This window comes from Larsenimonas rhizosphaerae (genome assembly GCF_026240105.1).
Classification (GTDB): domain Bacteria; phylum Pseudomonadota; class Gammaproteobacteria; order Pseudomonadales; family Halomonadaceae; genus Larsenimonas; species Larsenimonas rhizosphaerae.
Window position 1 is genome coordinate 1 of record NZ_JAPIVE010000001.1, and the last position, 57,671, is coordinate 57,671.

Consider the following 57,671-nt stretch of genomic DNA (forward strand, 5'->3'; position numbering starts at 1 on the left):
CACCGAAGATACGGTGCTCACCACCTCCGGCACCCTGACCGCCACCGATACCGATGCGGGTGAGTCCGCGTTCGTCGCCCAGCCGGGCACGGCTGGAACGTACGGCAGCTTCGCCATCGACGCTTCTGGAAACTGGTCCTATCAGCTCGACAACACCAACGGCGACGTTCAGGCCCTGGGCGACGGCGACACACTGACCGAGACCTTCACCGTCACCACCGCGGGCGGCGACCGCGAGACCGTCACCGTCACGATCAATGGCACCAATGACGCCGCCGAGATTACCGGCGTGCAGACCGGTACCGTTCAGGAAGACGCGATTTTCTCAACAAGCGGCATTCTCTCGGTAACCGATGCCGATCAAGGCGAGGCGTCGTTTGTTCCCCAGGGCAGCACGGTGGGGCAATACGGAACATTCACTCTTTTGAGTACCGGAATCTGGACCTACGCGCTTGATAACGCGAATGCTGATGTGCAGGCCCTGGGCGCTGGCGAGAATAAGATCGAGAACTTTACCGTTACCACCGTGGGCGGGGATACCGAAACGGTAACGATCACTATCAACGGTACCAACGATGCACCGATCGCGACGTCGGACACGTTCACGGTGGCCGAAGATACGACACTGACGCTGTTGCCCTCGGCGCTTTTGGCCAACGATACCGATATTGACGGTGATGCGTTGACGATCCTCGGGGTAGGCAGTGCCACCAACGGTGCTGTTCAGCTCAATGAGGATGGCACGGTGACGTTTACACCCGATGGCAATTTTTCCGGGGTGGCCTCGTTCGATTATCTGGTCAGCGACGGAAAGGGAGGCACGTCGGTGGCAACGGCATCCATTGGCGTGGTGGCAGTGGCCGATGCGCCAGTCGTTTCGGCAGTGCTGGGAGAGACTCTGGAATCGGTTCGTAACGAGAGTATCTCCATTGTCGATGGTGCGTCGGTGATCAATGTGGATAACGGGCTCATATCCGGCGCCAACGTGGTCAAGGGGCCGTTCAGTGTCTTTGAGCTTGAACCCGGCAGCGGAGGTAATACCCTCGATAGTGATGTGATCGTGCTTGAAGGCAATTTCAATAGTCTGGTGGAGGGTGGGTTGCCATTGTTGTCGATCGACGGCGGTGGCAAGGATTACCTCTACCTGGCTGGCGATTACTCACTGTATGACGTGTTGCTGGGCGAATACCTCACAGGCTCCGGTTACGAGGGAACGCTGGTCGAGTTGTCGACTGGTAGCATCATCAGTCTCAGCAATATTCGCGGTCTGATTTTCGAGGATGGTACGACGGTGCTGCCTGAGGGGGCTTCCTCAACCGTCTCCGAGGGCGGGTATGACGTCATCGAACTGACGGTATCTGCGTTGTTGAGTGATACCGATGGCAGCGAAGCCCTGAGTGGCATCACCCTGTCCGGGATCCCCGATGGGGTGACGGTCGAAGGCGGCGGGGCACAGTTGCTTGAAGGTGGTAACTGGTATCTTCCCAATCCGGATGGATCCGACATGTCGGGCCTGGTGCTGACGCTGAATGTGCCACTGTCCGGCGATACCTTCAGCGTGCAGGCACGAGCTGTTGTGACGGAAGCTGCCAATGGCGCGACGGCAGAGGGTACAGCCGTCAGCGCAAGCATTGAGCGCTACAGCGAGCTGGCCGGCTCACCAGGCGAGGATACGCTGATCGGGACCGGCGGCAACGACATCATGATCGGTGATGCGGCCGGCATGAAGCTCGTGGCGGGACAAAACTACAATATTGCCATCCTGATGGACACCTCGAGCAGTCTGTCCGCGGAATCGGTCGATCAGGCGCGTGCAGCACTCAAGAGTGCCTTTTCCACGCTCAAGCAAAGTGCCGATGCGCCGGCCGCCGGTACGGTCAATCTCTTTCTGGCGGACTTTGATCACAGGGTCGAGCGTTCGATCAGCCTTGATCTTGCCGACCCGGATGCGCTGTCACGGCTCGATACCGTACTGGATGCCATGTCGAACGATGGCGGTACCAACTATGAGGATGCCTTCAAGACAGCCGCCAACTGGTTCCAGAGTGACGTGGTGCTTGCCAATAGTGGTCAGAATCTGACGTATTTCATCACGGATGGTGAACCGACCTATTACAACCAGGAATTCAATACGTTCAGGGCCGTAGATAGAGCGCTCTCTTCCGATGTGAATTATACCTTTGACGCGTCAGGCTATGTCCCCGGGCAGCCGGTGTACCTGTCGACATCCTTTGGCACGTTCGAGGTGCTTGATGCCAATGGCACTGTTTACGCCTATAGCGAGGTTCTACTCGTTGGATGGACAAGGACAGCCATTGGTACTGTAGAGCCCAATGGTGCCGGCAGTCATGAGCTGGCATATCTGGCTGGCGATGGGTACGTCACTGATACAACCATTGCCAATGCCGACAGCAGCTTTGCGCTGCTTGGCAGTGTCAGTACGGTCGAAACCATCGGGATAGGGACCTACCTGAATGAAGACCAGCTCAGTGGTTACGACTCCGATGGGGTTGTTCAGGCCAATGTAGACCCGTCCGAGCTGGGCAATGCCATTCTTGCCGGCAATGTGGAAGCAGCCCCTTCCGGTGATTCACTGCTGGGAGCTGCGGGTGATGACATCCTGTTCGGTGATCGCTTCCATGTTCCGGGCAGTGAGTCGGATGGTCTTGAGGGCCTCAGGCAGTACGTGGCGCAGCAGACAGGGGTCAGTGATCCGGACAGTCTCGATACGAGCGCGCTGCATGAGTACATTCAGTCGAACCCTGACACCGTCGATTTTCGTGAAACCAGCGGTGCCAATGATGTTCTGAATGGCGGTGCCGGTGACGATCTACTGTTTGGCCAGGGCGGGGATGACCTTCTGATCGGGGGCAGCGGCAACGATATTCTTACCGGTGGCACCGGGGCTGACATTTTCGCCTGGATGCAGGGCGATGACGGTACCAGCGACGCCCCGGCGGAAGATCATATTACCGACTTCAGCCTGACCGAAGGGGACGTCATAGACCTCTCCGACATGCTGGATATCGATAGCGCGGATGCTGACCTGCTGGCGCAATACCTTCATGTGACGTCCGGCGATGATGGCAGCAGTACGATCGAAGTCAGTCCGCAGGGGGCCTCCGGCGGCGCAACGCAAAAAATCGTTGTAGACAACACGGACCTGACCAGCCTGGGTGGTTCCGATGCCGAAATCCTTCGGCAGATGGTGGATGGCGGAAATCTTAAAACACAGATGGATGGGTAGGGCAGGGACCCTGCGCCATTCCTGAGGGGGAGCATTGGCAGACGAAGCGACGCCGTTACGGCCTGAGCCAACCGGGGAGCGTGAGCGTGATCCCCTGCTCCATGCCCTGGCCTTTTTATCGCGATATTACGGGGTGCCCCGCTCGGTGGCGGTGCTCAGCGATGGGTTGCCATTGAGCGATGGGCGGCTGGCACTGGCGCTGTTACCTCGAGCGGCACAGCGGGCCGGGTTATCGGCCCGTCTGGTCAATCAGCAGGTAACGCGCATTTCTTCCCTGTTGATGCCATGTATCGTGCTGCTCAAGCATCAGCGGGCGGTGGTGCTTTTGTCGGTGGATTCAGCCAGTGACAAGGCCGAAGTCTATCTGCCGGAAGCCGATGGCACCGAGATGCTGTCACTGGAGGCGCTTCAGGAGGAAGCATCCGGGCGGGTTGTCTACCTGAAGCGTGAGCATCGCTTTGATGAGCGTACTCGCGAAACGGCCAGATTGCCGGAAGGGCACTGGTTCTGGTCCACCCTTCGTCTGTCGGCACCCATCTATCGCGATGTGTTCATCGCTTCCATTCTGGTCAACCTGTTTGCACTGGCTTCTCCGCTGTTTGTCATGAATGTCTATGACAAGGTCGTGCCGAACCTGGCGTTCAATACCCTGTGGGTGCTGGCCAGCGGCATGGCCATCATCGTGGTGTTCGATCTGATCGTTCGACAGGTGAGGGCGTGGTTTCTGGATGTGGCCGGCAAGAAGTCCGAAATTCTGGTGTCCTCGAAAATCTTTGCCAAGACCATGAACCTTAGGATGGAGTCGCGGCCGGCATCAGTGGGTGGCTACGTCAAGCATGTGCAGGAATTTGAATCGATTCGCGAGTTTTTCACATCATTGACCATGACAACGCTCATTGATCTGCCGTTTGCCATTTTCTTTCTGGTCATCGTGTGGATTGTGGCGGGCCCGCTGGTGCTGGTACCGATCATTGCCCTGATCATTCTCCTGGGTTACAGCATTGCCATTCAATGGCCGCTCAAGCGCAGCATCGAGCTGGGGTCACGGCTGTCTACCGAGCGCCACGCTCGTCTGGTGGAAAGCGTGGCCGGCATGGAAAGCCTGAAACTTGCCAATGCCCAGGGTGAAACACAGCGTGCCTATGAACGAGCAGTGGGTGAGATTGCCCGCTGGGGTGTCAGAAGCCGCAACCTGACGACATCGGTCAATTCGCTCACCATGAGCATCAGCCAGCTGGCCACCGTGGCCCTGATTCTGTTCGGGGTATATCAGATCAGTGATGCCTCGCTCAGCATGGGCGGACTGATTGCTGCTGTCATGCTGACCGGCCGCGCCCTGCAGCCGCTGTCGCAGACCGCCATGCTGATTACCCGACTGGGACAGACACGCAGTGCCATGGCTTCCCTGAGTCAGATCATGGCCCTGCCGGAAGAAGTCGATGAACAAAAAAACTATGTGCACCGCGAACGGCTGAACATGCGCATCGAGTTCGACCATGTTGGGTTTCGTTATGGTCCTGATGCACCTGAGGTGCTGAGTGATCTGAGTTTCAGCATCAATCCCGGTGAGCGTGTGGCCATCATCGGCCGAATCGGTGCAGGCAAAAGTACGCTGCATCGCCTGATGTCCGGGCTCTATCAGGCGACCAGCGGCAGCCTTCGAATAGATGGTCTGGATATCAATCAGCTTCATCCCGCCGATGTGCGTCGGCATATCGGTCATGCCGGTCAGGATGGCTCACTGTTTTTCGGCTCCATTCGCGACAACATCATGCTGGGCCAGCGTTACGCCAGTGATGAAGCCGTGCAGCGTGCTGCCACCCTGTCGGGTGTAGTGGAATTTACTCGTCTTGATCCTGACGGGATGGATCGACAGGTAGGCGAAGGCGGGCGACTGCTTTCGAGTGGTCAGCGGCAGGCAGTGTTGCTGGCGCGGGCCCTGCTCACTCAGCCACCGCTACTGCTGCTGGATGAACCAACCGCTCATATGGATAACCGCTCCGAGTTCCGTCTCAAGCAGATGCTGGCCACGTTGCCACGTAGCCAGACGCTGATACTGATTACCCATAAAAGCGCCATGCTCGATCTTGCCGAGCGCGTCATCGTGCTGGAAGGCGGACGTATCATGGCAGATGGCCCGAAGGATGAGGTTCTGAATCGCCTGAATGCCCGAACAGCGGCACGTCCGGACGCGAGTGCGCCGGGGAGGCAACATGGCGCGTAACACGGAATCAGTAATAGAGCGTGAGGATATTCACTATCTGGACGATGCCAGCGCTGCCGTGCTGCTGGCAACGCCCTGGAAGTCCCGGTTTCTGATCTGGCTTTTGCTGGCTTTCATGGGCGTGGCGCTGGGGTGGGCTGCGCTGGCTCAGGTCGAGGTCGTGACGCGCGGCACCGGTGAAATCGTACCTTCCACGCGACTCCAAACCATACAGAACCTGGAAGGGGGCATCATTCGTGACCTGCTGGTCAGCGAAGGCGATGTGGTTGACGCGGGCCAGCCGTTGGCACGCATTGATGATACCCGTGCCGGGGCGGATCTGGCGGAGCGGGAGTCCACCCTCTCAGGGCTGCATGCGCGCATTGCGCAGCTGGAAGCCGAACTGGCCTCGGTGGTGATCACCCCGGATGCCGCTGACTGGCAGGGTCAGGTCAGCCTAGAGCTTCATCCCCTGGCGCTGGATGATGCATTCAGGGCTGCCAATCCATCACTCAGTCAGAGTGCTTCTGCAGCTTATCGTGAGCGTATCGGTGGGCTGCGTTCCCAGTTGTCCCAGAGTCGCGAGCAGATTACCCAGCGTCAGCAGGAACTGCGTGAACTTGATGCGCGTGTGGCAAGCCTGAACCGTAGTTACCAGCTGGCTCGTCAGGAACTTTCCATTACCGCGCCGCTGGTCAGGGAAGGCGTCGTGTCACGGGTCGATCTTTTACAGATTCAGCGTAACGTCAATGACCTGCGCGGCGACCTTGAGTCAGCCCGGCTGGCCATTCCTGCCAAACAGTCGGAATTCGAAGAAGCCATCAGCCGCCGGCTGGATGTGGCACGGCAGTTTCGTGTGAAAAGCGCTGATGCACTCAGTGAGGCGCGAGGCACCCTGGACAGTCAGCGCCAGGGACGCTCTTCCCTGCGGGATCGGGTAGACCGCACCCTGGTAACCTCACCGGTACATGGCACGGTGCGTTCGATCAACATTACTACCATTGGTGGAGTGATCGAGCCGGGCCAAAGCCTGATGGAAATCGTCCCGGTCGAAGACAAGCTGCTGGTTAACGCTCGCGTCCTGCCGCGGGATATCGGTTTTCTACAGCCAGGCCAACCCGCCACGATCAAGTTAAGCGCCTACGATTTCACCATCTACGGCGGGCTGAACGGCACGGTCGAGCGCATCAGCCCTGACACGGTACAGGACGAGGAAGGCAACAGTTTTTATCAGGTACGCATTCGTACCAACGGCAATCATCTCGGCAGTGACGCTGACCCATTGCCCATCATTCCTGGCATGCAGGTAACTGCGGACATCATTACCGGAGAACAGACCATTTTGCAGTACCTGTTAAAGCCGATTTTGCGCGCGCGTCAGGGCGCGCTTCGAGAACGATAAACAAGGTATCAGGGGACAGTACCAATGAAAAAACAATGGTGGTGGCTGGCAGCGCTCTGCATGGCACCGGCAGCTCAGGCACAGACGCTGGCAGAGGCTGTATCTCAGGCGGTACATGAAAACCCGATCACCCGTACGGAAATTGCCCGGTATGAAGCCCGGCAGGCCGACGCCCGCGCCGCGAAGGGGGGCTATCTGCCGACCGTGGATGTGACGGCACGCACTGGCCGTGGGCGGTTTGAAAGCGAAACCAACGGCATCAGCGCCAATTCAAAGCCACATGACTATCAGCGCGCGTCCATCACGCTGACCCAGCTGATCTGGGATGGCAATACCACCATCGAGCGCATTCGTCAGGCCAGGACCGAAGCCGACTATCAGAAGCTTCAGGCGGCTGCAGCAGCCAACAGCGTGGCGCTTTCAAGTGTCGAGGCTTACCTGAACGTGCTGTTGAATCAGCAGCTGGTTGAACTGGCCGAACGTAATGTCGAAATTCATCAGGATACCGCCTCCGATATCCGGCGCCGTGCTGAAAGTGGTGCCGGTACCACGGCGGATGCCACTCAGGTGGAGGGGCGGTTGGCTCAGGCTGAATCCACCCTGATTGCGGCACGGAATAATCTGGCCGATGCCGCGTCGGCCTATCAACGCTACGTAGGGGCGGCGCCCACCCGGCTTGTCGAGCCCGATGAGCCGGACATGACGGCACTGCCGGACAGCCTGAAGGACATTCAGGCGCTGGCACGCAAGTATAATCCGCTGCTTTTATCGGCTGAAGCATCAATACGCTCCCAGCAGCATCAGCGCAACGCCGAGCGGGGGGATTTCTGGCCAACGTTCAGCCTGGAAGGCAGTCGCTCATGGGCCGAGGATTATGACTACGAGGGTGTCAGCGATGATGACTGGAGTGCGGAGCTTGTCATGCGCTACAGCCTGTACCGTGGTGGCATCGATGCGGCCGAGCTTCGTTCGCAGAGCCATGCACTTGAAGCAGTGAAATACGATAGCGATCGCGCCCGCCGTGAGGTCAGTGATGAACTGAGGCTGGCCTGGAATGCGCGTGACTACCTTCGTAGTCAGATGCCTTATCTGGATCGTCATGTCGAATCCAGCAAGCAGTCGCGGGTCAACTACCGCAAGCAGTTTGATATCGGTCGCCGCTCACTGCTGGATCTTCTGGATAGTGAAACCGAGTTTTATCAGTCGCGCCAGGCAAGGTTGCGCGCTGAATCCGACCTGATGCGCGCGCGTTATCGCCTGCTGTCAGCCACGGGCCAACTGCTGGACACCCTCAAGGTGGACGTCAGCTGGCCGAAACAAGGGTAATACCCCCCGTGTCGTATTCGACAAGGTCAAGGAGTGTGGCATGAGCTTGTATCGTCGGCTGATTGGCGCAGTCATCATATTGCTGCTTTTGTTTTCAACGGGTGTCTTCGTCATCGAAGTGCAGCAAAAACGCGATGTGCTTGAGCAGCAGCAACGTAATCAGGTGGCTAACCTGACCCAGGCCCTCAGCCTGTCACTGGTGCCCTTTGTCGAGGTGGGTGACTGGGTGGGTGCCGAAACACTGATGCGTGCCACCTTCGATGGCGGTTCGGTCAAGCGGATGTATCTGGATGCCGTGAGTCGGGACAAGCCACTGAGGATCGAGCAACAGGTCAGGGAAGATGCGCCTTCCCTGTTTCGGAGCATGATAGATCTGCCCGAGCAGGAAGGAGAGCGTGACATCAGTGGTGGCTGGTCTCCGCTGGGAACCATCTACATCGAAGCTGACAACAATACCGCTTATAACCAGCTCTGGTACCTGGCCCTCAAGATGTTTGGCTTTTTGAGTATCGCCGTCGTGATTGCCGTGCTGGTCTGTACGGTACTGCTGCGGTGGCTCCTTTCACCATTGCATGACCTGTCGAGCCATATCAGTGCGATGGAGCTTCAGGGCTTCAGCAAACCCCTCAAACCAACCAGTATCAAGGAACTGCAGGGCATCACTGCCGCCGTCAACCGTCTCGGGCAACGGTTGAAGGAACAATATGATGCACAGGCGCAGCAGGTGCGTCGCCTTCAATCCATGGCCGAGCGGGACGCGGTATCCGACCTGGGCAATCGGGCATATCTGGCGCGGGTCATGGAGGAATGGCTGGCCTCGGCCGATGGTGGCGCGTTGATGATTCTGCAGGTCGATGCGCTGGATGACCTGTATCGCCGTGACGGTTTCGAGGCACGAGACAACGCGGTGCGGGCCATCGGGCAGCAATTGCGTGCAGCGCGGCTTAATAACGAACCACTCAATGCGGCCCGATTGTCTGCCAATGAGTTTGCAGCACTGCTGCCGGATGCCGACGACGATGAGCGCTATCGGTTCCTCGAGCAGTTGATGGGGCTGCTGAACCGGATAGTTGATGCAAATCCGCTCTCCGATGAGCAGCTTGATGCGTGTCGCGCCGGGATTGTGGTCAAGGAACCCGGTGCCCGACGCATGACCATGCTGGCGGCGGCGGACAAGGCGCTTCAGGCGGCTCGTGAACGTCAGGTCGACTGGGAAATGGCGCCCAAGGCGTCTGCTGCCAGTGAACGCAACCGCAGCGAGTGGCGTCAGCTGGTCGAACAGGCCATCGATAATGATACCTTCGCCTTTGTCGCTCAGCCGGTTCTGCTCAGCAACGGTGAGGAATTTCATCGGGAAGTGTATCTTCGCCTCCCGGAAGGGGACCGGGTACATTCCGCCGGCAGTTTTGTGCCGGTGGTCTACCACTTCCGAATGGGTAACCGTCTGGATGAGTATGTCTGTGACTGGATTGACCGGCGCAGGACAGGTTTAACCAACAGGCTGGCGGTGAACCTGACTGTCGATACGCTGGGAAATGCCGTTGCCCTCGGGCGCTTCATGCGCTGGCTTGAGAAGCACCCTCATACTGCTGCCGGGCTGGATATCGAGCTTTCCGAAGCCGATGTGCTCAAGCATCCGACGTCAACCCAGAAACTGTGTGATCAGGTTCGTGCGCTCGGTGGCCGTACCGGCATTGACCGGTTTGCACGCAACCTTCAGATCATGCCGTATCTGGTGTCGCTGCGACCGGACTACGTCAAGATTGATCAGTCCTTCTTCGTTCGTGAGGAAGTGGATACCGAACTGCTCCGAAGTCTGTGCATGGCTGCGCACCAGGTCAACGCGCGCGTCATCGTGACCCGCGTTGAAACCGAAGAGCAGCGTCAGCGGGTCATCGATATCGGTGCTGACGGATTCCAGGGCTATTTGGCGCCTGTCGAAGCTCTGGTGGTGGACGAGCACTGACTGTGTCACTGAATGTGGCGGGCCCCTGCATTCGGGGCCTTTTTTGTCCCGGCCAGGGACATCATGCCTTCGAATGAGGGCGTAATCGAGGCATTGGCATGCGTTTCATGGCAGTCCTGACAGTGACTCTATTGAGCGTGATCATGCCTGTCGCCGTCGGGGCCGAGCCGGTACTGCCGGCAAAGTCCTCCATCCGCGCCGTTTATGGCAATCAGGCGGTCAGTCGCGTTACTGCCTGGGAACGGATGATGCGCCAGGCAGCCTCGCTGAGCATCGATAAAAAGCTGCGTATTACCAATGACTTTTTCAATAACCGCGCCGCCTTCAAGGATGACATTGTGGTGTGGGGTGAAGAGGACTACTGGGCTACACCGGTCGAGTTTCTAGGGCGGGGGGCGGGGGATTGTGAAGACTTCGCCATGGCCAAGTATTACACCCTGATTCAGTTGGGGGTGCCTGACAGCCGAATGCGGCTGCACTACGTCAAGTATATTCCCTACGACCAGTTCCACATGGTGCTGACCTATCAGAAGTCGGCCACGGCCATGCCGCTGGTGCTTGATAATATCGACAAGAACATCGTACCCGCCTCACGGCGCAGTGACCTGCTGCCCGTTTACAGCTTCAACGCCAGTAACATGTGGCTGTCCAAGCTGGAACGCGACGGGCGTGAGGTAGGAAGTTCAAGTCGATTGAGCCTGTGGCAGGAATGGCTGATTCGGATGGAAAATGGCGTCATGCGTCGTCCGTGATATTGTTTTATCCCTGATTTTTCGTCTCCGTAATGCCTTGAACGTGCTGCACAAGGTTTCATAAGCTCATCTTCAGGGGTATAAATAAAGGAGGCCATTGAAGGCCTTTTTTTAATGACGACTGATTTCGGAGATACCCCCATGAGCTGGACGCCGACTCGCGAAGATTTTGACCTTTATATGGTGCCGAATTACTCACCACAGCGAGTCATACCGGTCCGCGGGGAAGGTAGCCGACTATGGGATCAGGAAGGGCACGAGTACATCGACTTTGCTGGCGGCATTGCCGTTAACGGGCTGGGGCATGCGCACCCGGCCCTGCTTGCCGCACTGAAGGCGCAGGCCGATAAGGTCTGGCATCTTTCCAACGTATATACCAATGAACCGGCGCTGAAACTTGCCAGAATGCTGGTAGAGAACACCTTTGCGGAAAAGGTCTTTTTCTGTTCCTCCGGTGGCGAGGCCAACGAAGCGGCGCTCAAGATGGTGCGTCGCTACGCGTTCGAGAAATTCGGTGAGCACAAGAACAAGATCATTTCCTTCCGGCAGTCATTCCACGGCCGTACCCTGTTTACGGTCAGCGTTGGCGGGCAGCCAAAATATTCCGAAGGCTTCGGACCGATTCCCGGTGGTATTCATCACGCCACCTTCAATGACCTCGACAGTGTGGATGCCCTGATAGGAGATGATACCTGTGCCGTGATCGTGGAGCCGGTGCAGGGAGAAGGTGGCGTCATGCCTGCGAATCAGGCGTTTCTGGAAGGACTGAGGGAACGGTGTGATCGCCACGATGCACTGCTGGTCTTTGACGAAGTACAAAGCGGCATGGGGCGTAGCGGGTCCCTGTATGCCTACATGGATTATGGTGTTACCCCGGATGTTCTGACTTCTGCCAAGGCACTGGGAGGTGGCTTCCCGATTGGTGCGGTACTGACGACCAATGATATTGCAGCAGTGTTTCAGCCCGGTACACACGGGTCTACCTATGGCGGTAACCCGCTGGCCTGTGCTGTTGCCCTGGCGGCGGTTGAAACCATCTCCTCACCGGAAGTGCTTGAAGGCGTGGCCAGCCGTCACGCCCTGTTTCGCCAGCGCCTTGAAGAACTGAGCGAGAAGCACGGCGGCCTGTTCAGCGAAGTACGGGGCATGGGGCTGTTGATTGGTGCCGAGCTGTCGGAAGACTTCAGGGACCGAGGGCGGGATATTCTGGCGGCCTCGATCAAGGAGGGGCTGATGCTGCTGGTTGCGGGACCCAATGTGCTGCGATTTGCTCCGTCCCTGATCATTTCCGAAGAGGAAGTCAATGAAGGGATGGCACGGCTTGATCGTGCACTGGCCACTCTCAAGGCATGATCAGCATGTCCTGGGTAGTGCGCCCGGCAGAGCGTGAGGATGTCCCCGGGATCCTCGCGCTGGCGGAGCATGCCTCGCCTCGCCTTACCAACCTTCCCCCGGATCAACGGCGCCTGGATCAGCGTGTTCAGGCGTCCCGGCGTGCCTTTGATATCGAGCAGGGCCCCGATGCTCAGGCCTGCCATATGCTGGTGATGGCGGATGCCCATACCGGTACGTTGCTGGGCACGGCCAGTCTGCGGGTAAAGGCCGGTGAAGGCGAGGCGTATTACACGTACCGTCAGGAGCAGCTGATTCATGCGTCACACCAGCTGGATGTGCGCGTGGAAGTGCCCATCCTTGCATTGACCCACGAGCTGTCTTCCTCATCGCTGTTATGCGCACTGGCCCTGTCGCCGCGTCTGGATGACACCCAGCGCCTCAAGGCACAGCGTCTGCTGCGCCGGGCACGGTTGATGATGATCTCCCAGTGGCCCGAGCGCTTCGCCGATCGTTTGACCATGGCTCTTCCGGGTGTCATCGATGATGCCGGGCATTCCCCGTTCTGGAACAGCGTCGGAAAACACTTCTTCGGGCGTGATTTTCAGGACATCAACTTCCAGGCCGGCCTTGAATCCAAGAGCTTCATTGCCGAGGTGATGCCGCCGTATCCCCTGTACCTGTCGTTATTGAGTGATGCCGCCAGGGAGAGCCTGGCGCATGCGCATCGAACGCATCACAAGGCCCTGTCTGACTGGTACCAGGAAGGCTTCGAGGATTCCGGCCACGTCGATATTCTGGACGGAGGGCCGGTGCTGTCCGCCCGGCCATCGGCGGTTTCCGTCATCAAAAATGGTACCTGGCTTCCTGTCACCATTGCCCATCAGACCACGCCGACACATCGTCTTTTACTGGCGGGGCAGGACCTGGCGCGCTATCGCTGCAGTATGCTGGATGTCGCCATGTCGCCTGCCGGGCAGGTGGTGCTGACGCCTGAACAGGCCAGTCTGCTGGGCGTGACGGCAGGTGTGGCAGTACGTGCGGTGCTGGAGGATGGCCTGTGATGATACTTCGCCCCATACGGCCTGATGATCTTGATCAGTTGCATGAGATGGCCATTGAAACCGGTGCAGGGTTTACCTCCCTGCCGGATAATCGTGACTTTCTGGCCGAGCGGATCGCTCAGTCCTGCGCCGCCTTTGAACAGGCGTCCAGCGAGGGAGCGGCCCTTTATTTCTTTGTCCTCGAGGATGTTGAGCAACAGGCGCTCGCCGGTTGTTGTGCCATTGAGGCGCGTGTAGGCCTTGAAGCGCCGTTCTACAGCTATCGGGTCGGGCGAATTGGTCACTCATCGCCCCGTCTCGGGCTGCATCGGGTGCTGCAGACCCTGTCCCTGTCGTCTGATCATATCGGTGATGCGGAAGTCTGCTCACTTTACCTTCGCCCTGACTGGCGGCGCGATCGGCTGGGTGTGCTGCTGTCGCGCTCGCGCTGGCTGTTCATGGCGCAACATCGCGCATTGTTTCCTGAGCGGGTGTTTGCCGAAATGCGGGGCGTACTGGATGAACATGGCAGTAGTCCATTCTGGCGGCATCTGGGCCGTCATTTTCTACCGCTGGATTTTCATGAGGCTGACCGACTGACCGGGCTGGGTGAGAAAAGCTTTATTGGTGAATTGATGCCCAAGCATCCGATTTGCGTATCGCTGCTGCCGGAAGAGCTGCAGGAAGGCATCGGCAAGGTCCACCACAATACGCGTCCGGCCCTGGCAATGCTCAACCGGGAAGGGTTGCGGTGGGAAGGGTACATCGATCTGTTTGATGCCGGCCCGACCGTTGAATCCTACCTGGATGACGTGGCGGGCGTCTGTCAGAGCCGACTGGTGACTGTCACCCTCGGTGAGACGGTAGCTGTCAGTGAAAGGCCGTCCACGCTGGTCGCTTCCACCGGGTGCGAGGCCTTTCGTGTGATCTGGGCCAGCCATGCACCCGCCGATGAAACGCTGGCATTGACGGAAGAAGAGCTGGCCGCGTTAGGTGTATCGGCCGGCGACACGGTTCGGATACTTGCATCGTGATACACATACCAACAGGAGACGCGCGATGATGACGGTCAGGCAGCAACTCTGGATAGATGGCCAGTGGCGTTCAGGTGAGGGTGAGAATATTGCGAAGCATGACCCGGTCGATGGGCGGCTTGTCTGGCGGGGTGACAGTGCCACGGAGGCTCAGGTGGATGAAGCCATCACGGCTGCGCGTCGGGCCTTTCCCGAGTGGGCCCGCCGTGCATTGAGCGAGCGTCTGGCCATTATCGAGCGGTTTCGCTCCTCTCTTGAACGTCATCACGAGACGCTGGCTACCCTGATTGCTCGTGAAACCGGCAAGCCCTACTGGGAGTCGCTGACGGAGGTCAGCGCCATGATTGCCAAGATAGAGGTATCCCGCCAGTCACAGGAAGCACGAGCCGGAGAGCAGCAACGACAAAACGGTGCCATGCGGGAAGTAGTGCGCCATCGACCTCATGGCGTCATGGCCGTATTCGGGCCTTACAACTTCCCCGGTCACCTGCCCAACGGGCATATTGTACCGGCGCTGCTGGCGGGCAATACGGTCGTGTTCAAACCCAGTGAGCTGACGCCGGCCACGGCAGATCTGGTCATGCAGTGCTGGGAGGCCGCGGGGTTGCCGGCAGGTGTGATCAATCTGGTACAGGGGGGAGCAGATACCGGGCGAGCCCTGTCGCAGCACCAGGGCGTCGACGGGCTCCTGTTTACCGGTAGCGCTCGCACCGGTGCCCTGTTGCATGCACAGTCGGCCGGGCAGATGAGCAAGGTGCTGGCGCTGGAGCTGGGTGGAAATAACCCGTTGATCGTGGGCGAGCTTGAGGCGCTGGAGCCTGCCGTACTGGCCATCATCCAGTCTGCCTATGTTTCCGGCGGGCAGCGATGCACCTGTGCGCGACGATTGCTGGTCCCTCGTACCGCTCAGGGCGATGCGTTGATCGAGTTATTGATCAATACCCTCAAGACCCTGCGTGTGGCCGAACCGTTTTCGGAGCCATCACCCTTTTATTCCGGGCTGGTTTCGTCCCAGGCAGCGCATGGCCTGCTTGAGGCTCAGGCGGCACTGGAGGCTGCTGGCGGGGAGGTGCTGGTACGACTTGCCTTGCTGGAAAAGGGCTCCAGCCTTTTGAGCCCCGGGCTTGTCGACGTGACCGGCTGCTCCGTGCCGGATGAGGAGTATTTTGGCCCCCTGCTGCAGGTAAGGCGCTACGAGACCATGGATGAGGCCATCGAGCTTGCCAATCAAACCCGTTATGGGCTGGCCGCCGGCTTGATCGGCGGAACGGCGTCGGACTGGGATAACGTACTGCTGCAGGTGCGTGCCGGTATCATCAACTGGAACCGTCCGACCACCGGGGCCAGCAGCAAGGCACCATTTGGCGGGGTCGGGGACAGCGGCAACCACGCCCCGAGTGCCTGGTACGCTGCCGATTACTGCGCCTACCCGGTCGCTTCAATGGAGTCTGACCAGCCGGTGTGGCCGGACAGTCTGCCGCCAGGGCTTGAAATAGAGTGATGAGACAGGACGTTTACCTGATCTCCAGTCATGCGGCTCAGCCGTAAAAAACCGTAGAAGGAAAAACGATGTTCCTGATTTGTGGCGAAGCCCTGTTTGATTTTTTTGTCGAGCCTGACCAGGCAGCAGGTCATGCGTCAATGACGTTCAAGGCGATTGCTGGTGGCTCGCCATTCAATGTCGCCGTCGGGCTGTCCCGGCTGTCTCGAAGCTCGGCACTGATGACCGGCGTATCGGATGATTTTCTGGGCGAAAAGCTGTTTGATGTGCTGACCAGGGAAGGCGTCAATACCGACTATGTCGTGCGGCTGGATGCGCCAACCACGCTGGCCATGGTGGCTCCGGGCTCCGATGGATCGCCACGGTACGCCTTCTATGGCGAGCGTGCGGCTGATCGCAGTCTGACTCGAGCCCATCTGCCGGTGTTGTCCGATGAGGTGGAAGGGATTCACCTTGGGTCCTACTCGCTGGTCGTTGATCCTACTGCTGATACACTGCTGGATCTGGTCGCTCACGCCGGAGAACAGCGGCTGATCTCCCTTGATCCGAATATTCGTCTGGCCATCGAACCCTCCGTTGAGCGTTGGCAGCAGCAGGTCAGTGCCTTTGCATCTTATGCCAACATGATCAAGCTCAGTGATGAGGACGTGCACCTGTTGTACCCCGAGCGAGAAATCGAGGATGTAGCTCGTTCCTTCTTGAGCAAACGCTGCGGTCTTGTCATCGTGACCCAGGGGGGCGATGGGGCAGTGGCCTATACGCATGATCATGCGCCTGTCAGTGTGCCGATCACACCGCTTGACGTGGTGGATGCGGTTGGCGCTGGGGATACCTTTCAGGCTGCGCTGCTGTGCTGGTTGAGTGAGCAGCGTCTCTCTACACCGGCAGGTGTCTCCGGACTGGTACCGGAACAGATTCGGGCCATGATGGCGTTTGCCCACCGTGCTGCTGCCGTCACCTGCCAGCGCCGTGGCCCTGATCTGCCCCATAGAAGCGATGTTGCGGATGCCTGATATCGGTTGATAGCCGCCACTGCCGTGACCATGTCAAAAGGGGAGACCATGAGGTCTCCCTTTTTTGTGCACACAAGTGAAAGAACCCTCGCTTCTACTCACCCGGCCCGGCATGATGAAAAAGCCCGACTTTCGTTGCATGACAACGGGGAAGAAAGCCGGGCTTCGGCATATTGCACTATCCATCACTGCACACATGCACATCACTGCCAACAATAACAAGGTGAGATCATGAGCAAGCACAACGCATCACGACATGACGTGGGGTACCAATCCGTCAGCGATGATTACCTCGACAAGCGGCAACTGAAACACGGCGCTGCCGGGTGGATACTGCTGGCTGGCCTTGGGGTTTCCTATGTGATTTCAGGAGACTTCGCCGGCTGGAATTTCGGGCTGGCCTCGGGAGGGTTCGGTGGGATGCTGATCGCCACCCTGCTGATGGCGATCATGTACACAGGCATGGTGTTTACACTGGCGGAGCTGTCTTCTTCGCTGCCAACGGCCGGGGGAGGCTATAGTTTTGCCCGCCGTGCGATGGGCCCCTGGGGGGGATACATCACCGGCACCGCCATTTTGCTTGAATACGCCATCGCCCCCGCTGCAATAGCGATCTTTATCGGAGGGTATGTCGAGTCATTGATCGGTGTGAATGGCCCTCTGGTATACGCTGCATTCTATGCTGTTTTTGTCGGTATCCATTTATGGGGGGCCGGGGAGGCACTCAAGATAATGATCGGTATCACGGCGCTGGCAGTACTGGCGATCGGGGTATTTATCATTGGCATGCTGCCGCATTTCAGTATCGATAACCTGTTTGATATTGCACCGGATCAATCCACGGTAGGCGCCTCGATGTTCCTGCCGCACGGGTTCATGGGCGTGTGGAGTGCGCTGCCGTTTGCGATGTGGCTGTTTCTGGCCGTGGAAGGGGTACCTCTGGCCGCCGAGGAAGCCGGTGATCCCGGACGCGACATGCCGCGAGGGATTATTACTGCCATGCTGATCCTGCTGGTATTTGCTGCCAGTGTGCTGCTGCTGGCACCAGGAGGCGCCGGTGCCGAGGCCATGAGTACCTCGGCAGCGCCGTTGGTGGATGCCCTGTCAGCGGTGTATGGTGAGGGCAACTGGGCGGCAGGTTTTGTCAACCTGATCGGACTCGCCGGTCTGATCGCTTCTTTCTTCTCGATCATCTTTGGCTACTCTCGGCAGGTATTTGCCCTGTCCCGCGCGGGCTATCTTCCCAGAGGACTGTCGCTGACCAATGCACGCAAGGCACCGGCCATGGCACTGATCGTACCCGGCATCATCGGGTTCCTGCTCTCGCTGACCGGCGAGGGTGATCTGATGATCACCATGGCGGTATTCGGAGCGACGATCTCCTACGCGATGATGATGCTGTCACACATTCTGCTGCGCCGCCGTGAGCCCGATCTCAAGCGTCCCTACGTTACCCCCGGCGGGACGCTGACCTCCGGTGTGGCCATGGTGCTGGCCCTGATTGCCTTTGCATCCACCTTTGTAGTCAGTATTCAGGCAGCTCTCTGGTCGGCACTGTTTTACGCCATCATGCTGGCGTACTTCGGGCTTTACAGCCGCAAGCGGCTTGTGGCTCGGGCGCCGGAAGAGGAGTTTGAAGCCATCGCCAGTGCCGAATCCGAACTTCATTAACGAACGCATTCTTTTTAAGAGTGGTGCGATGAGAGGGGCGTCCACGCCTTGATATAAACAGGGCGTGGCCGTTGTTGTAATCAGATAACCAAGGGCCAACGGGAGACACAATGCATATCGGCTTACTTCAATGTGATGATATTTCGCCTGCCATTGCGAAGGAGCATGGCAACTATCCCGAAATGTATCAGCGTCTGCTGCGACAGGCCGACCCGGCGCTCACGTTTGAAACCTGGCGCATACATGAAGATGAACTGCCTGATTCACTGGATGATGCCGATGTCTGGCTGATTTCCGGCAGCAAGGCCAGTGTGTATGACGGCCATGACTGGATTGCTCCCCTTGAGGAGTTTGTTCGTTGCCTGTGGGTAGCCCGACGGCCACTGGTAGGCATCTGCTTTGGCCATCAGTTGATCGCCCAGGCCCTGGGAGGGCGTGTGGAGAAAAGCGCTCGTGGCTGGGGCGTCGGTGTATCCTTCAATGCGGTGACCATGCAGATGCCGTGGATGGAGCCGTGGCAGAAGGGGCTTGATCTGGTCGTCAGTCACCGCGATCAGGTCGTGGAGTTGCCGGCTGCTGCCGAAGTGCTGGCGGAAAGCAGTTTCTGTCCGAGCTATATGCTGCAGTATGACGACTGCTTCCTGAGCGTTCAGGGGCACCCCGAGTTTACCCGCGCCTGTGGGGGGGCACTGATGAACCAGAAGCAGAATATCCTGCCTGGCAATGTGTATCGTGCAGGAATGAATTCCCTGCTGGCCGAGATTGACGATACGCTCATGGCGCGCTGGATCGTGGGCTTCATGCGTTACGCCCACGAGCACGAATAGCCGCCGTCTCAGTTGCCGGTCACTTCACTGACCAGTGGCGTGTTCTTCAGCGCGTTACTTTCATGGGTGACCGGCGTCTGGCCTTTCTTCTCGACCAGATACACCGGCATGTTCAACTGATTGGCGGCGGCCAGTCCTTCCTTGGGCCCCAGGCACAGCAGGGTCGTGGCCCAGGCATCGGTAAGGGCCGGGCGCGTACCGAACACGGAGGCTGATACCAGGTGGTGCGTGACAGGTCGACCGGTACGGGCATCAATGATGTGGCCGTAGGTCTTGCCCTGTTCATCAAAATGGCGACGATAGGTACCGGACGTATTGAGCGATACGCCATCCTGCTGAGTGATATCAAAGGCCCGCTGTGAGGCGGGCGCACCCTGTTGGGGCTTTTCAATACCTACCCGCCATGCGCTACCGTCCGGTTTATGCCCTCTGGCAAACAGGTCTCCCCCCATCTCGACCAGATAATTGGTGATGCCGTGCTGCTGCAATACGTCCGCGAGTTGCTCGATGGTGTATCCCTCACCCATGGACGATAAATCCAGCGACAGGTCGGGACGTGTCTTTCGAATTTCTCCGGTACTGGTATTGACTTCGATGTGCTGCAGGCCGGTGTGGGTCAGCGCGCTTGAAATGTCAGCATCGGTCGGCACATGAAACTGATGGGTCTGGAAGCCCCACAGGCGAAACAGTGGCGCGATGGTCGGGTCATAACAGCCGCCGGATTGTCGATTGACGTCGCGTGCGATGTGCAGCAGTGCCAGCACGCTTCCAGGGGCCTTTTGCCAGTCAGTGGAGGTTCCCTGGTTGAAACGAGCCAGCCAGGAATCATCGCGATAGGTGGATATGGCCTGATCGATGCGCTTGAGCGTGTCGGACATGTCGCCGGCAATTGCCTTGTCATCGCTTTGATCCTCGCTCCACCACTTGATGTGGTAGCTCGTGCCCTGTGCCTGACCCTCTGCGACATGCAATGCCGGCGGGCGATCGCACCCGCTCAGCAGTACCAGGGCAAGGCCGCAGACGGGGGCAGCAATGATCGAGTGGCGGGATGTCGATAACATGGCAACGCTCATGACAGAAAATGTAGCCGGGCATTGTCCCTCGAACGGTGCGGCCTGTCATGCCGTACCGACTATGCTGTGTGATATTACCTTTGACCGAGGATAGCTCATGCCGCTTGACCGTCAGTTTCATGCGTGGCTGGTAGAAGCCGCCCAGCACCCCCTGCCTGATTTTTCGACCGGTTCAGTCAGTGATGTGCGTCAGGGGCTTGATACGGAAAACAACCGTCGCACCCTGCCGGGGTCAACGTATCCCGTGGCGCGTATCGACCACGAGACACTATCCGGCGAGACCGATGCCGGCATCGGTCTTCGCTGGTACATCCCTCAGGTACATGGCTCAGTGGCCTCACTGCCGGTCGTCACGTTCTTTCATGGTGGCGGGTTTGTGATTGGCAGCGTCGATAATTACGACACGCTGTGCCGCGCCCTGTGCCGTGCCTCGAAAACCATTGTGGTATCGGTCGAATACCGGCTGGCACCTGAGGCACCGTTTCCCGCCGCGACAAATGATTGTATGGCGGCGCTTCGTCATGTCCATGCCACTGCGGCGCAACACGGAGGGGATGCCGAGCGTCTGGCGGTGGCCGGTGACAGTGCCGGAGGGCAGTTGGCGGCCGTGACGGCACTACGAGCCCGGGATGAAGATGGGCCCGCCCTGATGGGACAGTGCCTGATCTATCCGCAGACCGATTTCACGGCGGCCGGTACTGACTCGCTGGATCGTCATGGCGTCGGGTATGGCCTGACGCGACAGGCCAGAGACTGGTTTGTTGCACAGTATCTGACCTCCCCGGAACAGGCGCTTGATCAGCATGTCGGCCTGCTCCAGCGGACGGATCTGGCCGGGCTTCCACCGGCGCTGGTCGTGACGGCGGAGTTCGATCCGCTGGTGGATGAAGGGGAGGCCTATGCCCGTCATATGGCCGAGGCCGGCGTTACAGTGATTGCCAGTCGCTATCATGGCGTCATTCATGGCTTCATGCGGCGGGTAGGGCAGCATCGACTGGCAGATCAGCTGGTTCAGCAGTGTGGGGGCTGGCTGAGGACCACACTGGCTCCGGTGAACTGATGTCGACAAACGTCTAACGGTATTGTCATACCACCAGGCGTAGGGTATCCGAAGAGGCCGCCATGCAGGGCGGCGTCTTTCGTTAGGCATGACCTCATGCCTGTGCTGCAGTAACAACAGTATCGCTTTCGACAAGTGTGTGCGGGGCGGCCTGCGAGGATGAGTTCATGATCACGTTTCTGGTAGCTATTGCGCTTCTGGTCCTCGGGTATTTTACCTACGGGGTATTTATCGAGCGGGTGTTTGCCGTCAAGCGTCAGCGTCAGACGCCGGCCTTTACCATGCGCGACAATGTGGATTACGTGCCGATGAAAACGCCGCGTAATGCATTGATCCAGCTATTGAACATTGCCGGCGTCGGGCCGATTTTCGGGCCGATTCTGGGGGCGCTGTACGGCCCCGTGGCGTTTGTATGGATCGTGATCGGGTGTATCTTTGCCGGTGCGGTTCATGATTATCTGACCGGCATGATCTCGATTCGCAATCATGGTGCTCATCTGCCTCAGCTGGCGGGCAAGTTTCTTGGCAAGTCCATGAAGCACATCGTGAACGGGTTTGCGATCCTGCTGCTGCTGCTGGTCGGTACCGTATTCGTGACCTCACCGGCAGCGTTACTGGCCAACCTGACATCGTTCAATGTACCGCTGATCCTGTTGGCGATCTTTGCCTATTACCTGCTGGCCACCCTGTTGCCTATCGACAAGATCATTGGGCGGATTTATCCCTGGTTTGGTGCGCTGTTGCTGTTCAGTGCACTGGGCATCGGTCTTGGTCTGGTCTTTACCGGGGCGCCTATTCCGGAGCTGAGCTTCCAGAACATGCACCCTGAAGGGGCGCCGATTTTCCCGCTGCTGTTTTTAACCATTTCCTGCGGCGCGCTGTCCGGATTCCATGCAACCCAGACGCCCATCATTTCTCGCACGACCGAGAACGAAGGCAACGGACGACGCATCTTTTACGGCATGATGATTGCCGAAGGCATTATTGCCATGATCTGGGCTGCAGCCGCCATGAGCATGTTCCACGGTGAGCAAAGCCTGTCAGCGGTACTGGCAGCCGGCGGACCGGCAGCCGTGGTGAGTGCCGTATCCACCCAGATGCTGGGTGCCATTGGCGGCACACTGGCCATTCTTGGCGTTATCGTACTGCCGATTACCTCCGGAGATACGGCCTTCCGCAGTGCACGCATGATCATTGCCGATTACCTCAAGATCGATCAGCGCAAGATAGCGAAGCGGATCTGGATTGCTGCACCGCTGTTTATAATGTCCTATGCCCTGACCCACATCGACTTCACGCTACTGTGGCGTTACTTCTCCTGGGCGAACCAGACCACGGCGGTTATTGCCCTGTGGGTGGGCACCATGTATCTCGTTCTGGCACGAAAGCCGCACTGGGTGACCTCGATTCCGGCTGTTTTCATGACGATGGCGACCTTTACCTACATGGCATATGCCCCGATCGGTTTCGGACTGTCGCTGGAGGTCAGCTATGTCTTTGCTGCAGCAGGAACGCTGATTGCGATTGCCCTGTTCATGAAGCGGGTGCGGCGCCTGTCACGTGCCACCTTTGCCGTGGATGAGCCGGAAGTACCCACTGGCGCACCGTTGTCTGCAATCAAGCGGGCGATAGCGCCCTCATCATGAAGTGAGCCGGCCGGATTCGACGGCATGGAAAATGAAAACGGCGCCCTCGGGCGCCGTTTTCAGTCGTTCAACATGAAAGGATGTCAGTGGGTGTTGCCGTCAGGGAAGTATTTGGAATAGAGGCTGTTATAGGTGCCGTTGCTCTTGAGCTCGGCCAGGGCCTTGTTAAAGGTGTCTGCCAGTTCCCGGTCGCGCTTTCGAAACGCTATCCCGAACCCTTCACCGAAGTATTTCTTCGGTTCGGTCAGCATGTCACCCACGGTCTTGAACTTGCCATCCTTGCTGTCCACCAGCGCGGCCTTGCCGGTAGGGTAGTCAAGGAAGGCGATATCCAGTCGACCTGCTTCCATGTCCACGGCGACATCGTCGGCAGTGGCGTAGCGCTTGATGCTGGCCTCGTCACCAAACATGTCGGTCACGTAGTTGTCCTGTACGGTGCCTCGCTGTACGCCGATATTCATGCCCTTGAGGCTGGCCTTGTCAGGCGTTTCAAGTGTACTTTTTTCAGGCGTGAACCAGGCAGAGGGCGGAGTCATGTACGGGTCGGAAAACAGAATCTGTTTTTTACGATCATCGTTGATGGTCATCGAGGACATGATGGCGTCGAACTTGCGTGCCTGCAGGCCCGGAATAATGCCGTCCCAGCCCTGAATGACCCAGTTGCACTTCAGTTTGGCCTGCTCGCACAGGGCGTTGCCCAGATCGATATCAAAGCCGGCCAGTGTGCCGTCCGGCTGGCGATATTCCATCGGTACATAGGGAATATCGACCCCGATACGTACCGTGTCGTAATCCTTTGCCTGGGCCGTGCCGGCAACCAGTGCCGCGCCCATGAGTGACAGGGTCAGAATCCGTTTCATGGAAACATCCTTTTGTTGTTGGCCGGGGATAGCCCGGCATTGTGGTAGTGATCCATTGATGCCCTGTACCGGCGTGTGGCCGGTATGCAGGGTACAAGCATAACCGGCAATGACCGATACGTCATGAATCACGACTGGGGTTTCAGGTGCCCCAGCAGGCGTTTTTCAAGGTATTTGAACAGGCCCTGAATACTGAAGCTCAGCGCCATGTAAAGTACCGCCACAAACAGGAACGCGGCAAAGGGCGCGTAGAAACGAGCATAGATATAGTAGGCCGCCCCGGTCAGGTCGGTGATCGAGACTACAAAGGCAATGGCACTGGCGTGAAGCATGAAGATCACCTCATTGCCATAGGCTGGCAGCGCACGCCGGAAGGCGCTGGGTAATACAATGCGGCGCAACATGGTGAACCTGTTCATGCCGTAGGCACGGGCAGCCTCGATTTCACCCCGGGGTGTTGACTGAATGGCCCCGTGGAAGATCTCGGTTGTATATGCCGCCGTATTGAGGGTAAAGGCCAGAAGCGCCGGATAGATCGGGTCTTCCAGGAAAAACCATAGCCAGGTGTCCTGGATGCCGGGAATAAAGGCAAACCCGTAGTAGGCCAGATACAGTTGAATCAGCAGCGGTGTGCCGCGAAACAGATAGGTGAAAAACCAGACCGGTTTCCTGATCCACAGGTTTGATGAGCCTCGGGCGATGGCTAGAGGAACGGCAATGATCAGTCCGATGACCAGCGATACAAACACCAGGTGCACGGTATTGACCAGTCCTGACCAGTACATCTCGAAGGTGTTGGGGGTAAAGATGTCATTGCCGTTCATCCAGCTCAGCACAGGCTGCCAGAGAGTACTTAATTGTTCCACGAGGAGCCTCCGCTGGAGAAGCCGATGTCAAACCGCTGGCGCAGTTTCATGAAGCACCATTCCGATACGCTGGCGATCAACAGGTAGCCCAGTGCGACAGGGATCATGAACAGAAAGGGTTCATGGGTCGCCTTGGTGGCCTCGGCAGCGACCTTGACCATGTCGCTCAGGCCGATAATGGACACCAGCGCGGTGGTTTTCAAAAGCACCATCCAGTTGTTGCCCAGCCCCGGCAGGGCGTGCCGCATCATCAGCGGGAAGCGAATGTGCCTGAATACCGCCCAGGGCCGCATGCCATAGGCGCGTCCCGCCTCCAGCAGACCCTCATCGACGGCAAGAAACGCCCCGCGGAAGGTTTCGGACATGTAGGCGCCAAAGATGATGCCGATGGTTACCACACCGGCCACGAAGGCATTGATATTGATGAAGATGTCGACATCAAACTCGTTGTAGATCCAGTCGGTGGCCATGTTGATACCGATCTGGCCTCCATAAAACAAAAGCAGCATCAGTACCAGATCCGGCACGCCGCGGATGACCAGCGTATAAACGTGGGCAATGCCGCGCAGTATGCGAGACGACGATAATTTTGCACTGGCTGATAACAATCCCAGCAGGACTGCGAGCAGCAGCGACAGCAGGGCCAGTTCCAGTGTCAATAGCGACCCCTCCAGCAGGCGGGGGCCGTACCCATGAAGATCAAGCATAAACGCGTCCTGATCGCGCACGGTGCGCAGTAGTTGAATCCGGAAGATGCGTCTGGCGCATCACCGTCAGGGAAACCGGGTCAGCCGCTCAATAGCGAGGTGCCAGAAACTGTTGTAACCGCTCGGAACGCGGTGAAGTCAGTATGTCACCGGGTGCACCCTGCTCCTCGATCAGACCCTGATGCAGGAACATGACGTGGTTGGAGACATCGCGGGCAAAATCCATTTCATGGGTGACCACGATCATGGTGCGTCCTTCATCAGCCAGTTCATGCATGACATGAAGCACATCCCCGACCAGTTCCGGGTCAAGGGCCGAGGTCGGTTCATCAAACAGCATGACTTCCGGGTCCATCGCGAGTGCACGAGCAATGGCACCACGCTGTTGCTGGCCACCGGACATCTGGGTCGGGAAGTAGCTGGCCCGTTCGGAAAGCCCGACACGTTTCAATAGCGCCATTCCCTTTTCGCGGGCCTGGGCCTTCGGCATCTTGAGCACGTGCACCGGAGCGGCCATGACATTTTCGATCAGGGTCATGTGCGGCCACAGATTGAAGTTCTGAAAGACCATCGACAAGCGAGCACGAATGCGTTCTACCTGCTTCCAGTCTTCCGGCTGGCGTTGCCCCTTGCGGTCGACCTTGAAGCCGATGGCCTCGCCATGCACGATCAGCTCGCCCTGATCGGGCATTTCGAGCAGGTTCATGCAGCGCAGGAAGGTGCTTTTACCGGAGCCGGATGCACCGATCAGTGTAATGACATCACCCTTTTGGGCCTTGAGCGACAACCCGTTCAACACCGGATTGCCGTTGAAGCTCTTGTGGAGATGATTGATTTCCAGGGGAATGGAAGTATCGGCCATGGACAATATGACTCCTGAAGGCATGGCAGGCCCTGACGAATCGGGACGTAAAAGCCGTCCATTCTATCAGGCTGGTACCGTGGTTGCCGCAGCCGAGTGATGATTCGATATATATTGACGGTTACTTATCAAGTGGCATCTCCGCCTCGGCACATCCACTGATCACCTGAAAGTGCTGCCTGAACGTCTATCCTGCCGGTCAATGTACTCTCGCACCCGAGTATCAACGGAGAGGCGCCGGCCCAGGGGGCCGTGCCTTCAGCGGGTTCCAGTGTGCGTCGGGTAGCTGCGCTCGTGATGAACCCTGTTCAGGTCGCTGGCCGGAAATCCCTGAGAAGACAGCCAGTGAGTAATATCCTTGAAGACACTATCACTGATCCAGGGTGTGCGCGCCAGTACCCAAAGAAAGTGGCGATTGGGCCCGACAATCACGACATGATCATATTCGGGATCCAGCAGAATAATGTTGTAACCGGCATAAAACCGCCAGAAGAAGGTGACCTTGAAGCGGCCGTCGGCAGGCTGGTTGACCGGATAAGCCACGCCCCTTGCCTCCTTCCACATCCGCTTGACCACATCATACCCGCGATTGACGACATCAAGTCCGCCATCGGCTCTGGGATAATAGCTTGCTGTCACCTCACTGAGGCGCCGCTCGAAGGGATGATCCAGGCGGGCAATCTCATACCAGGTACCCTTGTAGCGCTCTGCATCCACGTGTGCGACCGGCTTTATACCACCAGGGATACCGGGATCACCGCCGGCAGCAGCCCACACCGCCCGCAGGTTTGCCTTCATGTCTGCTGCTCTCATGTAATGCTCCAATATGGCAGAAGGCGTTTATTTACTGAATGTAACAGGCGTTACTCGAATGTAGTAGGGAAGGGAGTGTGAAGCTTTAAATCGATCCGCCGATAATCGTTTCAGCACAAACGACGAATCAGTCATTGTCTGGCACAGGCCATGACGACCATGAACGCTACTTCTCGGAACCTGTTTATGACATCTCATACCTTCGATCATGAAGATAGCAGTATCCAACGGGCTTCGCGCAGCAAGCGTAAGCCCCTGAGCCTCAAACGCCGTGGCAAGCCCCTGACCATCCGCACCAAGCTTTGGCTGGGGCTGGGGCTGATGTGGGTCGGCATGATTGCCATTGTAGTCAGCCTGGCACTCGAAAGTCGGGCCGAAATGTTCAAGGAGCGCGAAAACGGCCTGAAAAACGTGGTCAGCATGGCATCTGGCGCCGTGAATGCGATGTATGCCCGCCAGGAAAGTGGTGCGATGACCCAGGCTCAGGCCCAGGCGGAAGCCTTTGGCATCATCAACACCATGCGATTCGGGGCGGAGGCAGACAATTATGTGTTTACCTTCAACAGCCAGGCCAACATACTGAGCCATCCACGGCGCGATGCAGGCTCGTCGATGGCGAGCTATACCGACCCGCAGGGCAAGTCGGTGTATCTTGAGCTGATCAAGGTCGCCAAGGCCAATGGTGCCGGTTATGTAGAGTATGTCTCCAAGGGGGCTACCGCCGAGGATGCCTTCCGCCAGAAGGTCAGCTACGTGAGTTACTTTGCGCCCTGGGACGCCTATATTGCAGCCGGCATTTATGTTGATGATGTTCAGACCATTTTTCTGCATAACCTGATCAGCTACTTTCTGATTCTGCTGGTTGTCGGTGCGGTTGTATCACTGGTCATGGGCATTTTGATTCGTCAGATTTCGCGGAGTCTGGGAGGGGAGCCCAACGAGGCTGCCGATCTGGTCAAGCGTGTTGCCGACGGCGATCTGACCGCCTCATTGCCCCTGGCAAAAGGCGATAACTCCAGCCTGATCTTCAACATCATGTACATGCGTGATCAGCTCAGTGAAACCCTTCGCCACATCCGTACTTCAAGTGAGGCGGTAGACACGGGAGCACGTGAAATCGCCTCGGGCAATATCGATCTGTCTTCGCGCACGGAGCAGCAGGCGGCTTCGCTTGAAGAGACGGCAGCCAGCATGGAAGAGATCACGGCCACGGTAAAACACAGTGCCGACAGTGCCCGCCAGGCCAGCCAGCTGGCCAGTGAAGCCTCTCAGACATCCATGCGCGGCAGCAGTGTGGTCAAGGATGTGGTCGTCAAGATGTCGAGCATCAGCGACGGTTCCAAAAAGATTGCCGAAATTACCGCCATGATTGACAGCATTGCGTTTCAGACCAACCTGCTGGCGCTCAATGCTTCTGTGGAGGCGGCGCGTGCCGGTGAGCAGGGGCGTGGCTTTGCAGTCGTGGCGGGTGAAGTGCGTGAGCTTGCAGGGCGAAGTGCCAGGGCTTCCAAGGAAATTCGAGAACTGATCGCAGCATCGACCAAGGAAATCAATGAGGGGTCGGCGATGGTCACCAATGCCGACGAGGTCATGAGCGAGATGCTGGTATCCGTTCAGCGTGTGTCGGATCTCATGAGCGAGATTTCGGCGGCTGCCTCGGAGCAGACCCGTGGGATCGAGCAGGTCAATACTGCTGTCAGTCAGATGGATCAGGTGACGCAGCAAAATGCGGCGCTGGTGGAGGAGGCCGCAGCAGCAGCCTCGTCATTGCAGGACCAGGCGCTTCACATGAATCAGGAAATCGGGCGTTTCAAACTTCCCTGAATGTCGCCACGGTAAAAAGCCCCGTCAGGCATTGGCCTGGCGGGGCTTTTTTGATGACAGGAAAGAAGCCTAGCGTGCCAGCCACTCATCCTTGTCATTCTTATACAGCACAACGTCATCATCAATGGCCTGCGCCTTGCCATCGACAACGACCTTGCCGGTTACATGGCAGGACCAGATGGACTCGTCATCCGTGGGGGTGTCACCCTTCTTCGCATCCTTTTTAGGTGCCGGATGGCCACAGTCCTTCACGTCATCGATCTGGACATCGTATGTCAGGTCCTTGAGGCGTTCACCGCCATCACCCATCTGTTGTGCAATTCCCTTGAGCTGCTCGATCTGACGGCTCAGGGTGTTGTTCATTGCCTGGGTCACTTCATCCTTGCCTGGGCTCTTGTCACAGCCTGCAAGTGTCAGTGTCAGTGCTGCGGCGCCCAGCGCTACCAATGTCCTTTTCATGAATTCGTCCTTGCCGAAGTGAGGCGCGCCAGCATGGCGCAAGGGCGTTTCGAAAGCAACCGGTCTACACGAGCCGGTCGGCAATGGCCCTGCCAAGGGTTTCGGTGGTGCCCTGTCCACCGAGATCCGGAGTGATTACCGCTGAATCTGCCTGGGCAAGTACCGCCTCGAAGGCCTTGACCACGGCATCGGCCGCCTCGGCGTGTCCCAGGTGGTCAAGCATCATGGCACCGGACCAGATCTGACCGACCGGATTGGCAATGTTCTGACCGAAGATATCCGGTGCGCTGCCATGGACCGGCTCGAACAGGGAGGGAAATCGACGTTCGGGATTGAGGTTGGCTGACGGCGCGATGCCAATGGTGCCGGCGCAGGCCGGCCCAAGATCCGACAGGATATCGCCGAACAGGTTGCTGGCGACGACCACATCGAACATGTCCGGATGCATCACGAAGCGGGCCGTCAGAATGTCGATATGAAAGCTGTCGACGGTAATGTCCGGGTAGTGGGTTGCCATGGCATTCACGCGTTCATCCCAGTAGGGCATCGTGATCGATATGCCATTGGATTTTGTTGCCGAGGTCAGGCTGCGTTTTGGCCGAGTGGAGGCAAGCTCAAAGGCAAACCTGAGGGCTCGATCAATGCCGTGGCGGCTCATGACGGTTTCCTGAATGGCCAGCTCCCGATCTGTGCCCTCATACATGCGCCCACCGATGCTCGAGTACTCACCCTCGGTATTTTCACGCACTACCATGAAGTCGATATCCCCCGGTGCGCGGTTGGCCAATGGGCTGGTAACGCCCTGAAGAAGGCGGCAGGGGCGTAGATTGATGTACTGATCAAAATGGCGGCGAAACTGAAGCAGTGACCCCCACAGTGAGACATGATCCGGCACCCGCTCGGGCATGCCTACCGCCCCGAAGTAGAGGGCATCGAACCCTTCCAGGCGTGACTTCCAGTCTTCCGGCATCATGCGGCCGTGCTGCTCGTAGTAGTCACAGCTGGCAAAATCGAAGTGCTCGAATGACAGGGAAAGGTTGAATCGGTCTGCTGCAGCCTTCATGACGCGAAGTCCCTCCGGCATGACTTCCTGACCTATGCCGTCACCGGCGATAACCGCAATGCGCTGCCTTGCCATGAGTATTCTCCCGGGTAGATGAAAACGTTTACAGTGTAGGGGGGAACAGACACCTGCGCGTGTCAGGCAATGGGCAGACAGGAGAACCTGTAGTGGAGATCGAGATTGTTGACGCCGGCGAGCAGGACCTGCAGGCGATTGTTGCCATTTATAACCAGGCGGTGCGAGAAACCACGGCGATCTGGAATTTCACGGAAGTCGATGAGGCCAACCGTTGGCACTGGTTAAGAGAACGAGTTGACGCTGGCTACCCCGTGCTGGTTGCGCGTAGTGGCGGACACTGCCTGGGTTATGCCACGTATGGGCCATGGCGGCCACATGATGGCTTTGCGCGTACCGTAGAGCATTCGGTGTATGTGGCAGAGGGCCGGCAGGGCAACGGCATCGGCAGTACATTGATGAAGGCGTTGATGGTTCGGGCAGCAGATCAGGGAATTCACGTAATGGTGGCAGGCATCGATGCCGGTAACCCGGGATCGATTCGCCTGCATGAGCGGCTCGGGTTCAGCGAGTCAGGGCGGTTGCCGCAGGTTGGCATGAAGTTCGGTCGCTGGCTGGATCTGGTCTTCATGCAATACGTTTTCCCGGCACCTTGAGGTGCCGGGAACTCCCTCGTCATGGTTGGCGGGGGAGGGGGTTACTTGTCAAGTCGTTCCATTTCTTCGCGATACCGGGTCGCAAGTGTGGTCTTTTCCGAATCGCTGAATTTCTGGCCTGCCGAGATGAAATAGTGATTTTCTTCATCTTCGAAGTGATGGAGTGCCATGTCCTGAAGCTTTTTGGCGTAACCAAGCCACGCTGATGAGCTCAGGTCGGTGGAATCCATCAGTTCCATGAGCTCGTCCATCTCATGGTGTTCAGCGATGCCGTGCCGAGATTTGTCGACGCCGGTATCATATTCCATCAACGGGCTGTAAAAGTGCCGCTCTTCAGCCGTCTCATGGTGATGAAGAGCGTCCTTGACCTGTTGGAACAATTCGCGCCGGCCTTCGCTGTCACCTTCCGTTTTTGTCAGAAGATCCAGCAGGGTGCGCTGCTTGTCATGGTCAGCACGCAATTCCTCGAAAATGGTGGTCATCGGTCAAAATCCTTTTTGCGATGTGAGTTCATTGAACCGGCCTCTCTATGGGGGCCCTCGGCCTCACAAGCATAGTGCATTTGCGTGGCAGGGCCAGGATCATGAGTATTACCGCGTGTGTTCACATGCTCTGGAGAGAACTCGAAAGCGGGAGTGAATCATGTCCCGGTCCAGATAGCAGCCTTGTAGATGTCTTCTACCCGTCTCGGGGTTGAAGGCCGATCGACCGTGCAGCACGCGTCGGTTATCAAAGGCGATCATTTGTCCCGGTGCCAGCGCGAGTTCATGTCGGAACAGCGGGTTTTTCAGGCGCTGCCAGAAGGCGAGGTAGGCCTCATACCAGAGAGTGATCTCTTCCAGGGGCAGGCCAAGCGCATCGCGAATCCAGTTGTTGAAGCGGATCTCGGTAACCTTGTCTTGATGATCGACGCCAATGACGGGGGCACGAAAGGTGATGTCCTGCTCACTGTCCTGAAAGCGAAAGTCGATGGGGGTGTCGGCCAGGCGCCTGAATGCTTCTGGGGCATGAATTCGCAGATCTTCTGCCACGGCGTAGCCATCTGCAAACGTGGAGTCGCCGCCTTGTGCGTCATTTTCAAGGCAGTAAAGCAACTGGATGTCCGGTGGCTGGTGCCAGTTGGGGAGGTCAATATGCAGTTCAAGTTCCAGTGCAGTATAAGCGGCGTTATTGGGGGTCGGCTTTGATACCACGTCAAAACGCGCTCCAAAATTGGTATCCCTCAGAGGCCCGATGTGAGTAGCGAAACGAATAACTTCATCTGGGGTAGTGGGCCCCTGGTCAAGCAGAACAAGGCCATCGCGCATCAATGCCTGAAGCCACTGTCGTTCTCCAGCGCCCTGGCCACGGTCGCGTTCTGCCATGAGCGTTTCATGGGTGATCCTTCGGGGAGAGAAGGGGAGCCGCCAGGGCCTCGCGGCAGGTAGCGCCGGTAGAAAGTCATGCTGTCCCGGGCGGCGCTGATAGAGCCACCCGGTGTCAAGGGCACTTCGATGCCCATCCGGCCAGTTGATTGTCAACTGATACATGTCGGGTACAAGCGTCAGTGACGGCGTACCAATATCGGCATCCAGCAGGGAAAAGAGACGCTCATGAGAATGCACGTGACGACAGGTATCACAGGGGCAGTGATCTCGTAGCCATACGAGTGGCCATTGCCCGGTCTGGTCATCGTCAAAGTATATGGTCACTACCTCATTGTTTAGGCTGGCATGGCAGGGTGCCGGAGCCTGCTCATGGTCTGCATGTTCTTTCATGACGGGGCGGCGAGGATGCTGCGCGCTACGGTTGTTCATGGCCATCACCTGATTTTTAAACGGAGTAACAGGGTGATCAGCCCCGTATTCAGATGCAAATCATCAATTTGAGGGCCTGGGGCCAGCCTGGCTAATGAGGACGACGTACGTGTTACGCGGTACACTGGCCGGCAGCATGTATTGTCCTTGCTCAAGGATGGATATCCGGGTAGCTGCTCGGCTGCTGAACGGGCGTCAGGGATGGCGCAGAACAGAAACGCTTCATGGATTTTCTCGGTGAAGCAGGAGGTTGCGGGTTGAATATTCTTGTTTTTACCAACACCTATCGCCCCATCGTTGGTGGTGTCAGCGAATCGGTGCAACGGTTCGTGGAGCAGTTCGAGGTGCTTGGGCATCGTGTGCTGGTCATTGCGCCCAATATTGAAGGCCAGTCGCCGCACGAGGATAACGTGCTTAGAGTGCCGTCCTTTCAGCGCTTCAATGGCACACAGTTTTCCTTCCCCATGTTCATGACAAGCCAGGTGGTGGATGCCGTAGAGGCGTTCGGACCGGATATCATCCATGCACATCATCCCTTTTTGCTGGGAGACGCAGCAGCCCGGCTGGCTCAGCGGTTAAGCGTGCCGCTGGTGTTTACGCACCACACGCTCTATGAGCGCTACATTCATTATTTTCCCAGCAATTCGCCGGCCATAAAGCGCTTTGCCGTGGCACTGGCGTCATGCTACGCCGAGTTGTGCGATACGGTGATCGTGCCGAGTGAGAGCGTGCGTGACATCCTCGACAAGCGTGATGTCGGTACGCCGATTGAAGTGTTGCCCAGCGGTGTATATACCGAACGGTTTGCCTCGGGTGATGCGAGTATCTGGCGTCATCACTTCGGTATTGATGAACACACGCACGTGGTGGGCCATGTCGGGCGTCTGGCGCGAGAGAAAAACCTGATGTTCATGACACGCGCCGTATGCCGGTTCCTCAAGGCGCGTCCCGACGCGCACTTTATGGTGGTCGGGGACGGGGATGAGGCCGAGGCCATGGTCAACATTGCTCGTCAGCAGGGTGTCAGCGAGCGAGTTCATTTCACTGGTGTGTTGAGTGGTCAGTCTCTGGTGGATGCCTATCACGCCATGAACAGTTTTGTCTTTGCCTCTCACAGTGAAACCCAGGGCATGGTGGTAGCAGAAGCCATGGCGGCAGGGCTGCCTGTGGTGGCACTGGATGCGCCCGGCGTGCGTGAGGTGGTGCGTAACGAGGTAAACGGCCTGCTGCTGCCTGATGAGAATGAAGCGGCGATGGCAGATGCGCTGGTCAAGGTCAGCCGCCAGGAAGACTATGTCCGGCTGACCCGTGGCGCACTGGACAGTGCTCAGCATTTTGACGCACGTGTATGCGCCGAACGCTGTCTGGCACTTTATTCACGACTGATCGAACAGGCCGGCAATGAGGTGACTCCCAAGCATGCTGATCCCACCTTCTGGGACAGTGTGACCAGCCGGTTCGATGCCGAGTGGCATATCCTCCGCCATCGCGGTGCGGTGTTGAAGGAGGTGTTCTGGGACCGCCGCGATGACCCTGACGACCCGCAAGGTGGCGCCCCATCGCCCGCCGATCAGGCCGTTACGGGCAATAAATAGCTTCAGGCGGCCTGACGCCGTCGCGCCAGGTGGCCCAGCAGGGCCAGCAGGGCCACTGCCATGGCAATGACGGCGATCGATATCCACAGGCCATCCCGGCTATTGCTATGTATCAGGCTGCCCAGCTGGCTGCCGGCAATCGTGACCGCTGCCAGCCCGGGCACGATACCGATGAATGAGCCGATCATGTAGGCACCGAAGCGGAGACGGCAGGCTCCGGCCAGCATGTTGGTCAGGGTAAAGGGTGCCAGCGGCAGCAGGTTGAACACGATCATGGTACGGATACCACGGTTGGCCAGCCCGTTGGCCAGTTTGTTGACCCGCTCGCCGCCATGGCTGATGAGAGCATCACGCCCGAGTCGTCGTCCGGCGTAATAGGTCACGGCAGACGCCAGCATGGTGCCTGCCAACGCGTAGGCCAGCCCCCACCAAGAGCCGAAGATCAAGCCGGTTGCCCCTACCAGCACGGTCAGTGGGAACACCACCAGCGAGGCCACCACATACAGTGCCATCAGGGCCAGGGGAGCCCAGATGGTCTCGCGCAGTACCAGTGTGCTGGCCAGCAGTTGCCGCAGGTTGCCGGGGGTCAGTACATCACCCATGGCAAGCCATTGCCACAGGCCTCCCAGGGCCAGCAGCAGGGCAAGAAGACCGATGATAAGCCAGAGCCTGCGTGGCATGGCGTCCTTCTCCTTGAATGCTTACAAGGCCCCCGCCTGATGCGAGGGCGGGCTCATGATACGGTGCCTGATGCAAAACGTCATGGCTGTGATGGCTGTTTTTCCGGAGAGTTCCCCTTGACCGACGCAGGAGTGCCCTGAATTTGCTTCCTCCCCTGGCCTGGCTACAGGCATTTGAAGCGGCGGCTCGGCTGATGAGTTTTACTGCTGCCGGTGATGAATTATGTGTGTCCCAATCAGCGATCAGCCAGCGTATCAGATTACTTGAAGACCGGCTGGGCGAGCCATTGTTTGTACGTCATGCCAGTGGACTTGATCTGACGGATGCGGGACTTGCCTGGCTGCCCTGCGTGCAGGCTGGCTTTCAGCGGTTGCGTGAGGGCACCGCCGAGGTATTTGGTGAGCCGAACAACGTCCCCCTTACCATCAGGGCTACTCCGTTGGTGCAGCGCTACTGGTTGGCTCCGTTGCTGGCCGGTTGGCTGTCACAGGAAGGCATTGTCTCGCCGGTGCGTATTGTCACGGCCATTCAGGCGCAGGACTTCGAGGCATCCGGGGTCGACCTTGAAATTCGTTATGGCAATGGCCAATGGCCCGGTCTGAGAGCGCATGCGCTGGGCATTGATGAACTGATACCTGTATGCACGCCGTTATTGGCTCAGAGGCTTGATCACGACCCCACCGGGCTTGCCCATCACACACTGATTCATGTGGCCGGTTTTGATACGGGCTGGCCGGCCTGGCTGACTGGAGCAAAGGTTCGAGGTGTGCTTGAAACCAGTCGACGTCTGGGCTGTGACCATCAGGCCATGGCGCTTGATCTTGCCCGTCATGGCGCCGGCATCGCGCTTACACATACTCGCTGGCTTGATCAGCTGGCCCCCGAGCTGGTTGCACCCTTTTCAGTACGGGTCCGCGCGCAGCAGGGGTTCTGGCTGACGCGCATGGCCGGCCGTGCTCCTGCACCCATGGTGGACAGGCTTTGGGGCTATCTTGAAGCCGGCTGTGACGGGCGTGCGTTGTAACCGTCTGCGCCGGGGTGCTGGGTTGTCCGTTTCTGGCCCGGATCCTGCCTGAAGTACTCCACCAGCAGTGCATGAAGCTCCGGATAGGTAGCTTTCAATCGGCCTGGTGCCGTAAAGAAGTATTCACAGCATACGGCCAGACATTCAGCCGGATCGGTGGCGGCGTATTCGTTGATGGGCGTGGGGGCGCCGCGTGCGACATGGTCGGTTAGATCCTGCCAGACCCGTGTAAAGGTGGCATGCCATCGGCGTGAGCTGATGTCACCATGAAGTGGAGGGAAGCCGTTGGCTACGCCATCGTTTTGCATGTCGAGCTTGTGGATGAACTCATGAATGATCACATTGACGCCGGCATGATGGCGGTCAGCCTGCATGTCGTTCATCGAGAGAACCACCGGGCCACGGGAGGACGTCTCACCGATCCGTTCGTCATCATGCTCATGAATAACGCCGGCAGTATCCGTTTCAACCAGATGTCGTCTGAAGGCATCGGGCACCACGACAATATCGTGGACGTCAGGCCAGCGTGCCTGGCTGTCAGGCCAGTACAGCGTGATCAGCTCGATATGGGCAGCCACACTCAGCTGATCTTCCAGTGTCCAGGTGAGTGGTTCGGGAAAGTGAAAGGCCAGGTGATGAAGCCGCTGCCAGCCACGCATCATCAGGCGCTGACGTGCAGCAGCGTCAAGGCAGGAGGTCACCGGCAGGCGAGACAGAACGTCCCGCCAGGCCGCTTCCGGCAATGGATGGCGCTTCAGAAATCGTTTCCGTTGCCAGGCGGCCAGCCACTGCATGTTGCCTCCCTCGCTGATGGGCTCAGCTGGATTTCCAGGACCAGTCGCGCCAGCGCAGGTCGAATAGATCCTTGCGGCGATCCTTCAGGTTGGTTACCGAGCCTTCGCTGCGTACGATCTTGAGGCGCTTGAGGTCAAGGTCCGAGAACATGACCATTTCGGTATTGGGCGTGGTTTCCGACAGTACCGCATCGTGAGGGAACGAGAAGTCCGACGGTGAAAATACCGCTGACTGGGCATACTGGATGTCCAGGTTCTCGATCGATGGCACGTTGCCGACACTGCCACAGACCACGACATAACACTCGTTTTCGATCGCCCGCGCCTGAGCGCAGTGGCGTACCCGCAGGTAGCTGTTCTTGGTATCGGTCCAGAACGGTACAAACAGGATATCCATGTCCTGCTCGGCGAGCAGGCGCGGCAATTCGGGGAATTCGACGTCGTAGCAGATCAGGATGCCTACCCGGCCGGCATCGGTCTCGAAGACCTGCAGCTGATCACCGCCATCGACCACCCAGTCACGGCGCTCCTGCGGTGTAATGTGCAGCTTGGCCTGTTTTTCGATTTCGCCATCCCGGTGACAGAGGTAGGAGACGTTGTAGAGTCTGCCGTCCTCGCCGTGCTCAACCATCGAGCCGGCCACGATGTTGATGTTGTAGGACACCGCCATGCGCGAGATTTCAGTCTTGAAGCGCTCGGTGAAGCCGGCCAGAAACTGGATGGCTTCGACCTGGTTGGTCTGATCCGTCAGTCCCATCAGTGGCGTATTGAACAGCTCCGGCAGTACAGCGAAATCACTTTGGTAGTCGGCAATGGCGTCCACATAGAATTCGACCTGCTGGAGCACCTGTTCCACCGAGGCAAACTCACGCATCTGCCACTGAACCGCACCGACACGTACCTGACTCTTGCGGGACTGCAGCACGCGTTCGGCGGGTTCAAACAGGATGTTGTTCCACTCAAGCAGGGTGGCATACCCCATCGACCGTTCGTCTTCCGGCAGATACTTGCGCAGCAACCGCTTGACCAGGAAGTCGTTGGCCAGCTGGAACGACAGGATCGGGTCGTGAATTTCCTTGCGGGAGACCTTGTCCAGATACTCGGTCGGTGACAGGTCATTGGCATGCAGGTAGTAATTGGGAATACGCCCGCCGGCCAGAATGGCGCGCAGATTCATGGAGCGGCACAGATCCTTGCGCGCTTCATAAAGGCGTCGTCCGAGGCGATAGCCACGGTAGGCCGGGTCGATCAGGACATCCAGCCCGTACAGGGCGTCACCTTCCTTGTTGTGCAGAATGACTTCGCGCGTACCGATCAGGTCATCGTACTTGTGCGGGTTGGAGAACGTGTCGTAATCCACCAGCACCGTCAGGGCGACCCCGATAATGCGATCGCCATCCTTGATGGCCAGCTGGCCGTCAGGGAATTCACTGATCAGCTTGTCGATGGTTTCCCTGGGCCAGGCGCCGCCGATGTCGTTGTAGACGGCATCCATCAGCACTTTCAGGCCGTTGTAATCCTCGGAGCTCAGGTTACAGAGATTAAGATGGAGGTCCTCGATGGACATTCAGCTTTCCTTGATGATTGAAGAGGGTGCCCGAAGGCAACGTTGCCCCAAGGATAGCGAATCCTTTGCATCCTCGCAGCGCTATCCTTGCAAGGCATGGCTGTCAGCAGGTGTTTCGCTCCGGGGTGAGGGGCTTCCGTGTATGTGATAGAGTGCGCGCGGCCCTGAAAACGGGCATCACCGGCCCGCGATGGGCCTGGATTCACTCACTTTTTCGGAATATCGATGAACGCCATTGTCCTCTCGATTCTGGTCATGGTGGCGCTGAGCCTGGCCCGCGTCTCCGTGGTATTTGCTTTGGTTGTGGCTGCTCTGGTCGGAGGGCTTTACAGCGGGATGTCGCTGGGCGATATCCTGGATGCGTTCAACAGCGGGCTGGGTGGAGGAGCGCAGGTCGCGCTGTCTTATGCAACGCTCGGTGCCTTTGCCGTGGCCCTGTCCCGCTCCGGGCTGACCGAAGCCATTGCCCGCCGGTTGATTGGCCGTTTGCAGGGCCAGAGCCACGACAGCGTGCGTCATTCCCGTGCCGGCCGCACCGTGAAATGGTCAATGATCGGCGTACTGCTGGTGGCTGCGGTCTGCTCTCAGAACGTGATCCCGGTGCATATTGCCTTCATCCCCATCCTGGTGCCGCCATTGCTGATGGCGATGAACCGTCTGAAGCTTGATCGCCGGCTGGTGGCCTGCGTCATTACCTTCGGCGTCACGGCGCCTTACATGCTGCTGCCGGTCGGTTTCGGTGCCATCTTTCTCAACGATATTCTGTTGTCGAACCTCAATAATGCCGGTCAGGCGCTGGGGCTCGAGTTGACCGCAGACATGGTGCCGAAGGCGATGGCTCTGCCGATCAGCGGCATGCTGGTCGGACTTCTTGTTGCGGTATTCGTGAGTTACCGAAAGCCACGGGAATACACCATGCAGTCGGTGGGCGTCGGGCATGTTGCCTCGCGTGACGATGTGGTCAGCGAGCGTGAGCGTCGCGATCTGGCGCCGCTCAAGCCCTGGCAGTATGGGGTGCTGGGGCTGGCCATCGTGGCGGCCCTGTCGACGCAGCTGCTGACCGATTCCATGGTGCTCGGTGGTCTGCTCGGGTTCGCCATCCTGTCGGTCAGTGGTGTATTTCGCTGGCGTGAGCAGGATGATGTGGTTACCGAAGGTATGCGCCTGATGACCCTGATCGGGTTCATCATGATTACCGCAGCCGGCTTTGCCAGCGTCATGCAGGCCACCGGCGAAATCAATACGCTGGTTGAAAGCTCGCGCTCGTTGATCGGCAACAGTCAGATGCTGGCCGCGCTGGTGATGCTGGTGGTTGGTCTGTTCATTACCATGGGCATTGGTTCTTCATTTTCTACGATCCCGATCATCGCCTCCATCTATGTACCCCTGGCGGTTGATTTCGGGTTCTCTCCGCTGGCGACCATCGCTCTGGTAGGTACGGCAGCGGCGCTGGGCGATGCCGGCTCACCGGCCTCGGACTCTACCCTGGGTCCTACCTCCGGCCTCAATGCCGATGGCCAGCATGATCATATCTGGGATTCGGTCGTTCCGACGTTTCTTCACTACAACATCCCGCTTCTGCTGTTCGGGTGGGTCGCTGCAATGATTCTTTAGTCGTCACGCCAGACGGGTCGGGACGCGGCTGGTTGCGCGTCCTGATCGTTGGGGCCAGGCTATGGGGCTTGCACGACTCACACTTTGCATGACCTCAAGGAGCCTGCCATGCCACGCCGACTTTATGAATTATGTGGTGCTGATGAACGTCTGCGCTTTTCTCCCTTCTGCTGGCGCGTCATCATGGCCCTGGTGCACAAGCAGCTGCCGTTCGAGAGTGTGCCCTGGCATTTCTGCGAAAAGGACGCACTGGCGTTTTCAGGCCAGGAGCCGCCCCAGGCACGCAAGGTGCCGGTGCTGGAGGATGAGGATGGGACGGTGGTCAGTGACAGTCTCGAAATCATGAAATACCTGGATCGCACCTATCCTGAACACCCGTTGATCGGCACCGGTCAGGCCCGGGCCCGCCTTGATTTCATTCGACACTGGAGTGAAACCCAGCTGGCGCCTGCCATCATGACCTGCGTGATTGCCGACGTGCATGATGTGCTGACGCCAGAGGATCAGGCCTATTTCCGTGAAAGCCGTGAGGCGAGGCTGGGAAACCGGCTGGAAGAGGTGCAGGACCTGGAGGCCGGCAAGGAAAGGTTGCACCAGGCGTTGTCACCGCTGCGCGCACTGCTGGCAGACAGCCCCTTTATCGATGGAGAAGGGCCGGGCGCCGGTGATTATCTGGCATTCGGCATGCTGATGTGGGGTCACATTACCGGCCGGCATGTGTTGCTTGATGAGGATGACACGGTGCAGGCCTGGTTCGAGCGTCTGCTGGCGCGAGCGGACAAGGCGGGCATCGAGCATGTTCGTGCCGCTGATATCAATGGCTATGTGACAGGCTGAACCGCCGGGCGTGCGGCCGGGGCATCAAGTCCGGCTGCACGTGCCATGGCCCTGTGCAGGGAGTGAGTGAACATCGGGCCATGGCTCAGGCCGGCAACATGCTCTACCTCAACAGACAGGGCGGGGTCCTGCTGCTCCAGCAGGGCGGCCAGCTCATCAATACTGATGCGCTGGTCCTGCTTTGCCGGGCGCATATGCCGTGGTCGTTCCCGGCCTTCCTCTTCACCACGCAGTAGCCACAGCGCGGGAATACAGCCTGCCGGGGCACTGAACTGACGTGCCATGCCGGCCAGTTGATTCCCGTTCCAGCCCAGACTCGGGCTTGCCGCGATGAAATGGCTCATGAGCCATGGGCGTGTCATCATCGTATAGAGCACACACAGGCCGCCATAGGAATGGCCCCAGAAATAGCGGTTCATGCTGTTGATTGGCACGGCCCGCTCGATCATGGGCAGCCAGGTGCCGACCAGCGTGGCAATAAAGGTTTCAACGCCGCCACTGGGCCGGCCATGGCTTTGGAAAATACCCTGCTGTGGCAGTGAGGGGGTGTAATCTTCCTGGCGTGCTCGTACGTCGAACCGCTTGTCGGTGGCATACCCCAGATAAACAATGACCGGCGGCGTGGCGGCGGCCATGCGGTTCAACAACCATGCTGGCGTATCATCCAGCGCAGCGTTGCCATCGAGCAGATAAATGATGGGGTGGCCTTCCGGTGGCGGTGCCCGGCGTGGGGTGGCGATCCAGAAACTGTAGTGCCGCTGCATGTCAGTGCTGTCAACCTGCAGGCGGTCGAAGTGATAGTCGGGGTGACCCCGGTCGGCAATGCTTGGGTAGATGGAGCGTTCCAGGTCCGGCCCGGCCCAGGCTGGAAGGCAGGTACTGCCCAGTGCCAGGCTCAGCCAGCCCATGACGCGGCGGCGGCTGAGCTGCGATGAAAAATCAGACATGAACCACCCTGATGAAACCATGAGCGGGCAGTATCGCATTGTTTGCAGGCGTTGATAACGATTGTTGTTTTCCCTTGATGGCGCGCACCTGTCCTGGTATTCGGTATGCGTTCACGCCCCTTGTTGCAGGCTGGGAGCCTTGTGTCCGACAGGGTCAGGGCACCTCTCGAGGGCCGTTCGCACTCTGGTATTCACTCACCACACAGCGGGCGATGCGGTCATGAAGTGCCTGCTTTCGCCGGGTGAAGGCCGCCATGATGAAGCCCGCCATCAACAGGGCAGACAGATATTTCGAGAAGTGACGTATCGTTGCCTGACCAAATCCCGGGCGCGTGCCATCAAGGCGGCTGACCCGGAGCTTCATCAATGTCTTTCCGGCGGTTGCCTGACGGGATGATGCTTCCGAACAGGAGTAATAAAGCCAGGTCACTACCAGACCAGCCAACGGCAGAAGATACGATCTGTTCATGATGGCCTCGACCATCCAGCTCTCGAGCGCCGTGGCCTCCCACAGCACCAGAGGGGCGATCAGCAACATCATCGACACTACTTGGAACGCCCCCAGCAGCAGACAGATATCAATAAGCAGTGCCGCAGTTCGCTTGAGAAAGCCGGCATATATCATGGCAGAATCTTCCTGTGCAGTGAGGAGGCGACCCCTGGTCATTGGGGCTGCCGGTGTGCGGTCGCCAGTAGCATGCGGTGCAGGTCGTTTTGTATCAAGGTGCTACCAGTTCTTTTCCTTACCCCTGCATGTGGCCGGCGCGACATGAAGACAGTCTCGATACGTTCATCATCAATGTCCGGGGTGACACGGTAATGGCGGCTTAAAGCCCCTGGTCGTCATTGATGCTTCAGGTCTTTCAGCCGGGTATACATGTGTCGTGTGCCACGTTGCTTGTGTTTTGCTGATGGTGTCATAAGGTAGATGACTGTCTGATAGCCAGGCAGGTTACATTTCAATCAGGACAATCATATGTTTCGGGCAGGTTTTCTCGCGGTGGCTGCAGGGCTTGTGGCTGGCATGGGGCTGGCGGGCGTGGCACAGGCCGGTAACACCGTCCATGTCTATGCGGCGGCGTCACTCACCGATGCCATGAACGCGCTGGTCAGCCAGTATGAAAAAAGTCATCCCGACGTGGATGTTGTTCCGGTATATGCCTCATCTTCGACGGTGGCGCGCCAGATCGCCAACGGGGCGCCGGCGCAGATCTACGTGTCGGCCAATGAACAGTGGATGGACTGGCTTGGGCAGCAGGACATGACACTGACCGATCGACGGGATCTCTTGCGCAACAGCCTGGTACTGATTGCACCACAGGCTTCCACGCTTGATGACGTGACGCCGGATGCAGCGCATCCGCTGGTCGATTACCTGCAGCCGGGCGAGCGTATTTCAGTGGGTGATCCGGATCATGTTCCGGCCGGTATCTATGCACGACAGGCCCTTCAGACGGAAGGGCAATGGGATACGCTCAAGCCCAGACTTGCTCGAGCAAGCGATGTCCGTGCTGCGCTGGCGCTGGTCGAGCGGGGTGAAACGCCGCTGGGTATCGTGTATGCCACCGACGCCATGGCCAGCAGCAGGGTACGTCTTTTAGGAACCTTCCCGGCGGATTCCCATCCGGCCATTACGTACCCGATGGCCGAAATCGGCACACCCGATGCCACGACCGAGGCATTTTACCAGTGGTTGCAGGGCGACGCGGCGGGGCAGGTGCTTGCCGATTACGGGTTCAGTCCGGCGGGTGACGATGACCGGTAATGTCATGGCATGCTGACGCCTCTTGAATGGGAAGCCCTTGCCCTGAGCCTCAAGGTCGCGGGCACGGCGGTGGCGGCCAGTCTGATTCCCGGTATCGTGCTGGCCTGGGTACTGGCGCGCTACGAGTTTGTTGGCAAGGGGCTGGTGGATGGGCTGGTTCATCTGCCGCTGGTGCTGCCGCCGGTGGTGGTGGGGTATCTGCTATTGCTGTCCTTTGGCCGTCAGGGGGTGCTGGGGCAGTGGCTGGCCACGTTCGGCATTACCCTGCCCTTTACCTGGCAAGGGGCGGCACTGGCCGGTGGCGTGATGGCCTTTCCACTGCTGGTACGGGCCGTGCGTCTGTCGTTCGAGGCGATTGATCCCCGGCTTGAAGCTGCTGCACGGACGCTGGGAGCTACGCGAGGACGCGTTTTCCTGACCATTACACTGCCATTGGCGCTGCCGGGCCTGCTGGCCGGCATGACGCTGGCCTTTGCCCGGGCCCTGAGCGAGTTCGGAGCGACCATTACCTTTGCAGCCAATATTCCCGGCGAAACACGCACGCTGCCGCTGGCGCTTTACAGCCTGATTCAGTCGCCCGGTAGTGACGCTGCAGCGGCCCGGTTGTGTGTTATCTCCATTGGGGTGGCGATGGTCTCTCTGCTGGCCTCCGAGGGGCTGGCACGTCGTACGCGCCGGCGCATGGGAGGGCGTGATGTTTGAGCTGTCGCTTTCTCATGAGCAGGGTGCGTTTCGTCTCGATGTGGATCTTGCCCTGAACGGCAGGGGCGTGACGGCGCTGTTTGGCCCTTCCGGCAGCGGCAAGACCACGCTTTTAAGGCTGATGGCCGGGCTGGATCGCCCCGACACCGGTCGGATCGTGCTGGATGGCCAGGTGCTGGTGGATACCCGCGTCGGCCTTTTCGTGCCGGTACACCGACGCCGGCTCGGAGTGGTGTTTCAGGAGGCGCGACTATTCCCGCACTACAGTGTGCGCGGAAACCTGTGCTACGGCATGCCTGCCCGTGACGAACCGGCCCTGCAGCGGATGGCCCGGCTACTTGGTATCGAGCCTCTTCTGGACCGTATGCCGGGACGCCTGTCAGGGGGGGAGGCGCGCCGGGTAGCGATCGGGCGTGCCCTGCTGACCAGGCCACGCCTGCTATTGCTGGATGAGCCACTGACCGGTCTGGATGGGGACCGCAAGCAGGAGCTGCTTGGCTATCTGGCCGCGCTGGTACGTGATATTGAAATTCCGGTGATCTTTGTAAGCCACGACCCGCAGGAACTGCTGGCCGTGGCCGATGATCTGGTGCTGATGCAGCACGGGCAGGTCAGGGCCAGTGGCCCGCTGGATACCCTGCTGGCACGGCCTGAGCTGATGCCGTTTCTCGGAGGATTCGATGTCAGCGCCATGCTCAGGGTCGTATGTCATCGTGTGGACCCTGACCGTCATCTGAATGAGCTGCGTCTGGCTGATGGTCAGCGCCTTGAGGTACCGGCGTTGAACGTGTCACCGGGAGCGGTGCTCAAGATTCAGATTCGTGCCCGGGATGTTGCTCTGGCGCTTACCCCCCCGGAGCAGACCAGTATTCGCAACGTGCTTGGCTGTCGGGTTACCGGACTCCACCACACATCTACGCCCGGGGTTACCCTGGTGGCACTGGCCGTGGGTGGGCAGGTACTGAGGGCTCTGATTTCCACGGCCTCCTGTGAAGCGCTGGCGCTTCGGGAGGGGCAGAAGGTGCTGGCCCTTGTGCGTGCAGTCAGCCTGGCGCGACCGGCCTGATCTCGGCAGACGACATATAATCGACAGAATATGGCAGCAGGAGAAATGCAATGGCACTGTGTCTGCCGGTGACTCGGCTTGATGAGGAGCTGTGCGATGAGCTGGCCGCGCTGGCCCGGGCGGCAGCCGAGAACCACGCCGGGCCTTTTGATGCGACCTGGCAGGCATCACAGGGCTGGGTGCGACAGGTGATGCCGGCTCTGGGGCAGGGACGGGCGCTCTGGTGTGCCCGGGATCAGGGGCGGCTGGTCGGCTGCGTACAGCTGGTGCGTGATGACGTGCCGGGAAATCGTCATCGTGGCTGGGTCGAGGCATTGCTCGAGGCGCCGGAGAAGGAGGGCGCTATCGCCGGTCAGCTGCTGGCCATGCTTGAACTCTTTGCCGGCTTCGATGGCTGTCAGCTGCTGATGTGCCTGGCACCGTCAGTCACCCTTGAGAAGATGCTGGACGGACGGCAGTGGCAGTGTGTCGGGAAACTGCCGGGCTATCACATACCGCTTCACGGGCCTGCAGAGCCCGCGGGGCTTTATTATAAATCACTTGTTTGATCACCTGAGGATGAAGAACATGGCCACCTTTCTGGTAGTACTGTCTCGTGACACTGACGTCAGTGACGACATGATCACGGCACACCGCGCCTTCCTGGCTGATCTTCGTGCTGAAAAGCGGCTGGGACTGGCCGGACCGTTCAAGGATGTTCGTGGTGGCGCCTATATTCTGGAGGCCGAGACGCTGAGTATGGCGCAGGAAGAGGCTGCGCGTGACCCACTGATCAGCGAGGGCATTGCTCAGGCCACCGTGCATGAATGGGCAGCCCACGCGTAGGCATGGGCTGGCGGTTTTACGGGGAGGTGGCAGGTACCTCTGAAGCGGGTACTGCCTCATCAAGCCATCGCCGGGTGTCGTCCAGACATTGTGGGTGGCAGCCCAGCATCGGCACATGCCCGGTGCGCGGGTACATGATCAACGTGGGGTTGTTCAGCTTGCGCTCGAACGCATAGGCATGGGCGGTGGGGATCAGCCCATCGCAATCGCCACTGATGATCAGCACCGGGCAGGTGATGGCCGTGAAGTCGGTGTCATCGGCCTTCGGGCTGCCTTCCCAGTGTTTTGCCAGCGACAGCAGGGTTTCCCGGTGCCCCGGCCCGTGCAGCATATCCTGATAACGCCGAATCATGTCCTCGCTCGGCGCATCAGGGCTGAAGGTGGCCTTCATGCCTTCCTCGATGAAACGATCGCCGTTGGCGTAGCGCAGGATGGTGCGTCCTACCGCGTTGCCGGCAAAGTTCATGAAGGATTGTGCCGTACGCGCCTGGCGGCGCTGGTCGGTCCAGCCTGCAGCGGCCACCAGGCCGAGTGCCGTGACCCTGTTCGGGTGAGTCAGTGTATAAAGCCAGCTGATCCAGCCTCCCATGGAATGGCCGATCAGAGTGAAGGGCGCCTCTGTCAGCTGGTTTAGGGTCTGATGGACCACTTCGACATGGTGGGGGATGTCAGCCTGCCAGCGCGGCGCAGCCGTACTCAAGCCATGGCCGGGCAGGTCCAGCACGATAACGCGGTACTGCTCTGCAAGTACCGGTCTCCAGGTTTCCCATACCGCGTTATCCATGGTCAGTCCATGGATCAGAACAATGACTGGTGCATCGTCGGGGCCCGAAATCAGATAATGCACCCGGTTGCCGTCCGGCAGGGACGCGTAACGAGAATCCGGGTGGCCATACCGCCTGACAAGCGTGTCCTGATCAATGTCCGAGGTCTTGATCAAGGGATTGTTGTCAAACAGTGCTGTCAGCTTGTCGCTAAACCCTGTCATCGCTCATCCTTGTTGTAGAGAAACTGTCGCCGGGTACATCTCCGGGGCTATAGCGTAGTATGGCAGGTATTTACGGGAGACAAACCATGACATGGGAACACGGTCGATGTTCAGGCCTTACCCTTCGGCCGACCACGGCCGAGGACCGTGACGCCGTACTGGCCATTCTTTTGCCGATTCTGGCCACGGGTGAGACCTATGCATTGCCTCGCGACATGACCGACGACGAGGCCTGGCACTACTGGTTCACACTGGCGGAAGGCTGCTGGGTCGCAGAACAGGAAGGCACGGTGGTGGGCTGTTACTACCTCAGGTCCAATGCCCGGGGAGGCGGTGATCACGTCTGTAACTGCGGGTATATCGTGGCCCCCGAGGCGCGAGGTCAGGGCGTGGCGGCCACATTGTGCCAACACTCGCTGAAGCAGGCCCGGTCACATGGGTTTCGGGCCATGCAGTTCAACTGCGTGGTATCGACCAATGAAGGCGCCGTCAGGCTCTGGCAGCGCCATGGTTTCGACATCGTAGGCCGGTTGCCGGGTGCCTTTCACCATCCGGGTCACGGGTATGTCGATGCACTGGTGATGTACCAGGACCTTCAGGCGCCCTGATCCCGGCGCTTCAGCGTACGCTCGACCACATTAAGGCCCGGGGTGTATTCCCCGGCAATGGCACGAAAGGCGCAGTCCAGCGTCAGCTCGGCAATGCGGTCATGGTGCTGGGGCAACGAATTGACCGGCAGGGGCAGAAAGTCGAGCAGTCGGTCATCGCCAAAGGTGGCAATGCGAATATCCGGGACCTGGTCGTGGGACAGCAGTACATCCAGGGCGCCATCAAGCAGCGTATATGACGCGGTAATCAGCGCATCCGGCAGGCCGTCCTGGTTCAGTATGCGCTCCATCAGCTGCGCGCCGATGTGCCGGTTGTAGTGCTCACCGCTTCTTTCATTGATGTGGCAGACGCCCTTCGGCAGAGCCCGGCGAAAGCCGGCTCGGCGCGAGGCGCTGATGGAAAGCTCCGGCACCGCATCAAGCCATGCCACATGACGGGTATCGGGCGTCAGCACCGAGCGGGTGAGTTGTTCGGCGGCCGACCCGTTATTGCTGACCACGCATACAAAGTGCTCCGGGTCGAGGGCGCGATCCACTGCAATGACCGGCATGTCCTGATCCATCAGTTCGTGGTAGAAGCGATCATCCGGCGCCAGGCTCGAGGCCACGATCAAGGCGTCACAGCGCCTGGCCTTGAGTGAGCGGGCCAGCTCCCTTTCCGTATCCGGCGTGTCATTGGAGCCTACAATCAGCAACTGGTAGTGGGCGTCCCGTGCCCCCTGTTCCAGCCGCTTGGCCAGTCGGGCGTAACTGGCGTTTTCCAGGTCCGGGAGAATAAATCCCAGCGTTCTGCTTGCGCCCCGGCGCAGGGCAGCTGCCTGGGCATCCACGCGATACTGGTGAATGTCTACAATATCCATCACCCGGCGTACCGTTTCCTCACTGATACGGTATTGGCGTGACTTGCCGTTAACCACGTAACTGGCGGTGGTTCGGGAGACGCCGGCAAGCCGGGCGATTTCGGCCAGGGTCATGGATTTCATGGGCCGCCCTCGACGTTCAGGATGAAAAGGAATCATAAACCGTGATCGTGCGCCCAAAGTTGCACAGTCGACCACTTGATTTGGTAGCTGAAACGTTTCAGCATGGCTACCATAGCACAGTGAAACGATTCAGCTACCGTTTTCCCCATTAGAGATTCAGCCATGCTAACGCTTACTCAAGACGCCGTATCGCTGGGACGCACCGCGACCGACTGGCGCGATGCGCTTACCCAGGCGGGCCAGTCCCTGGTGGATGCCGGCCTTGCGGAAGAAGGCTACCGCGATGCCCTGTTTGATCGTGAAAATCAGTCATCGACGTATCTGGGCAATGGCATTGCCATTCCCCATGGCACCCAGGACAGTCGTCAGTATGTCAAAAAGACCGGTGTTCGCCTGCTTCAGTTCCCAGGCGGCGTGGACTGGCATGACGGTGCCCGCGTCACATTGATCATCACCATTGCGGCCCAGTCCGACGAGCACCTGGACATTCTTCGAAGCCTGACACATGTGCTTGACCGGGATGGCGTAGCTGATCAGCTTTCCAGCGCCTCCAGTCCCGAAGCCGTCATCAACCTGCTGTCGAAGGAACCGGCATTGCCCACCCGACTGGACCAGGACACGCTGCTGGTCGGCCTGCCGGCCCGTGATCGTCTGGAGCTTGCCACCGCGGCCGCTGCGCGGCTGCGTCAGATCGGATGTGTCGATGAGCTGTTTGTGGCCGACATCCTTGATCAGACGCCGGTGGCGCTGGGTCAGAAACTGTGGCTGGTGCGATCGCGCCATGGGGTCAAACAGCCTGCACTGGGATTTGCCACCAGCCAGCCACCGCTGTCCGATACCGCGGGTGTCTTCTGTCTGGCAGAGCACGGTGACGGCCACGTGCCTTTGATGGAACGATTGATCGGCCTGCTGGAAGACGGCAAGGGTGAGGAGCTTGCCCGCGTCAGTCCGCAGCAGATTCTGGCGCGGCTGTCAGGCGAAAGCTCTGATGCCGAAACGGCCAAGGTACGCGTACGCAACGCCCATGGCCTTCATGCTCGTCCGGCCAAGCAACTGGTACAGGTGGCGCGTGAACAGGGCATCGAGATCAAGGTGCGCCTGATGGAAGGCGACGCCAATGCCGTATCCGCTACCAGCCTGACCAAGGTGATCGGTCTGGGCGCGCGTCGTGGTCAGATGCTGGTGTTCTCTGCCCGTGGCGCGACTGCTGCAGCGGCACTGGACACCGTCGTTGAAGCCGTGCGTGGCGGTCTGGGGGAAGTGGTTACCCCGCTGGATGATACGTCGGCAGCTCGGCCATCGCGTAACAAGACCCGCTATACCCCGGTAGAGCCGCCGGCGCCTGATACGGCCTTGGCGGCCGTGGCCGCCTCGCCGGGCATGGCGATTGCGCCGGTATTCGTCATGCGGCTGCCGGACTTCAAGTATGAAGAGCACTCCAGTGATGCCGCCGGTGAGCGTGAGCGCCTGAGCACTGCCATCGATCAGGCCCACCGTCAGCTTGAGTCCCTGATAGATCATGCCGGTGGGGAGGTCGCGGAAATCCTTTCCATGCATGAGGAAATGGTGCAGGACCCGGAGCTCAAGGAAGCCGGCTTTGAAGCCATCGGTGAAGGGCTGTCGGCAGAAGCGGGCTGGTGGAAGGCCATCGATACTTCTGCCCGGGCGCAGGAAGCCCTTGCAGACAGGCTGCTTGCCGAGCGCGCGGCCGATCTTCGAGACGTCGGACGTCGTGTACTCGGACTGCTGTGCGGCGTGGAACTGCCGGAGCCGCCGGCTCATCCCTATATTCTGGTCATGGAAGACGTGGGCCCCTCGGATGTGGCTCAGCTCGATACCAGCAAGGTCAAGGGACTGCTGACGGCCAAGGGGGGGGCGACCTCCCACAGTGCCATCCTGGCACGTGCGCTGGGTATTCCGGCCGTGGTTGGCGCCGGTGATACCGTGCTGGCGCTTGCAAATGGTCAGGACATGATTCTGGATGGTGAGCGTGGTCGGGTTATTCCCCAGCCCAGCCAGGAACGTCGGGACCGGGCGGAGTTGTCCATCCGGGAGCGTGATCAGCGTGAGCGCAAGGCGTATGACGCCCGTTTCGAAAGCGCGGTCACCACGGACAGCCATCGGATTGAAGTCTGCGCCAACCTGGGCAACACCGCTCATGCCAAGGATGCTGTCGAGCGTGGCGCCGAAGGCGTCGGCCTGTTGCGTACCGAGTTCATTTTCATGGCCCATCCGGACGCGCCGGATCTGGACACCCAGATCAGCGAATACCGCGAAGCCTTTGATGCGCTGGGCCATGACCGGCCGCTGGTTGCCCGTACGCTGGATGTGGGCGGTGACAAGCCGCTGGATTACTGGCCGATCCCGCAGGAAGACAACCCCTTCCTGGGGCTGCGCGGCATCCGCCTGGCGCTGACGCGCCCCGAGGTGCTTGAAACCCAGATTCGTGCGCTGCTGACGGCTGCGGATGATCGACCGCTGCGCATCATGTTCCCGATGGTCAAGGACGTGGCTGAGTTCCATGCAGCGAAGGCGATCGTTGATCGGGTTCAGCAGGACATCAAGGCGCCGGACGTACAGGTCGGCGTCATGATCGAGATTCCGTCCTGCGCCATTCTGGCCCCGACGCTTGCAAAACATGTCGATTTCTTCTCCATCGGCACCAATGACCTGACCCAGTACACCCTGGCGATCGACCGCGGCCATTCCCAGCTGTCCGCCCAGGCAGACGGCCTGCATCCGGCCGTGCTGCACCTGATCAAGATGACCGTGGACGCTGCGCATGCAGAAGGGCGCTGGGTTGGTGTCTGTGGCGAACTCGCCTCTGATGCTCAGGCGGTGCCCGTGCTGGTCGGGCTGGGCGTGGACGAACTGTCCGTGGCGGCCCGCCAGGTCCCGATGGTCAAGGCACGCATTCGTGAGTTGTCGATGGCGGATTCAACGCAACTGGCCGAACGTATCCTGATGCTGCCGACGGCAGCGGACGTCCGTGACGCGCTGGAGGACATGTAAATGGCCAGGGTGATTGCCATTTCACTCAATCCGGCACTGGATCTGTCGATTCAGCTGGATGCCGTACGACCGGGGGAGGTCAACCGCAGCGAGTCATCCCGGATGGACGCCGCCGGCAAGGGCAATAACGTGGCGCGCGTGCTGCGCGCGCTGGGGCATGATGTGCTCGTCACCGGCTTTCTGGGCGAAGACAATCAGGGCGCATTCGAACGGGCCTTTGCTGCCTGGGGCGTCGAAGATGCCTTTGTACGGGTGCCGGGCGAGACGCGAGTCAACGTCAAGCTGTCCGAGGCAGATGGCCGGGTAACGGATATCAACGGTCCTGGTGCTCAGGTCGGTGAGACGTATCTTGCGGCCCTTGAAGCCGTGCTGGCCGACCATGCCGGTCGGGCATCGGCGGTCGTGATGGCCGGCAGCCTGCCGCCTGGCGTCTCGCCCGAGCGGTTCGAGCAGCTGGTTCGCTTTATCGGTACGCTTGAGGTGCCCGTCTGGCTTGATACCAGCGGTGCGGCCCTCAAGGCCGGGTTTGCGGCGGTACCCTTTGCAGTCAAACCCAATGACGTGGAACTGGGCGAATGGCTCGGGGCACCCGTCAATGGCCGGGAGGCGGTCGTCGAAGCAGCACGGCGGCTCAATGAGACCGGCATCCACAACGTCTTTGTATCACTGGGCGGCGACGGTATGGTGCTGTCGACGCCGGCGGGCGTCTGGTCTGCCCGGCCGCCAGCGGTTGAGGTCGTCAGTACGGTCTGTGCCGGTGATACCCTGGTGGCTGCGGCACTGCATGGTGAACTGATGCAGTGGCCCGTGGAGGAGACGCTGCGGTTTGCCACGGCGCTTTCGGCTGACGCCGTGCGCCACGTAGGCGTGGGTGATATCCACGCCACCGATCTTGAAACACTGAAAACACAATGTGTTCTACAACAGCTGACCGATGGTCGGCCCGCAGGGGAGTGGCGTGTATGAAAGCCATTATCATCACGGCCTGCCCAAGTGGCATGGCAACGACGTTTTTGGCCGCTCGACGGCTTGAGCTTGCAGCTTCCCGACGTGGGTGGGAGGTTGTGGTGGATAACCAGAGCGATCTGGGTCAGTCGCAAACAGCCAGTGACGACCAGGTGCGCGATGCGGACCTGATCGTGGTGGCTGCGGGACGGGCGATCGATCTATCGCGTTTCAGCGGCAAGCCGCTTTACAAGGGCGCGATTGAAGATGCGCTGCCGAACCCGGATGCCTTTCTGGCCATGGCCCAGGAAAAGGCCGCACCCTGGTCTGGCAGTGCTTCCGAGCCTGCTGAACAGGCCACCGGCGCAGCCGCGCCGGCGCCTGCCGCCGATGGTGGAAAGAAGCATATCGTGGCAGTTACTGCATGCCCGACCGGGGTGGCGCATACCTTCATGGCTGCTGAAGCCCTGAGCGCTGCCGGCAAGGCCCAGGGGCACCACATACGTGTGGAAACCCAAGGCTCGGTAGGGGCTCAGGACAAGCTGACGCCGGAGGAAATCGCTCAGGCCGATGTGGTTATTCTGGCCTGTGACATTGAAGTAGACCCGACGCGCTTTGAAGGCAAGCCGATTTATCGCACCTCGACCGGCAGTGCCCTGAAAAAATCAAAGCAGACCATTGAAACGGCGTTGGCCGAGGCTCGTGTCGAGCAGGCAGGCAGCTCTGCCGGCAGTAGCGGTGGCGGTAGTGTCAAGGAAAAGGGCATCTACAAGCACCTGCTGACCGGGGTGTCCTTCATGCTGCCGATGGTGGTGGCAGGTGGCCTGTGTATCGCGCTGTCCTTTGTGTTCGGGATCAAGGCCTTCGAAGAGGAAGGAACTCTGGCAGCGGCCCTGATGCAGATTGGTGGCGGCAGTGCCTTCAAGCTGATGGTGCCGGTACTGGCAGGTTACATTGCCTACTCGATTGCCGACCGACCCGGCATTGCCCCCGGCATGATCGGTGGCTGGCTGGCAGCCAGCCTGGGTGCGGGATTCATTGGCGGTATTCTGGCAGGGTTTCTGGCCGGGTATGCGGCGATGGCGGTTACCCGCTACGTCAAGCTGCCGGCCAGTGTTGAATCACTCAAGCCGATTCTGATTATTCCCCTGCTGGCGAGCCTCTTTACCGGTCTGGTGATGATTTATGTCGTGGGTACGCCGGTAGCTGCCATCATGACCGCACTGACCGACTTCCTGAAGTCGATGGGGACGGGTAATGCGGTTCTGCTGGGTCTGCTGCTTGGCGGGATGATGTGTGTGGACATGGGGGGCCCGGTCAACAAGGCTGCCTATACCTTTGGCGTTGGTCTGCTGTCTTCTGAAACCTATGGCCCGATGGCTGCCATCATGGCTGGTGGCATGGTACCGGCGATCGGCATGGGTATTGCCAGCATGCTTGCAAAGCGCAAGTTCGCTCAGGCAGAGCAGGAAGCCGGCAAGGCCTCGTTCGTACTCGGCCTGTGCTTTATCAGTGAGGGGGCCATTCCCTTTGCTGCCAAGGATCCGCTACGGGTTATCCCCATCTGCATCATCGGCGGCGCAGTCACGGGCGCCATGTCCATGTTCTTCAAGATTACCCTGATGGCGCCACATGGTGGGCTCTTTGTGCTGTTGATTCCCAATGCGGTCAATCATGCACTGCTGTATCTGCTGTCCATCGCGGCAGGCTCGCTGATCGTGGGCGTGCTGTATGCACTGCTCAAGCCGGCACCGGCTCCGGAAGCCAGTCTTGAAGGCGAGACCAGCGCCGGGTAATTACGATGGCTTTCTACATCTCTCTGTTATATCTCTCTTTTCAGGCGCTGCAAGGCGCCTTTTTTATGGGCGACGTGGCAGGCCGATGTGTAAAAGGTGGCCCTGTCGGACGAGCAGACACGAAAAGGCCGACCCGCAGGGGTCGGCCAAAGGGATACCGGTCAGATCGGCCGGGTTACTCGGGCAGCTCCGGGCTGTCCGGTATGGTGGCCGAGCTGCCGGGTGCTTCACGGCTCATGTGCAGGAAGTTCATGTGGCGCTCGTATTGGTCGAGGATATCCTCGATAACCTGATCGCGGGTATAGCCCATCAGGTCGTACCCCTGACTGCCTTCCAGCAGATAAACCTCCAGCCGGTAATATTGATCATATTCCCGGTGTGCGAAGGCAGGTGTCTCGAAGCTTCGTGCCCAGATCTGATAGGTGAAGTTCTGTTCATCATCCAGCATCACATTCAGTGCCAGATGAGGAATGTCTTCCTCGCCATGAATCAGCTCGGCTCTGGCGCCCTGCTTGTTAAGCTCCTCACAGACCTCTTCCATGGCGGGCAGGCAGATGTCCTGCTGGAAGGCCTTGATCTGCTCGACGGTCGGGAAGTCCATGGAGCGGCTCAGGCGTTTGCGCCAGTCCAGGGCCGCGCCGTGCTCACCGGTACTGGTACGGCTTGAGAGTTGCCCGGAAAGGCTGGCCATCTTGCTGTCCTCGCGGAAGCTTTCCATCCGCAGCGACTTGTAGAGGCCTGCTATCACAAAGAACATCACGAACGAGAAGGGCAGGCCCATGACGACCACCATGCTTTGCAGGGCGGACACGCCATCGGTCAGCAGCAGGGCAAAGGTCAGCAGGCCGATCACGACAGACCAGAAGATACGCAGCCAGGTCGGTGCGTCATGGTTGGGGTCCGGAATGATGGATGTGAAGTTACCCAGTACCAGCGCGCCGGAATCGGCAGAGGTGACATAAAACAGCATGCCCAAAAGGGTGGCCAGACCTGCAGTCCAGGTAATGCCCGGGTATTGGCTCAGCAGGGCATACAGCCCCTGTTCAGGGTTGTTCATTGCCAGCTGGCCGAAGTCGGCATTACCGCTCAGGATCATCTCGATGGCGCTGTTACCGAAGATCGAGATCCACAGTAGGGTAAATACAAACGGAATGGTCAGGGTGCCGATCACAAACTCGCGGATGGTACGACCGCGTGAAATGCGCGCCAGAAACAGGCCGACAAACGGAGCCCAGGCAACCCACCATGCCCAGAAGAACAGGGTCCACCAGTTCAGCCATTCGGACGTATCAGCGGCGGTATCAGGGTTGTTGAGGCGAAAGGCGAACGTGTCCATGGTCATGCTGGTGAATCGGCTGATGTAATCGCCAACGTTCTGTACCAGCGCATTGAGCAGGAAGATGGTCTTGCCTTCTACCAGTACAAAGGCCAGCAGGGCCAGGGCCAGCAGCACGTTGAATTCCGACAGGCGACGAATGCCCTTGTCGACGCCGGCGACCACGGAGATGGTAGCGAGCACGATGGAGACAAGAATCAGCGCGCCCTGAATGGCAATGCTGCCTGGAATATCAAACAGGAAGGTCAGGCCATAGTTCAGCTGCACCACGCCGATGCCCAGGCTGGTCGCGATACCGAACACGGTGCCGATGACTGCTGCGATATCCACGCTATGGCCGATGACACCTTCGACCCTTTTCCCGAACAGCGGATAAAGCGCGCTGCGGATGGTCAGGGGCAGGTTATAGCGATAGCTGAAATAAGCCAGTGCCATGCCCATCAGGGCATACATGCCCCAGCCGGTAATGCCGTAGTGGAACATGGCCCAGACCGTAGCCTGACGAGCAGCTTCCATGCTGCCGCCGTCAGTGGTCGGTGGGGCGAGAAACTGGGTAACCGGTTCGGCCACACAGAAAAACAGCAGATCGATCCCGATGCCTGCGGCAAACAGCATGGAGGCCCAGGACATCAGGCTGAATTCGGGGCGAGAGTGCTTGGGGCCGAGTCGAATATTCCCGAAGCGTGAGCAGGCAACAAAAATGACGAAGGCAAGGTACAGCGTGCCTGCCAGCATGTAGTACCAGCCAAAGGTGTTGGATATCCACCCCAGCATGGTGAAGATGATTTCCTGTGCCTGGGTGGTATAGAACATGGCCCAGAAGGCAAAGATCACGATAAAAAAGGCCGAACCAAAAAAAACGGTCGGATTCAGTCTTGCCCTGGGTGTATTTTCCGTTTCATGCGATGTCATGAACGATCCTCTTCGAGTTATTGGAATCCGCCGTGAGTCGGCGGTACCTGTCCGCATTACACGGTGCAGGCGCACTTCATTTTCCTGCCCCGTGACGGGAGCCATGAATGAACGTGCGAAACGGGTCATGCTGAGTAAGCCAGTCAGTCATGTTGCCTTCTGACCGGCGTGACCGAATAGCGTCATGCTATAACTTTTTTTATTGATCGATCGTTCAATTAAAATACAGGGATTGGTCTTCGCCTTCAACAGCCCCGCCACGATTGATGCGGCATGCGTATTGGCACTTCGTCTAACGGCGGGAACATGGCGGAAATTGAGCCAACGGCCTGCGACGATGTCCACGCCTGGCTTGAAGGCCCGTGCCGGGGCCCGCTCGGACGGTTTAACCTGCCAGTCATTACGGGGGATAATGATGTGAGCGCGAAGAAGGCCGTTTGCCGACTCAACGACACAGCGAAGCCAGCAGGCTGGCGGCCGAGCCGGTCGAGATGTGGTGAACCCGGCTGCCGGCCCACAGGTTCTTCCACTCGATATGTTCCGTCTGGTGGCGCAGGGGTGCCGTCAGCAGGGCCTGCCAGGGCCAGGGGGCAATGTCGCGTGGTGCTCGTGGGCTCATCCATGCATTGCGAAGGCCTCGGGCCAGGCGACCGGATG

Annotated in this window: 49 protein-coding genes (1 of these 49 running past the window's edge); 30 read left to right on the plus strand and 19 right to left on the minus strand. The window is 59.0% G+C overall.

Annotated elements, in window-relative coordinates; genetic code table 11:
• The 13 genes from OQ287_RS00005 to OQ287_RS00065 all read left to right on the plus strand — a co-directional run.
• Positions 1-3,247: VCBS domain-containing protein (locus tag OQ287_RS00005; protein ID WP_265895147.1), on the plus strand; the 3,247-nt coding region annotated here is incomplete at its 5' end.
• Between the two features lie 34 nt (positions 3,248-3,281).
• Positions 3,282-5,471 carry a type I secretion system permease/ATPase gene (locus OQ287_RS00010; protein WP_250935737.1) on the plus strand — a complete coding sequence of 730 codons (2,190 nt, stop codon included), beginning with the start codon at positions 3,282-3,284 and terminating at the stop codon, positions 5,469-5,471.
• Positions 5,461-6,852: an HlyD family type I secretion periplasmic adaptor subunit gene (locus OQ287_RS00015; RefSeq protein ID WP_265895149.1), complete on the plus strand. Its 1,392-nt coding sequence runs from the start codon at positions 5,461-5,463 to the stop codon at positions 6,850-6,852. Before OQ287_RS00010 ends, OQ287_RS00015 begins: the two co-directional genes overlap by 11 nt.
• Before the next feature lie 24 nt (positions 6,853-6,876).
• A complete protein-coding gene (locus OQ287_RS00020) occupies positions 6,877-8,178 on the plus strand; it encodes a TolC family outer membrane protein (RefSeq protein WP_265895150.1) in 1,302 nt (433 codons plus the stop codon).
• Between the two features lie 40 nt (positions 8,179-8,218).
• Positions 8,219-10,144 (plus strand): bifunctional diguanylate cyclase/phosphodiesterase, encoded by a 1,926-nt coding sequence (locus OQ287_RS00025; protein WP_265895152.1) that lies wholly within the window; start codon positions 8,219-8,221, stop codon positions 10,142-10,144.
• A gap of 143 nt (positions 10,145-10,287) precedes the next feature.
• Positions 10,288-10,896, plus strand: coding sequence for a transglutaminase-like cysteine peptidase (locus OQ287_RS00030; RefSeq protein ID WP_265895153.1), 609 nt, complete (start codon positions 10,288-10,290; stop codon positions 10,894-10,896).
• 141 nt (positions 10,897-11,037) lie between these two features.
• Positions 11,038-12,249 carry an acetylornithine/succinyldiaminopimelate transaminase gene (locus tag OQ287_RS00035; protein WP_250937967.1) on the plus strand — a complete coding sequence of 404 codons (1,212 nt, stop codon included), beginning with the start codon at positions 11,038-11,040 and terminating at the stop codon, positions 12,247-12,249.
• A gap of 5 nt (positions 12,250-12,254) precedes the next feature.
• Positions 12,255-13,292 (plus strand): arginine N-succinyltransferase, encoded by a 1,038-nt coding sequence (locus OQ287_RS00040; protein ID WP_265895154.1) that lies wholly within the window; start codon positions 12,255-12,257, stop codon positions 13,290-13,292.
• A complete protein-coding gene (gene astA, locus OQ287_RS00045; RefSeq protein WP_250935743.1) occupies positions 13,292-14,305 on the plus strand; it encodes an arginine N-succinyltransferase in 1,014 nt (337 codons plus the stop codon). The genes OQ287_RS00040 and astA overlap by 1 nt, the downstream gene beginning before the upstream one ends.
• Positions 14,306-14,333: 28 nt before the next feature.
• Positions 14,334-15,806, plus strand: coding sequence for a succinylglutamate-semialdehyde dehydrogenase (astD, locus tag OQ287_RS00050; protein ID WP_265895880.1), 1,473 nt, complete (start codon positions 14,334-14,336; stop codon positions 15,804-15,806).
• Between the two features lie 68 nt (positions 15,807-15,874).
• Positions 15,875-16,819, plus strand: a complete 945-nt coding sequence (locus OQ287_RS00055) for a carbohydrate kinase family protein (RefSeq protein ID WP_265895156.1) — start codon at positions 15,875-15,877, stop codon at positions 16,817-16,819.
• A gap of 231 nt (positions 16,820-17,050) precedes the next feature.
• Entirely contained in the window at positions 17,051-18,490 is a 1,440-nt protein-coding gene (eat, locus tag OQ287_RS00060; protein ID WP_265895157.1) for an ethanolamine permease, read from the plus strand.
• Positions 18,491-18,600: 110 nt separating this feature from the next.
• The gene (locus OQ287_RS00065; RefSeq protein ID WP_250935748.1) at positions 18,601-19,317 is read left to right on the plus strand and encodes a glutamine amidotransferase-related protein; all 717 of its coding nucleotides are present in this window, start codon (positions 18,601-18,603) and stop codon (positions 19,315-19,317) included.
• An 8-nt stretch (positions 19,318-19,325) separates the two neighbouring features.
• On the opposite strand, the gene OQ287_RS00070 is transcribed toward OQ287_RS00065, so the two are convergent.
• The gene (locus tag OQ287_RS00070; protein ID WP_265895158.1) at positions 19,326-20,378 is read right to left on the minus strand and encodes an FAD:protein FMN transferase; all 1,053 of its coding nucleotides are present in this window, start codon (positions 20,376-20,378) and stop codon (positions 19,326-19,328) included.
• Positions 20,379-20,487: 109 nt separating this feature from the next.
• Here OQ287_RS00070 and OQ287_RS00075 point away from each other — a divergent pair, with 109 nt between their 5' ends.
• Both OQ287_RS00075 and OQ287_RS00080 read left to right on the plus strand, forming a co-directional pair.
• Positions 20,488-21,450, plus strand: coding sequence for an alpha/beta hydrolase (locus OQ287_RS00075; protein ID WP_265895160.1), 963 nt, complete (start codon positions 20,488-20,490; stop codon positions 21,448-21,450).
• 167 nt (positions 21,451-21,617) lie between these two features.
• Complete coding sequence (locus OQ287_RS00080; RefSeq protein ID WP_265895162.1) at positions 21,618-23,096, plus strand: carbon starvation CstA family protein; 1,479 nt, start codon at positions 21,618-21,620, stop codon at positions 23,094-23,096.
• An 83-nt stretch (positions 23,097-23,179) separates the two neighbouring features.
• Here OQ287_RS00080 and OQ287_RS00085 read toward each other — a convergent pair whose 3' ends face one another.
• The 5 genes from OQ287_RS00085 to OQ287_RS00105 form a co-directional block, all read right to left on the minus strand.
• Positions 23,180-23,956 carry a transporter substrate-binding domain-containing protein gene (locus OQ287_RS00085; protein WP_250935758.1) on the minus strand — a complete coding sequence of 259 codons (777 nt, stop codon included), beginning with the start codon at positions 23,954-23,956 and terminating at the stop codon, positions 23,180-23,182.
• A gap of 128 nt (positions 23,957-24,084) precedes the next feature.
• The gene (locus OQ287_RS00090) at positions 24,085-24,780 is read right to left on the minus strand and encodes an ABC transporter permease (RefSeq protein ID WP_250937969.1); all 696 of its coding nucleotides are present in this window, start codon (positions 24,778-24,780) and stop codon (positions 24,085-24,087) included.
• A 29-nt stretch (positions 24,781-24,809) separates the two neighbouring features.
• Entirely contained in the window at positions 24,810-25,529 is a 720-nt protein-coding gene (locus tag OQ287_RS00095) for an ABC transporter permease (RefSeq protein ID WP_265895163.1), read from the minus strand.
• 88 nt (positions 25,530-25,617) lie between these two features.
• Positions 25,618-26,391 (minus strand): ABC transporter ATP-binding protein, encoded by a 774-nt coding sequence (locus OQ287_RS00100; RefSeq protein WP_250935763.1) that lies wholly within the window; start codon positions 26,389-26,391, stop codon positions 25,618-25,620.
• Between the two features lie 258 nt (positions 26,392-26,649).
• Entirely contained in the window at positions 26,650-27,189 is a 540-nt protein-coding gene (locus OQ287_RS00105) for a lipocalin family protein (protein ID WP_265895165.1), read from the minus strand.
• 201 nt (positions 27,190-27,390) lie between these two features.
• Here OQ287_RS00105 and OQ287_RS15270 point away from each other — a divergent pair, with 201 nt between their 5' ends.
• Entirely contained in the window at positions 27,391-29,028 is a 1,638-nt protein-coding gene (locus tag OQ287_RS15270; protein WP_322974076.1) for a methyl-accepting chemotaxis protein, read from the plus strand.
• A gap of 69 nt (positions 29,029-29,097) precedes the next feature.
• Here OQ287_RS15270 and OQ287_RS00120 read toward each other — a convergent pair whose 3' ends face one another.
• Entirely contained in the window at positions 29,098-29,487 is a 390-nt protein-coding gene (locus tag OQ287_RS00120; protein WP_250935767.1) for a hypothetical protein, read from the minus strand.
• 64 nt (positions 29,488-29,551) lie between these two features.
• Positions 29,552-30,625 (minus strand): tartrate dehydrogenase, encoded by a 1,074-nt coding sequence (locus OQ287_RS00125; protein ID WP_265895166.1) that lies wholly within the window; start codon positions 30,623-30,625, stop codon positions 29,552-29,554.
• A gap of 92 nt (positions 30,626-30,717) precedes the next feature.
• Here OQ287_RS00125 and OQ287_RS00130 point away from each other — a divergent pair, with 92 nt between their 5' ends.
• Positions 30,718-31,221, plus strand: coding sequence for a GNAT family N-acetyltransferase (locus OQ287_RS00130; RefSeq protein ID WP_265895167.1), 504 nt, complete (start codon positions 30,718-30,720; stop codon positions 31,219-31,221).
• Positions 31,222-31,262: 41 nt separating this feature from the next.
• On the opposite strand, the gene OQ287_RS00135 is transcribed toward OQ287_RS00130, so the two are convergent.
• Positions 31,263-31,703, minus strand: coding sequence for a hemerythrin domain-containing protein (locus OQ287_RS00135; RefSeq protein WP_250935774.1), 441 nt, complete (start codon positions 31,701-31,703; stop codon positions 31,263-31,265).
• Between the two features lie 108 nt (positions 31,704-31,811).
• Positions 31,812-33,017 (minus strand): TauD/TfdA family dioxygenase, encoded by a 1,206-nt coding sequence (locus OQ287_RS00140; protein ID WP_265895169.1) that lies wholly within the window; start codon positions 33,015-33,017, stop codon positions 31,812-31,814.
• Positions 33,018-33,274: 257 nt separating this feature from the next.
• Between OQ287_RS00140 and OQ287_RS00145 the strand changes: the two genes are divergently transcribed.
• On the plus strand, positions 33,275-34,612 hold the full coding sequence (locus tag OQ287_RS00145; RefSeq protein WP_265895171.1) for a glycosyltransferase: 1,338 nt from the start codon (positions 33,275-33,277) through the stop codon (positions 34,610-34,612).
• A 2-nt stretch (positions 34,613-34,614) separates the two neighbouring features.
• On the opposite strand, the gene OQ287_RS00150 is transcribed toward OQ287_RS00145, so the two are convergent.
• Positions 34,615-35,292, minus strand: coding sequence for a TVP38/TMEM64 family protein (locus OQ287_RS00150; protein ID WP_250935780.1), 678 nt, complete (start codon positions 35,290-35,292; stop codon positions 34,615-34,617).
• Positions 35,293-35,435: 143 nt separating this feature from the next.
• Here OQ287_RS00150 and OQ287_RS00155 point away from each other — a divergent pair, with 143 nt between their 5' ends.
• Positions 35,436-36,317 carry a LysR family transcriptional regulator gene (locus tag OQ287_RS00155; RefSeq protein WP_265895174.1) on the plus strand — a complete coding sequence of 294 codons (882 nt, stop codon included), beginning with the start codon at positions 35,436-35,438 and terminating at the stop codon, positions 36,315-36,317.
• On the opposite strand, the gene OQ287_RS00160 is transcribed toward OQ287_RS00155, so the two are convergent.
• The gene (locus OQ287_RS00160; RefSeq protein ID WP_265895175.1) at positions 36,281-37,111 is read right to left on the minus strand and encodes a M90 family metallopeptidase; all 831 of its coding nucleotides are present in this window, start codon (positions 37,109-37,111) and stop codon (positions 36,281-36,283) included. The two genes, OQ287_RS00155 and OQ287_RS00160, sit on opposite strands and share 37 nt — an antisense overlap.
• 22 nt (positions 37,112-37,133) lie before the next feature.
• Entirely contained in the window at positions 37,134-38,678 is a 1,545-nt protein-coding gene (locus OQ287_RS00165) for a carbon-nitrogen hydrolase family protein (RefSeq protein ID WP_250935787.1), read from the minus strand.
• Positions 38,679-38,903: 225 nt separating this feature from the next.
• Here OQ287_RS00165 and OQ287_RS00170 point away from each other — a divergent pair, with 225 nt between their 5' ends.
• Positions 38,904-40,292 carry a Na+/H+ antiporter family protein gene (locus tag OQ287_RS00170; RefSeq protein ID WP_265895176.1) on the plus strand — a complete coding sequence of 463 codons (1,389 nt, stop codon included), beginning with the start codon at positions 38,904-38,906 and terminating at the stop codon, positions 40,290-40,292.
• Positions 40,293-40,400: 108 nt separating this feature from the next.
• On the plus strand, positions 40,401-41,129 hold the full coding sequence (locus OQ287_RS00175; RefSeq protein ID WP_250935792.1) for a glutathione S-transferase N-terminal domain-containing protein: 729 nt from the start codon (positions 40,401-40,403) through the stop codon (positions 41,127-41,129).
• Here OQ287_RS00175 and OQ287_RS00180 read toward each other — a convergent pair.
• Both OQ287_RS00180 and OQ287_RS00185 read right to left on the minus strand, forming a co-directional pair.
• Positions 41,114-42,076: an alpha/beta hydrolase gene (locus OQ287_RS00180; protein ID WP_265895178.1), complete on the minus strand. Its 963-nt coding sequence runs from the start codon at positions 42,074-42,076 to the stop codon at positions 41,114-41,116. The two genes, OQ287_RS00175 and OQ287_RS00180, sit on opposite strands and share 16 nt — an antisense overlap.
• A gap of 154 nt (positions 42,077-42,230) precedes the next feature.
• Positions 42,231-42,701: an RDD family protein gene (locus OQ287_RS00185; protein WP_265895179.1), complete on the minus strand. Its 471-nt coding sequence runs from the start codon at positions 42,699-42,701 to the stop codon at positions 42,231-42,233.
• Positions 42,702-43,052: 351 nt separating this feature from the next.
• Between OQ287_RS00185 and modA the strand changes: the two genes are divergently transcribed.
• Genes modA through OQ287_RS00210 form a run of 5 tightly spaced genes read left to right on the plus strand, consistent with a single transcriptional unit; the run spans position 43,053 to position 46,434 of the window.
• Positions 43,053-43,841 carry a molybdate ABC transporter substrate-binding protein gene (gene modA / locus OQ287_RS00190; RefSeq protein ID WP_265895180.1) on the plus strand — a complete coding sequence of 263 codons (789 nt, stop codon included), beginning with the start codon at positions 43,053-43,055 and terminating at the stop codon, positions 43,839-43,841.
• A 9-nt stretch (positions 43,842-43,850) separates the two neighbouring features.
• Positions 43,851-44,543, plus strand: a complete 693-nt coding sequence (gene modB, locus OQ287_RS00195) for a molybdate ABC transporter permease subunit (RefSeq protein ID WP_250935799.1) — start codon at positions 43,851-43,853, stop codon at positions 44,541-44,543.
• A complete protein-coding gene (modC, locus tag OQ287_RS00200; RefSeq protein WP_265895181.1) occupies positions 44,536-45,609 on the plus strand; it encodes a molybdenum ABC transporter ATP-binding protein in 1,074 nt (357 codons plus the stop codon). The genes modB and modC overlap by 8 nt, the downstream gene beginning before the upstream one ends.
• A gap of 50 nt (positions 45,610-45,659) precedes the next feature.
• Positions 45,660-46,157: a hypothetical protein gene (locus OQ287_RS00205; protein ID WP_265895182.1), complete on the plus strand. Its 498-nt coding sequence runs from the start codon at positions 45,660-45,662 to the stop codon at positions 46,155-46,157.
• A gap of 19 nt (positions 46,158-46,176) precedes the next feature.
• Positions 46,177-46,434 (plus strand): YciI family protein, encoded by a 258-nt coding sequence (locus OQ287_RS00210; protein WP_250935802.1) that lies wholly within the window; start codon positions 46,177-46,179, stop codon positions 46,432-46,434.
• 16 nt (positions 46,435-46,450) lie between these two features.
• Here the strand turns inward: OQ287_RS00210 and OQ287_RS00215 are convergent, their stop codons facing one another.
• On the minus strand, positions 46,451-47,422 hold the full coding sequence (locus OQ287_RS00215) for an alpha/beta fold hydrolase (protein ID WP_265895183.1): 972 nt from the start codon (positions 47,420-47,422) through the stop codon (positions 46,451-46,453).
• A gap of 86 nt (positions 47,423-47,508) precedes the next feature.
• Here OQ287_RS00215 and OQ287_RS00220 point away from each other — a divergent pair, with 86 nt between their 5' ends.
• A complete protein-coding gene (locus OQ287_RS00220; RefSeq protein WP_250935804.1) occupies positions 47,509-48,030 on the plus strand; it encodes a GNAT family N-acetyltransferase in 522 nt (173 codons plus the stop codon).
• On the opposite strand, the gene cra is transcribed toward OQ287_RS00220, so the two are convergent.
• Positions 48,018-49,004 carry a catabolite repressor/activator gene (cra, locus tag OQ287_RS00225; RefSeq protein ID WP_265895881.1) on the minus strand — a complete coding sequence of 329 codons (987 nt, stop codon included), beginning with the start codon at positions 49,002-49,004 and terminating at the stop codon, positions 48,018-48,020. The two genes, OQ287_RS00220 and cra, sit on opposite strands and share 13 nt — an antisense overlap.
• Positions 49,005-49,175: 171 nt before the next feature.
• On the opposite strand from cra, the gene ptsP reads away from it, so the two are divergent.
• Genes ptsP through OQ287_RS00240 form a run of 3 tightly spaced genes read left to right on the plus strand, consistent with a single transcriptional unit; the run spans position 49,176 to position 54,766 of the window.
• Positions 49,176-52,025, plus strand: a complete 2,850-nt coding sequence (gene ptsP, locus OQ287_RS00230; protein WP_265895184.1) for a phosphoenolpyruvate--protein phosphotransferase — start codon at positions 49,176-49,178, stop codon at positions 52,023-52,025.
• Positions 52,026-52,991 carry a 1-phosphofructokinase gene (gene pfkB, locus OQ287_RS00235; RefSeq protein WP_265895185.1) on the plus strand — a complete coding sequence of 322 codons (966 nt, stop codon included), beginning with the start codon at positions 52,026-52,028 and terminating at the stop codon, positions 52,989-52,991. It abuts the gene before it with no gap.
• Entirely contained in the window at positions 52,988-54,766 is a 1,779-nt protein-coding gene (locus OQ287_RS00240) for a PTS fructose-like transporter subunit IIB (protein WP_250935808.1), read from the plus strand. Before pfkB ends, OQ287_RS00240 begins: the two co-directional genes overlap by 4 nt.
• Before the next feature lie 175 nt (positions 54,767-54,941).
• On the opposite strand, the gene betT is transcribed toward OQ287_RS00240, so the two are convergent.
• A complete protein-coding gene (betT, locus tag OQ287_RS00245; protein ID WP_250935810.1) occupies positions 54,942-57,014 on the minus strand; it encodes a choline BCCT transporter BetT in 2,073 nt (690 codons plus the stop codon).
• Between the two features lie 445 nt (positions 57,015-57,459).
• Positions 57,460-57,671 carry the end of an NAD(P)H-dependent flavin oxidoreductase gene (locus OQ287_RS00250; protein WP_250935812.1) on the minus strand. 802 nt of this gene lie beyond the right edge of the window, so the window shows 212 of its 1,014 coding nt (coding positions 803-1,014); its start codon lies beyond the right edge, outside the window; the stop codon is at positions 57,460-57,462.

Bases quoted from the DNA above. Each gene is read 5' to 3' on its own strand.
- astA (WP_250935743.1), top strand. From the start codon at position 13,292: ATGATACTTCGCCCCATACGGCCTGATGATCTTGATCAGTTGCATGAG.
- modC (WP_265895181.1), top strand. From the start codon at position 44,536: ATGTTTGAGCTGTCGCTTTCTCATGAGCAGGGTGCGTTTCGTCTCGAT.
- OQ287_RS00175 (WP_250935792.1), top strand. From the start codon at position 40,401: ATGCCACGCCGACTTTATGAATTATGTGGTGCTGATGAACGTCTGCGC.
- betT (WP_250935810.1), bottom strand. From the start codon at position 57,014: ATGACATCGCATGAAACGGAAAATACACCCAGGGCAAGACTGAATCCG.
- ptsP (WP_265895184.1), top strand. From the start codon at position 49,176: ATGCTAACGCTTACTCAAGACGCCGTATCGCTGGGACGCACCGCGACC.
- OQ287_RS00080 (WP_265895162.1), top strand. From the start codon at position 21,618: ATGATCACGTTTCTGGTAGCTATTGCGCTTCTGGTCCTCGGGTATTTT.
- OQ287_RS00180 (WP_265895178.1), bottom strand. From the start codon at position 42,076: ATGTCTGATTTTTCATCGCAGCTCAGCCGCCGCCGCGTCATGGGCTGG.
- OQ287_RS00150 (WP_250935780.1), bottom strand. From the start codon at position 35,292: ATGCCACGCAGGCTCTGGCTTATCATCGGTCTTCTTGCCCTGCTGCTG.
- OQ287_RS00215 (WP_265895183.1), bottom strand. From the start codon at position 47,422: ATGACAGGGTTTAGCGACAAGCTGACAGCACTGTTTGACAACAATCCC.
- modB (WP_250935799.1), top strand. From the start codon at position 43,851: ATGCTGACGCCTCTTGAATGGGAAGCCCTTGCCCTGAGCCTCAAGGTC.
- OQ287_RS00055 (WP_265895156.1), top strand. From the start codon at position 15,875: ATGTTCCTGATTTGTGGCGAAGCCCTGTTTGATTTTTTTGTCGAGCCT.
- OQ287_RS00095 (WP_265895163.1), bottom strand. From the start codon at position 25,529: ATGCTTGATCTTCATGGGTACGGCCCCCGCCTGCTGGAGGGGTCGCTA.
- OQ287_RS00015 (WP_265895149.1), top strand. From the start codon at position 5,461: ATGGCGCGTAACACGGAATCAGTAATAGAGCGTGAGGATATTCACTAT.
- OQ287_RS00140 (WP_265895169.1), bottom strand. From the start codon at position 33,017: ATGAACAACCGTAGCGCGCAGCATCCTCGCCGCCCCGTCATGAAAGAA.
- cra (WP_265895881.1), bottom strand. From the start codon at position 49,004: ATGACCCTGGCCGAAATCGCCCGGCTTGCCGGCGTCTCCCGAACCACC.
- OQ287_RS00170 (WP_265895176.1), top strand. From the start codon at position 38,904: ATGAACGCCATTGTCCTCTCGATTCTGGTCATGGTGGCGCTGAGCCTG.
- OQ287_RS00035 (WP_250937967.1), top strand. From the start codon at position 11,038: ATGAGCTGGACGCCGACTCGCGAAGATTTTGACCTTTATATGGTGCCG.
- OQ287_RS00040 (WP_265895154.1), top strand. From the start codon at position 12,255: ATGTCCTGGGTAGTGCGCCCGGCAGAGCGTGAGGATGTCCCCGGGATC.
- eat (WP_265895157.1), top strand. From the start codon at position 17,051: ATGAGCAAGCACAACGCATCACGACATGACGTGGGGTACCAATCCGTC.
- OQ287_RS00210 (WP_250935802.1), top strand. From the start codon at position 46,177: ATGGCCACCTTTCTGGTAGTACTGTCTCGTGACACTGACGTCAGTGAC.
- OQ287_RS00020 (WP_265895150.1), top strand. From the start codon at position 6,877: ATGAAAAAACAATGGTGGTGGCTGGCAGCGCTCTGCATGGCACCGGCA.
- OQ287_RS00030 (WP_265895153.1), top strand. From the start codon at position 10,288: ATGCCTGTCGCCGTCGGGGCCGAGCCGGTACTGCCGGCAAAGTCCTCC.
- pfkB (WP_265895185.1), top strand. From the start codon at position 52,026: ATGGCCAGGGTGATTGCCATTTCACTCAATCCGGCACTGGATCTGTCG.
- OQ287_RS00065 (WP_250935748.1), top strand. From the start codon at position 18,601: ATGCATATCGGCTTACTTCAATGTGATGATATTTCGCCTGCCATTGCG.
- OQ287_RS00220 (WP_250935804.1), top strand. From the start codon at position 47,509: ATGACATGGGAACACGGTCGATGTTCAGGCCTTACCCTTCGGCCGACC.
- OQ287_RS00125 (WP_265895166.1), bottom strand. From the start codon at position 30,625: ATGGCAAGGCAGCGCATTGCGGTTATCGCCGGTGACGGCATAGGTCAG.
- OQ287_RS00240 (WP_250935808.1), top strand. From the start codon at position 52,988: ATGAAAGCCATTATCATCACGGCCTGCCCAAGTGGCATGGCAACGACG.
- OQ287_RS00100 (WP_250935763.1), bottom strand. From the start codon at position 26,391: ATGGCCGATACTTCCATTCCCCTGGAAATCAATCATCTCCACAAGAGC.
- astD (WP_265895880.1), top strand. From the start codon at position 14,334: ATGACGGTCAGGCAGCAACTCTGGATAGATGGCCAGTGGCGTTCAGGT.
- OQ287_RS00075 (WP_265895160.1), top strand. From the start codon at position 20,488: ATGCCGCTTGACCGTCAGTTTCATGCGTGGCTGGTAGAAGCCGCCCAG.
- OQ287_RS00025 (WP_265895152.1), top strand. From the start codon at position 8,219: ATGAGCTTGTATCGTCGGCTGATTGGCGCAGTCATCATATTGCTGCTT.
- OQ287_RS15270 (WP_322974076.1), top strand. From the start codon at position 27,391: ATGACATCTCATACCTTCGATCATGAAGATAGCAGTATCCAACGGGCT.
- OQ287_RS00205 (WP_265895182.1), top strand. From the start codon at position 45,660: ATGGCACTGTGTCTGCCGGTGACTCGGCTTGATGAGGAGCTGTGCGAT.
- OQ287_RS00185 (WP_265895179.1), bottom strand. From the start codon at position 42,701: ATGATATATGCCGGCTTTCTCAAGCGAACTGCGGCACTGCTTATTGAT.
- modA (WP_265895180.1), top strand. From the start codon at position 43,053: ATGTTTCGGGCAGGTTTTCTCGCGGTGGCTGCAGGGCTTGTGGCTGGC.
- OQ287_RS00120 (WP_250935767.1), bottom strand. From the start codon at position 29,487: ATGAAAAGGACATTGGTAGCGCTGGGCGCCGCAGCACTGACACTGACA.
- OQ287_RS00070 (WP_265895158.1), bottom strand. From the start codon at position 20,378: ATGTTATCGACATCCCGCCACTCGATCATTGCTGCCCCCGTCTGCGGC.
- OQ287_RS00160 (WP_265895175.1), bottom strand. From the start codon at position 37,111: ATGCAGTGGCTGGCCGCCTGGCAACGGAAACGATTTCTGAAGCGCCAT.
- OQ287_RS00135 (WP_250935774.1), bottom strand. From the start codon at position 31,703: ATGACCACCATTTTCGAGGAATTGCGTGCTGACCATGACAAGCAGCGC.
- OQ287_RS00165 (WP_250935787.1), bottom strand. From the start codon at position 38,678: ATGTCCATCGAGGACCTCCATCTTAATCTCTGTAACCTGAGCTCCGAG.
- OQ287_RS00090 (WP_250937969.1), bottom strand. From the start codon at position 24,780: ATGAACGGCAATGACATCTTTACCCCCAACACCTTCGAGATGTACTGG.
- OQ287_RS00105 (WP_265895165.1), bottom strand. From the start codon at position 27,189: ATGAAGGCAAACCTGCGGGCGGTGTGGGCTGCTGCCGGCGGTGATCCC.
- OQ287_RS00085 (WP_250935758.1), bottom strand. From the start codon at position 23,956: ATGAAACGGATTCTGACCCTGTCACTCATGGGCGCGGCACTGGTTGCC.